The 51,470-nt window shown below is 71.2% G+C and carries 51 protein-coding genes and 1 pseudogene (1 of these 52 running past the window's edge); 26 read left to right on the plus strand and 26 right to left on the minus strand.

Going from position 1 to position 51,470, the window contains the following annotated elements; translation table 11 throughout:
* Positions 1 to 718, minus strand: the beginning of a protein-coding gene (locus tag HNQ79_RS23020) for a DUF262 domain-containing protein (RefSeq protein WP_185034058.1). Its footprint begins 1,109 nt before the window's first position; the window shows 718 of its 1,827 coding nt (coding positions 1–718); the start codon lies at positions 716 to 718; the stop codon falls past the left edge of the window.
* 226 nt (positions 719 to 944) lie between these two features.
* Between HNQ79_RS23020 and HNQ79_RS23025 the strand changes: the two genes are divergently transcribed.
* The 3 genes from HNQ79_RS23025 (at position 945) to HNQ79_RS34565 (ending at position 1,901) form a co-directional block, all read left to right on the plus strand.
* Entirely contained in the window at positions 945 to 1,187 is a 243-nt protein-coding gene (locus HNQ79_RS23025; RefSeq protein WP_185034060.1) for a type II toxin-antitoxin system CcdA family antitoxin, read from the plus strand.
* Positions 1,184 to 1,585 carry a PIN domain-containing protein gene (locus HNQ79_RS23030; protein ID WP_185034062.1) on the plus strand — a complete coding sequence of 134 codons (402 nt, stop codon included), beginning with the start codon at positions 1,184 to 1,186 and terminating at the stop codon, positions 1,583 to 1,585. Before HNQ79_RS23025 ends, HNQ79_RS23030 begins: the two co-directional genes overlap by 4 nt.
* 145 nt (positions 1,586 to 1,730) lie before the next feature.
* Entirely contained in the window at positions 1,731 to 1,901 is a 171-nt protein-coding gene (locus HNQ79_RS34565; RefSeq protein WP_311772308.1) for an HGGxSTG domain-containing protein, read from the plus strand.
* A 450-nt stretch (positions 1,902 to 2,351) separates the two neighbouring features.
* On the opposite strand, the gene HNQ79_RS23035 is transcribed toward HNQ79_RS34565, so the two are convergent.
* The 10 genes from HNQ79_RS23035 to HNQ79_RS23080 form a co-directional block, all read right to left on the minus strand.
* Positions 2,352 to 3,416 carry a hypothetical protein gene (locus tag HNQ79_RS23035; protein ID WP_185034064.1) on the minus strand — a complete coding sequence of 355 codons (1,065 nt, stop codon included), beginning with the start codon at positions 3,414 to 3,416 and terminating at the stop codon, positions 2,352 to 2,354.
* 77 nt (positions 3,417 to 3,493) lie between these two features.
* Positions 3,494 to 3,766 carry a DNA-binding protein gene (locus tag HNQ79_RS23040; RefSeq protein WP_185034066.1) on the minus strand — a complete coding sequence of 91 codons (273 nt, stop codon included), beginning with the start codon at positions 3,764 to 3,766 and terminating at the stop codon, positions 3,494 to 3,496.
* Positions 3,763 to 4,299: a hypothetical protein gene (locus HNQ79_RS23045; protein WP_229923269.1), complete on the minus strand. Its 537-nt coding sequence runs from the start codon at positions 4,297 to 4,299 to the stop codon at positions 3,763 to 3,765. Before HNQ79_RS23045 ends, HNQ79_RS23040 begins: the two co-directional genes overlap by 4 nt.
* A 204-nt stretch (positions 4,300 to 4,503) precedes the next feature.
* Positions 4,504 to 6,483, minus strand: a complete 1,980-nt coding sequence (locus HNQ79_RS23050) for a hypothetical protein (protein WP_229923268.1) — start codon at positions 6,481 to 6,483, stop codon at positions 4,504 to 4,506.
* Positions 6,484 to 6,523: 40 nt separating this feature from the next.
* On the minus strand, positions 6,524 to 6,769 hold the full coding sequence (locus tag HNQ79_RS23055) for an S-type pyocin domain-containing protein (RefSeq protein ID WP_185034202.1): 246 nt from the start codon (positions 6,767 to 6,769) through the stop codon (positions 6,524 to 6,526).
* 226 nt (positions 6,770 to 6,995) lie between these two features.
* The gene (locus HNQ79_RS23060) at positions 6,996 to 7,880 is read right to left on the minus strand and encodes a hypothetical protein (RefSeq protein WP_185034071.1); all 885 of its coding nucleotides are present in this window, start codon (positions 7,878 to 7,880) and stop codon (positions 6,996 to 6,998) included.
* Entirely contained in the window at positions 7,877 to 10,051 is a 2,175-nt protein-coding gene (locus HNQ79_RS23065; RefSeq protein WP_185034073.1) for a hypothetical protein, read from the minus strand. Before HNQ79_RS23065 ends, HNQ79_RS23060 begins: the two co-directional genes overlap by 4 nt.
* Positions 10,048 to 10,971 (minus strand): hypothetical protein, encoded by a 924-nt coding sequence (locus tag HNQ79_RS23070; protein WP_185034075.1) that lies wholly within the window; start codon positions 10,969 to 10,971, stop codon positions 10,048 to 10,050. Before HNQ79_RS23070 ends, HNQ79_RS23065 begins: the two co-directional genes overlap by 4 nt.
* A gap of 1 nt (position 10,972) precedes the next feature.
* Complete coding sequence (locus HNQ79_RS23075) at positions 10,973 to 11,776, minus strand: Crp/Fnr family transcriptional regulator (RefSeq protein ID WP_185034077.1); 804 nt, start codon at positions 11,774 to 11,776, stop codon at positions 10,973 to 10,975.
* A 935-nt stretch (positions 11,777 to 12,711) separates the two neighbouring features.
* Positions 12,712 to 13,053, minus strand: coding sequence for a hypothetical protein (locus HNQ79_RS23080; RefSeq protein WP_185034079.1), 342 nt, complete (start codon positions 13,051 to 13,053; stop codon positions 12,712 to 12,714).
* On the opposite strand from HNQ79_RS23080, the gene HNQ79_RS23085 reads away from it, so the two are divergent.
* Positions 13,029 to 13,523, plus strand: a complete 495-nt coding sequence (locus HNQ79_RS23085; RefSeq protein ID WP_221508042.1) for a DUF6177 family protein — start codon at positions 13,029 to 13,031, stop codon at positions 13,521 to 13,523. The two genes, HNQ79_RS23080 and HNQ79_RS23085, sit on opposite strands and share 25 nt — an antisense overlap.
* Here HNQ79_RS23085 and HNQ79_RS23090 read toward each other — a convergent pair.
* Entirely contained in the window at positions 13,501 to 14,685 is a 1,185-nt protein-coding gene (locus HNQ79_RS23090; protein ID WP_185034081.1) for a zinc-dependent alcohol dehydrogenase, read from the minus strand. The two genes, HNQ79_RS23085 and HNQ79_RS23090, sit on opposite strands and share 23 nt — an antisense overlap.
* 668 nt (positions 14,686 to 15,353) lie before the next feature.
* On the opposite strand from HNQ79_RS23090, the gene HNQ79_RS23095 reads away from it, so the two are divergent.
* Together HNQ79_RS23095 and HNQ79_RS23100 are read left to right on the plus strand one after the other, a co-directional pair.
* On the plus strand, positions 15,354 to 15,845 hold the full coding sequence (locus HNQ79_RS23095; RefSeq protein ID WP_229923267.1) for a DUF2243 domain-containing protein: 492 nt from the start codon (positions 15,354 to 15,356) through the stop codon (positions 15,843 to 15,845).
* Positions 15,842 to 16,663, plus strand: coding sequence for a cytochrome c oxidase assembly protein (locus HNQ79_RS23100; RefSeq protein WP_185034083.1), 822 nt, complete (start codon positions 15,842 to 15,844; stop codon positions 16,661 to 16,663). Before HNQ79_RS23095 ends, HNQ79_RS23100 begins: the two co-directional genes overlap by 4 nt.
* Before the next feature lie 85 nt (positions 16,664 to 16,748).
* Here the strand turns inward: HNQ79_RS23100 and HNQ79_RS23105 are convergent, their stop codons facing one another.
* Complete coding sequence (locus tag HNQ79_RS23105; RefSeq protein ID WP_229923266.1) at positions 16,749 to 17,414, minus strand: response regulator; 666 nt, start codon at positions 17,412 to 17,414, stop codon at positions 16,749 to 16,751.
* Positions 17,396 to 18,604, minus strand: coding sequence for a sensor histidine kinase (locus HNQ79_RS23110; RefSeq protein ID WP_185034085.1), 1,209 nt, complete (start codon positions 18,602 to 18,604; stop codon positions 17,396 to 17,398). The genes HNQ79_RS23105 and HNQ79_RS23110 overlap by 19 nt, the downstream gene beginning before the upstream one ends.
* 150 nt (positions 18,605 to 18,754) lie before the next feature.
* Between HNQ79_RS23110 and HNQ79_RS23115 the strand changes: the two genes are divergently transcribed.
* From HNQ79_RS23115 to HNQ79_RS23125, 3 genes are all read left to right on the plus strand, one after another.
* Positions 18,755 to 19,315 carry a VanZ family protein gene (locus HNQ79_RS23115; RefSeq protein ID WP_185034086.1) on the plus strand — a complete coding sequence of 187 codons (561 nt, stop codon included), beginning with the start codon at positions 18,755 to 18,757 and terminating at the stop codon, positions 19,313 to 19,315.
* A gap of 174 nt (positions 19,316 to 19,489) precedes the next feature.
* Positions 19,490 to 21,007, plus strand: a complete 1,518-nt coding sequence (locus tag HNQ79_RS23120; protein ID WP_185034088.1) for an ABC transporter substrate-binding protein — start codon at positions 19,490 to 19,492, stop codon at positions 21,005 to 21,007.
* Between the two features lie 13 nt (positions 21,008 to 21,020).
* The gene (locus tag HNQ79_RS23125; protein WP_185034090.1) at positions 21,021 to 22,868 is read left to right on the plus strand and encodes an ABC transporter permease subunit; all 1,848 of its coding nucleotides are present in this window, start codon (positions 21,021 to 21,023) and stop codon (positions 22,866 to 22,868) included.
* Between the two features lie 214 nt (positions 22,869 to 23,082).
* Here the strand turns inward: HNQ79_RS23125 and HNQ79_RS23130 are convergent, their stop codons facing one another.
* Positions 23,083 to 25,188 (minus strand): pectinesterase family protein, encoded by a 2,106-nt coding sequence (locus HNQ79_RS23130; protein WP_185034092.1) that lies wholly within the window; start codon positions 25,186 to 25,188, stop codon positions 23,083 to 23,085.
* A gap of 127 nt (positions 25,189 to 25,315) precedes the next feature.
* On the opposite strand from HNQ79_RS23130, the gene HNQ79_RS23135 reads away from it, so the two are divergent.
* Positions 25,316 to 25,846: a cytidine deaminase family protein gene (locus HNQ79_RS23135; protein ID WP_185034093.1), complete on the plus strand. Its 531-nt coding sequence runs from the start codon at positions 25,316 to 25,318 to the stop codon at positions 25,844 to 25,846.
* Between the two features lie 80 nt (positions 25,847 to 25,926).
* Complete coding sequence (locus HNQ79_RS23140; protein ID WP_185034199.1) at positions 25,927 to 26,799, plus strand: sulfurtransferase; 873 nt, start codon at positions 25,927 to 25,929, stop codon at positions 26,797 to 26,799.
* Between the two features lie 488 nt (positions 26,800 to 27,287).
* Here HNQ79_RS23140 and HNQ79_RS23145 read toward each other — a convergent pair whose 3' ends face one another.
* Complete coding sequence (locus tag HNQ79_RS23145) at positions 27,288 to 28,283, minus strand: PRC and DUF2382 domain-containing protein (protein ID WP_185034095.1); 996 nt, start codon at positions 28,281 to 28,283, stop codon at positions 27,288 to 27,290.
* Between the two features lie 332 nt (positions 28,284 to 28,615).
* On the opposite strand from HNQ79_RS23145, the gene HNQ79_RS23150 reads away from it, so the two are divergent.
* Positions 28,616 to 30,985: an ATP-binding protein gene (locus HNQ79_RS23150; RefSeq protein ID WP_185034097.1), complete on the plus strand. Its 2,370-nt coding sequence runs from the start codon at positions 28,616 to 28,618 to the stop codon at positions 30,983 to 30,985.
* Here HNQ79_RS23150 and HNQ79_RS23155 read toward each other — a convergent pair.
* Positions 30,949 to 31,104, minus strand: a complete 156-nt coding sequence (locus HNQ79_RS23155) for a hypothetical protein (protein ID WP_185034098.1) — start codon at positions 31,102 to 31,104, stop codon at positions 30,949 to 30,951. The genes HNQ79_RS23150 and HNQ79_RS23155 overlap by 37 nt on opposite strands.
* 253 nt (positions 31,105 to 31,357) lie before the next feature.
* On the opposite strand from HNQ79_RS23155, the gene HNQ79_RS23160 reads away from it, so the two are divergent.
* Both HNQ79_RS23160 and HNQ79_RS23165 read left to right on the plus strand, forming a co-directional pair.
* Complete coding sequence (locus tag HNQ79_RS23160) at positions 31,358 to 31,846, plus strand: hemerythrin domain-containing protein (protein WP_185034100.1); 489 nt, start codon at positions 31,358 to 31,360, stop codon at positions 31,844 to 31,846.
* 191 nt (positions 31,847 to 32,037) lie between these two features.
* On the plus strand, positions 32,038 to 32,484 hold the full coding sequence (locus HNQ79_RS23165; protein ID WP_229923265.1) for an ATP-binding protein: 447 nt from the start codon (positions 32,038 to 32,040) through the stop codon (positions 32,482 to 32,484).
* Positions 32,485 to 32,724: 240 nt separating this feature from the next.
* Here HNQ79_RS23165 and HNQ79_RS23170 read toward each other — a convergent pair whose 3' ends face one another.
* Positions 32,725 to 33,087, minus strand: coding sequence for a hypothetical protein (locus tag HNQ79_RS23170; protein ID WP_185034104.1), 363 nt, complete (start codon positions 33,085 to 33,087; stop codon positions 32,725 to 32,727).
* 52 nt (positions 33,088 to 33,139) lie between these two features.
* Positions 33,140 to 34,117 (minus strand): LLM class F420-dependent oxidoreductase, encoded by a 978-nt coding sequence (locus tag HNQ79_RS23175; RefSeq protein WP_185034106.1) that lies wholly within the window; start codon positions 34,115 to 34,117, stop codon positions 33,140 to 33,142.
* A gap of 211 nt (positions 34,118 to 34,328) precedes the next feature.
* On the opposite strand from HNQ79_RS23175, the pseudogene HNQ79_RS23180 reads away from it, so the two are divergent.
* From HNQ79_RS23180 to HNQ79_RS23195, 4 genes and pseudogenes are all read left to right on the plus strand, one after another.
* A pseudogene (locus tag HNQ79_RS23180) lies at positions 34,329 to 34,790 on the plus strand (cation:proton antiporter regulatory subunit); the annotation flags it as partial.
* Between the two features lie 98 nt (positions 34,791 to 34,888).
* Positions 34,889 to 36,232, plus strand: a complete 1,344-nt coding sequence (locus HNQ79_RS23185; protein ID WP_185034110.1) for a cation:proton antiporter — start codon at positions 34,889 to 34,891, stop codon at positions 36,230 to 36,232.
* A 207-nt stretch (positions 36,233 to 36,439) separates the two neighbouring features.
* Entirely contained in the window at positions 36,440 to 37,069 is a 630-nt protein-coding gene (locus HNQ79_RS23190; RefSeq protein ID WP_185034112.1) for a hypothetical protein, read from the plus strand.
* 164 nt (positions 37,070 to 37,233) lie between these two features.
* Complete coding sequence (locus HNQ79_RS23195) at positions 37,234 to 37,689, plus strand: tellurite resistance TerB family protein (RefSeq protein WP_185034114.1); 456 nt, start codon at positions 37,234 to 37,236, stop codon at positions 37,687 to 37,689.
* 127 nt (positions 37,690 to 37,816) lie between these two features.
* On the opposite strand, the gene HNQ79_RS23200 is transcribed toward HNQ79_RS23195, so the two are convergent.
* The 3 genes from HNQ79_RS23200 to HNQ79_RS23210 are packed head-to-tail and all read right to left on the minus strand — an operon-like array spanning position 37,817 to position 40,328.
* Entirely contained in the window at positions 37,817 to 38,482 is a 666-nt protein-coding gene (locus tag HNQ79_RS23200) for a CatB-related O-acetyltransferase (RefSeq protein ID WP_185034116.1), read from the minus strand.
* Entirely contained in the window at positions 38,479 to 39,120 is a 642-nt protein-coding gene (locus HNQ79_RS23205; RefSeq protein ID WP_185034117.1) for a GNAT family N-acetyltransferase, read from the minus strand. The genes HNQ79_RS23200 and HNQ79_RS23205 overlap by 4 nt, the downstream gene beginning before the upstream one ends.
* A 44-nt stretch (positions 39,121 to 39,164) precedes the next feature.
* Positions 39,165 to 40,328 carry a M23 family metallopeptidase gene (locus tag HNQ79_RS23210; RefSeq protein WP_185034119.1) on the minus strand — a complete coding sequence of 388 codons (1,164 nt, stop codon included), beginning with the start codon at positions 40,326 to 40,328 and terminating at the stop codon, positions 39,165 to 39,167.
* A gap of 532 nt (positions 40,329 to 40,860) precedes the next feature.
* Here HNQ79_RS23210 and HNQ79_RS23215 point away from each other — a divergent pair.
* Both HNQ79_RS23215 and HNQ79_RS23220 read left to right on the plus strand, forming a co-directional pair.
* Entirely contained in the window at positions 40,861 to 41,340 is a 480-nt protein-coding gene (locus HNQ79_RS23215; RefSeq protein WP_185034120.1) for an ANTAR domain-containing protein, read from the plus strand.
* A gap of 80 nt (positions 41,341 to 41,420) precedes the next feature.
* Positions 41,421 to 42,164, plus strand: a complete 744-nt coding sequence (locus tag HNQ79_RS23220) for an ANTAR domain-containing protein (protein ID WP_185034122.1) — start codon at positions 41,421 to 41,423, stop codon at positions 42,162 to 42,164.
* 6 nt (positions 42,165 to 42,170) lie between these two features.
* On the opposite strand, the gene HNQ79_RS23225 is transcribed toward HNQ79_RS23220, so the two are convergent.
* Positions 42,171 to 42,404: a hypothetical protein gene (locus HNQ79_RS23225; protein ID WP_185034124.1), complete on the minus strand. Its 234-nt coding sequence runs from the start codon at positions 42,402 to 42,404 to the stop codon at positions 42,171 to 42,173.
* A 133-nt stretch (positions 42,405 to 42,537) separates the two neighbouring features.
* On the opposite strand from HNQ79_RS23225, the gene HNQ79_RS23230 reads away from it, so the two are divergent.
* From HNQ79_RS23230 to HNQ79_RS23240, 3 genes are all read left to right on the plus strand, one after another.
* Positions 42,538 to 43,065, plus strand: coding sequence for a DinB family protein (locus tag HNQ79_RS23230; RefSeq protein WP_185034126.1), 528 nt, complete (start codon positions 42,538 to 42,540; stop codon positions 43,063 to 43,065).
* 134 nt (positions 43,066 to 43,199) lie between these two features.
* On the plus strand, positions 43,200 to 44,345 hold the full coding sequence (locus tag HNQ79_RS23235) for an LLM class flavin-dependent oxidoreductase (RefSeq protein WP_185034200.1): 1,146 nt from the start codon (positions 43,200 to 43,202) through the stop codon (positions 44,343 to 44,345).
* Positions 44,342 to 44,950 (plus strand): FMN reductase, encoded by a 609-nt coding sequence (locus HNQ79_RS23240; RefSeq protein ID WP_185034128.1) that lies wholly within the window; start codon positions 44,342 to 44,344, stop codon positions 44,948 to 44,950. The genes HNQ79_RS23235 and HNQ79_RS23240 overlap by 4 nt, the downstream gene beginning before the upstream one ends.
* Before the next feature lie 131 nt (positions 44,951 to 45,081).
* Here the strand turns inward: HNQ79_RS23240 and HNQ79_RS23245 are convergent, their stop codons facing one another.
* The 3 genes from HNQ79_RS23245 to HNQ79_RS23255 all read right to left on the minus strand — a co-directional run bounded on the left by HNQ79_RS23245 (position 45,082) and on the right by HNQ79_RS23255 (position 47,510).
* Entirely contained in the window at positions 45,082 to 45,945 is an 864-nt protein-coding gene (locus HNQ79_RS23245) for an ABC transporter permease (RefSeq protein ID WP_185034130.1), read from the minus strand.
* Positions 45,942 to 46,934 (minus strand): ATP-binding cassette domain-containing protein, encoded by a 993-nt coding sequence (locus tag HNQ79_RS23250; protein ID WP_185034134.1) that lies wholly within the window; start codon positions 46,932 to 46,934, stop codon positions 45,942 to 45,944. The genes HNQ79_RS23245 and HNQ79_RS23250 overlap by 4 nt, the downstream gene beginning before the upstream one ends.
* Before the next feature lie 138 nt (positions 46,935 to 47,072).
* A complete protein-coding gene (locus HNQ79_RS23255) occupies positions 47,073 to 47,510 on the minus strand; it encodes a hypothetical protein (RefSeq protein WP_185034136.1) in 438 nt (145 codons plus the stop codon).
* 182 nt (positions 47,511 to 47,692) lie between these two features.
* Between HNQ79_RS23255 and HNQ79_RS23260 the strand changes: the two genes are divergently transcribed.
* From HNQ79_RS23260 to HNQ79_RS23270, 3 genes are all read left to right on the plus strand, one after another.
* Positions 47,693 to 48,637, plus strand: coding sequence for a hypothetical protein (locus HNQ79_RS23260; RefSeq protein ID WP_185034138.1), 945 nt, complete (start codon positions 47,693 to 47,695; stop codon positions 48,635 to 48,637).
* 88 nt (positions 48,638 to 48,725) lie between these two features.
* Complete coding sequence (locus HNQ79_RS23265) at positions 48,726 to 49,253, plus strand: FxLYD domain-containing protein (RefSeq protein WP_185034140.1); 528 nt, start codon at positions 48,726 to 48,728, stop codon at positions 49,251 to 49,253.
* Between the two features lie 252 nt (positions 49,254 to 49,505).
* Positions 49,506 to 51,125 (plus strand): alpha/beta fold hydrolase, encoded by a 1,620-nt coding sequence (locus HNQ79_RS23270; protein ID WP_185034142.1) that lies wholly within the window; start codon positions 49,506 to 49,508, stop codon positions 51,123 to 51,125.
* Positions 51,126 to 51,470: the final 345 nt, after the last annotated feature.

Raw genomic sequence — 51,470 nt, forward strand, 5'->3', positions numbered from 1 at the left:
TGACCTTCTCGAAGACCTGGCAGACAGCCTGGCGCTCAGTCTGCTTCCCGAGCTCGATCACCGGCACCTGGTAGAGCTCGAAAGGGCGAACGAACGCTTCCTCGAAGTCCCGCCACCACTTGCGGCCGTCCTCGCCCTGCGCCTTCCAGTAGTCCTCGTAGCCGTAGCTCCAATCGCGGTTGGTGAAGAGCTGGGAGAGCGGGAAGAGCCGGGCCGCGTACTCCTTCTCCGGAGTCGAGCAATCCTCGATGGGTTCGCCCCTGAAGCTGCGGGCCACCCGATCAGCCGGCAGAAGGCGGATGGCGTCCTCACGGTCCAACTGGGGATCGAGGGCCTTGACCATGTCGACGTAGAACCAGCCGGAGATCCGCTGCTTGCGCTGGTTCTGTGTCTCGACCGGCTTGCCGAGCATGAGCGACTGGAAGAGTGAGGTCATCCGCTGCTGGCCATCGAGAATCAGGGTGTCCGGTTCGATGCCCAGAGGCGGGGTGGCGCCTTCCACCGGGCGCCACTTGAAGCGAACGTCACCGCCGGTCTGCAGCAACATGAGGGTGCCGACCGGGTATCCACGAGAGATCGAGGCGAGCAGGCTGATGATGTTGTGGTCCGGCCACACCCAGCCGCGCTGGAACTCCGGCAGCTGTGCTTCACCCTCGGCTACCCGCCGCAGCAGTTTGACCAGCTGGATCTTGTCGATCCCGAACGCTTGCTCCGTCACGGTCCGCCCCCCCTCGACACTGAACGCTGCCGAGAGGCTATCGGGTGGCCGAGTGAACACGAGGTCGCTCTGAGCTGAAGCCGACAAGGGATGGCGGCACCTGCCTCCCTCTTCCCAGGGGCCGACGCTGCTCATGCCTGGCAAGTCGCGCACCGGCGCGGTGCGCCCTGGTCGGTACTGGGGCAGTTAAACCACCACAGCGCGCATACTCCAGTATGCTTGGCGCATGTCATTGACGACACGCATCACTGTCACCCTGCCCACCGACCAGGTGGCTGAGCTCCGCAAGCTGACCGACAACGTCTCCGGGTACGTGGCGGAAGCCGTGGCCCGCCAGATCCGGCACCAGTTGCTCGGGGACGACTTGCGGCGACATGAGGAAGAGCACGGCAGCTTCACCGAGGAAGAGCTCGCCGAGGCTCACTCGAAGATCTTTGGCAGCGCCGACGAGCGATCGAGTGCCGCGTGACGGAGCGTGTCGAGACCGTCGTCCTGGACTCCGAGGGGCTGTCGGCCTGGGTCGCGCAGGACCGGAAGGTCCTCGCGATGCTGCGGGTGTTCCATGACATGGGTGCGGACCTGGTCGTAGGGGCGAACACGATCGTGGAAGTCAGCCATGCGCGGACCAACATGTCGCGGCTGAACTGGACCTTGTCACGGGTCAAGGTGGAACCGGTCACCGAGCAGGCGGCCAAGGCAGCCGCCGAACTGCTGAAAGAGACCGGGCTGCACGGCCACAAGTACGCCATCGACGCCACCGTGGCGGAGGTCGCCCTGCGGCAGCCAGGGCCCGTCGCGCTTCTCACCTCCGACGCCGACGACATGACGAAGCTGTGCGGCAGTCGCGTCCGCATCGTCTCTCTCTGAACCATCGGCACCTCGGCCGGGATGCCTCAGCCAGCACCGCCGGTCCGAGTCCGGCCGGTTCATGGCTTCACAGTCGGGCCGAGGGGCAGGACGATCTCCGCAACCATCGCAGCGGTGGCAGAGGTATTCGTTCCAGGGGGTCGGCATGGCGAAATGCGGTGCGCGCACCAAGACCGGCGGCCGTTGTCAGCGGAAGGTGGTGACGGGCACTTCCCGTTGCCCCGTGCATCAGGGTGCTTGGTCGGCCTACGGAGTGGCCCAGCGCAAGGAGAAGGAAGCGCAGGCGAAGAAGCGCGGGATACGGAAAAAGCGTTAGCGTCGGCGCGAGCGCCTTCAGGGTCGCACCCGCGCGGGGCATGCGCACAGGATCGTGCCACAACGTGCCAGGAGGGGCGGTAAACAGCGGTCACCACGGGCTTCACCGGAGCTGTACACGAACAACGCCAAGCAGCCATCAACCCAGGCCAGAGGCCATTCACAGACCGAAGTACAGGGTGATTCCCAAGCTCAGAGCGCGAGTTCGATTCTCGTCACCCGCTCCATCAATCTTGACAAAGCCCCGAGCCAACGGCTCGGGGCTTTGTCGTCGCTCGATGAAGTCTGATCGACATCTCTACGGACTGCGGATGGCGTTAGGGAACCTTCGCGACACGAGTGACCTCTCGGTGGTCGACGCCTGGGGTGACAGGCGTCGATCGATAGCGCTCACCGCAGTCAGGCTGAGTCACACCAAACTGGCCGAGGCCCCGTATACGCAGGGTCAGCGTCACCCAGGGAGACTGGGCTCCCTCAGCTCCATGGCCAGATCCCTCAGTTCGTCCAGCACGGCTACGCTCTGGAAAATGGTTTGAAGGGAGGTGTTGATCTGCCTGGAGGGACGGCGCAGCTGACGGCTCGAAGAGCCGACCATACTGATCACTGCCATTATCTCCTGGAAAACACCTGCCGCGTCCTGCACTGCTTGGGGGGCGACGAGGAACTGCTCCAGCACCTCTTCCGCGCCCTCCGGCCATTCGCTGCGCGGCGTGCTCGACGCCCATTGCAAGAATGCCCGGAACGCGTCGACATTGGTCTGCATGCGCGCCGTGAAGCGCTCGGCTGCCACCTCCAGGTCGTCAGCCGGCCCTTCGATGGCCTTGGCCAGGCGGTTGATCACAGCCATCCGCGTGTTCATCGAAGCCCCGGGATGATCGACACGTGCCATCTCCTCCCCGATCAGCTCCATCATTGCCACCAGGTCGGTAAAGGCCGACTCCACGTCGGTCATGTCTCCGGAGATCGCCTCCATTTGCGCTTCCACTTCGACGACCCAGTCGAACAGGCCGGGGGCGTCCTCGTCTGCCTCGACGGTCGGCTTCGCCCCGGGCTCGGGCACCGTCCCCTGGGGGAGCGACGGGCGACTGTCGCCGCCCAGCATCTCCTTCAGTAGACCCGTCAGTCGCCATCGGGCGGTACCGGTGTCGGCAGGCTGCGTCGGGAACGGAATCCGTAGCGTCGTTCCGGATTCCAGGAGCTGTTCGGTTTCCTCCGCGACATGGACGGTGTATCTGCCGAGGGCGTGTCGCATTCCGAGCCCGAACAACAGCTCTGCTCCGGATCCGCTGAGGTCCGCGACGACAATGTCCACCTCATTGACTATACGGAGCAGTTGGTCCAAGGGCAGGCCTGCCTCGGTGAGCCTGTCCGCTCGCAGGAAGGTGAGACCGAGCTGCTCGCATGCGGGATGGACGATGTCCTCGTAGAAGACGACGGACCGGTGTCGCTCACCAGAAGGGGAGTGACCGGGAGGCACGACGGCGGTGGTGCCGCAGACGGCGAGGCAGGTGGGCATGGCGGGGCTCCTTCACAATGATTCGGGGAAGGCCCCGTCGGGGGCCGCCAGGCCGCCGACGGGGTGCGGCGTGGATGTCAGTCGAAGAGAGTGAGCGCGACTCCGTCGGCGACCTCGTCGGCGAAGACCGGGCGTTCCTCGATGCCCAGTGCGTTCAGAAGGTCCACCGTGAGTACGCGGTGGCGTCCTCCGACGCGCACAGTGGGGCAGGGAAAGGCGTTCTGGCCCACCAGGCGGTAGGCGGTTCCGAGGCACATGCCGAAGGCCCTCGCCGCCGTTCGCAGATTGACGCTGACCGGAAGATCAAAGATTTCCCGGAAGGTGAGGGGGGTCTCGTCACGGTCCGTCATCCGCCCCTCCTCTCGCGCCGCAGAGAGACCGTGGCGACCTGGCGGCCTCGGCCCGAGAATCCGATACTCGTGGCGGTGTCGGCTGTTCCCCATGCCTGGGCGAGTGCGCCGAGACGTACACCCTCGACACGGTGCGCGGGAACGGTGATCCGCAATGTGGCGGAGAGCCCGGGGCGGCGCGGGGAAGGGTCGTAATCCGCCTGCCAGCAGCCCTCCGCGTCCACTTCGGCGGGAGTGCAGCCGGCCCTCTCCAGGTCGCCCACGGCTATCTCAAGGCGAGCCTGCCGCCACCTGTTGTACCCACGTGAACAGGCCGAACGCAGTACCGTCCCACCAGGGTCTGGATCATCCGCCGCCAAACCGGCCAGCGCTTCGAGGTAGCAAGTAATCAGTTCGGCCTCTACATCGCCTCGTTCGGCGCGAAATCGCCAGGTGATCTTGTAGGCGGTGCGGCGCAGCCCCGGGAGCCCCAGCCAAACTACGGCCTTCGGCCAGTCGGACCCCGCGGCGTCGGCCTGGACACGCTCAGCCATCTGGTACCACAGGCTCGCGCGTGCCTCAAGTGGGACGGAGCGGTCGTAGAGCAATTGGCGCGCCCGCACCAGGGGCAGTGGTGCGCCAGCCTCTTCCGGATCGCTGTAGAGACGTAACGGAGGTGTCGGCTCGCTGTCGGCGCAGTGACGGTCGACGACGGTGAAAATGCCGGGGTGAGGGGGAAGTGACATCGGTCCTCCAGGTCAATCGGAGTTCGAGACAGGTGATTTGGCGCGCCACGCGGTCAGCGCCTGGGTCGCCAGCTTCTTGCCGGGCATCGATTCCGAGCACCTCTCGACGGCCAGGAGCCAACGGAGGAAGCCAGGTTGCCGGTCGTCCACCAAGCCATCGAGGAGTTCACTCAGTGCCCTGGCCCGGTATCCCGCGCGGACCGCCTCGGCGCACCAGTCGACGAGGGCATCGTGCATGGATCCGAAGGAGGACGATTCATTCAGCGCGTGTGCTGCCAGACGAACCGCACCGGATACCAACTGGGCGTCCGCGCGCATCTGGTCGCTCCACCATGTGAGGTCCGTGTGCACCATCGCTGGAAAGCAGAGGGCCGCCAGCAGGCTGGGGATGTCCTCTCCCCGGGACCAGTCGTGCATGCAGCGAAGCACGGTTCTCCTGGCGCGGGAGTCCCCGGCTTCAAAGCGCCGCTTTAGCGTCTCAGCGACGGCGGTGGCGACGGCCACCGCGTTCGTGTCGTGGTCCAGGGTTGTCAGGAGTTGTTGCAGCAACCCCAGGGCTCGCTCTTCCGCGACTTCACCGCGGTCCGGGCAGCAGGCGTGGAGCACGGTTTCGCGCAGTGAAGCCTCGGTCGCGACACTCCATTGTTCGAGCAGGTCAGCCGCTGTACGCCCTGCTGCCGGGTCCTGGACAGCCGTCGCCAGACACCATCCCGCCACCTGAGGAGCCCAGCACGAGGGAGCCAGAGCAAGTTCCTGAAGGTGCGCCAGAGACCGGCCGCCGGTCGTCACGGCCATGGCGGCGACCGCCCGCCCGGCCTTTTCGACCTGCTCCGCCTCAGGGCCCGGATCAGCGAGCCACGAGTGCAGCAAAGGTATGAGATCCGTGTGGTCACGGCACAGAACCTCCCACACGGCCTCCCTCATGGCGGGGCGGAAGAAGGACACGCAGTCCGTGACTCCGTCCCCAGCGCGCCGCACGCGCTGGGCCCCGAGAAGCCGTAAGGCCTCGGGCCCGAGACGCCGACGGGTGTCGGCCGCCGAGGGGTCGTATGAACTCCAGGCGCAGGCAGTCTGAGTTTCTCCCGGCTCCACGAGTCGGAGCAGGTCCTCGGAGCGCTCGGCCACCACGCCGCGTTGCAGCCCACCGTAGACCGTGACGGCGAGCAGATCGGCGCGGAGAACGGGGTCGGTCTGAGTGCGGGCCACGGCTTCAGTGCCCTCGATCAGGGCCACATGGCGCAACACCTCGGCTCCGGAGGCGCCACCCACGACACCCAGGTTGAATGCGGCGTGCGCCGTCCGTGCCGCATGTCGAGGTGGCAGTCCTTCAGGCAACAGTTCCTCGAGTTGGCCCGGAGGCAGGGCCCGCAACCACGCGGCGCACGCCTCCCCGTCGGACGAGCCGTCAGTGAAGTGGGCGCTGAAAACCTTCCGGGCATCCGGTGGGTGGTGCCGCACCACCGGTACCCCCAGGTGATCCGCCAGGGCGTCTGCGAGTCCTGGAGCATCCGTCAGCACGATGATCAGACGCGCATTGGCCTCAGCCAGGGGAGTTTCCAGGCGGGACAGTTCCCATGCCCGGAGCGTGAACGGGTCCGGGGGCTCCATCACGAGGTATCCGTGCACTCCCTGAGGCCGCGGTCGCCATCGGGAGAGGTTGACGGCCCCGTCCACCTGAACGAGTACGGGGTCTTCACCGCCGTGGGCCAGCAGATTGAGGGCGTGTGTCTCGCGTCCTGTCCCCCGATCCCCGAGAAGCACGGTAATGCCCGAGTCGACTGCGGCAAGCGCTTCCTCGAAGGAGGGCGGCGGCACGAAGCGCCGTCTCGCGGTCTCCAGGTATTTGGCCCGTACGGGGCCCTGCAGCAACGGCACTGCAGACGTGGCGCCACCGGTCAGGTGAGACACGGTGTGCCGCTGGCCGCCCATTACCGTGCCGGTGTTGACAGTGCTGTTCGGAGCTACAACCACCAGATCCCGGCTGGAGGTCACAGTTGCGACGAGATCGTCAATATCACTGCCCTGAGGGATCTCAGATGTATCCATCGGCTCCCCCGTCAACGTGGCCGGACAGCTCGACGGCGGTGACGTGCTGGCCGCCGTGGACTACGCCGGTGTTGATGATCCCGCGTTCGGCGTTCAGAACCGTCGCCGGGGGCGCCTTCACCTCCTGGTCTGCATCCGACGCCGTTCCGTGGGGAGCCACCGGTTCGGTGGTCTCCTGCATTAGGGGAAACGCGATGACATTGTCCGTATTGCGATTCTCTGCTGCTCGCATGCCGCCCTCCCATGCTCTGGGCTCCCGAAAAGTGGATCGGGCTCCCGTCTCCTGGACGCATCGAGAGTCCCGCGTTTCGCTCCGTGCTTCCGCTCCCGAGGACCAGAAAACACGTGACTGCGATCACAGAGCAGGGACCGGGGAACCCAAAGCAAAGAAAGAGCGAGTGTGCTGCCCGAAGACAGCACACTCGCCCATGTATTCGATTATCGAGCACAGATCGGGGTCAGACGGCCCCGCCGGGGACGGGGCGCCCCAGAGCGGAAATCCGGTCCCTGAGGATGTAGGAGATCTCTTTGCGTTCCTGATCGGTCAACGTGCCCAGCAGAACAGCCAATTCTTCCTGCCAGTCACTGCGCGGGGGGCTCAGCAGGCTCTGGTGGTCGACCGACCAGTCCAGCACCTGTCGCACTTGGTCAGGATGCCTGAGGAGCCAGAGCGCTGCCAGGGACGCCGGCCCGGCGTGCAGTGCCTGAAGGCAGAACTCGTACTCCCCACGTCGGCTGGTCGTCCACGAGTAGCGGACTCCCTCGCCCTCCTCCTGGCCGAGCAGCAGTTCTTCATCGCTTTCGCGGAGCCGCACGTCAAACACCCGGTAGCTCAACCCGGTTTCGTCAAGGCGCTGTGTCACGCCGAGGTGCTGCATGATCTCCGGGGCTCCCAGCCCATTGCCCGCCACCGCCTGCGCCTCGGCCAAGTGGTACAGGGCGCCGGTGAGGCGAGTCCGCACGACGTGCCAGCCGTGCGCGGTCCTCGTACGCACGACGCGTAGGGGGTCGTGGACCCACCACGAGACCCACAGGTCCACCGATTCCGTCCCGTACACGGTGGGGAGGCCGACTGCCCGCGTGTCCACATGCTCGGTGGCGTCCACGCGGAAAACGTCGGTGTACCGCCCGCCCAGGCCAGGTGGAGCCGCCTCGTCCTGCGCGGGTACGAAGGAACCGGCGTCGTCTGGGTCCCCGCCACTGCCGAGGAGGCGATAGTCCCCGGCTTCGTCCCTGAGCACCAGGGACCAGTCCCTGGACGCGGACCAGCGCCGACGGAGGATTTCCCGCCAGGGCGGGCCGGTGACCCGGAAGTAGAGACGCTCGGTTGGCTCCTCGCTCATGCTGCCTCCCCTCGTTCACCGGCGCGCCAGTTGCTCACGGAAGCCCGCGCCGTGTTCAATCCGGCCCACCCTTCGGCGCCCTTCTCATCCAATTCCACAAACAAGCGGAATGTGCCGAATTGCATGTCGCAAGCCAATGCAGCGAAGAGATTCTCCACTGCATGGAAATTACCTTCATCCCACCGCGACCCATCGGCCCACCGCATCAGTGCCTCACATGTCGTATCGAACGAACTTTCCGCATTCAACGCACGGCGGACCATTTCCACTATCCACCCCGTTTCCGGAGTCTCAACCGCGAGTCTCGGCATGAACCATGCCGGGTATTGGAGCAACTGACCGAACAGCAGAAGCACCTGTTCCGGGATGCATCGCTCCGCCTCCAGCCATTCGACAAGCCGGCCGAACACCTTCAACTCGTTACCAGCCCGGAAAAGGCTCAGGATCGCCACCCGTACAGCCAGCAAGACCTTGCCGTCGTCGTGGCGTGGGTCGTCAGGACGACTCCGCACACCGAGGAGGAGATCGTGAAGGAGCCGCAGTGCCAGGTCGGGGCGTGAGAGCCCGAACTCGGCTCCGCAGGTGTACGCCACCGTCGTCCTCAGGTGGACGGAGGCTGCCAGGCTCCAGCGCTGGAGGCGGTAACGCACCTCCGCGACGAGCACCGGGTCCTCGGCCGCGATGCCCAGCGCGTTCGCCGCGATGAGGCGGCTGGTCGTGCGATCCGACTCGGCGAGAGCCTGGATGTGCCGCAGTGCGCGCCTGCCTCCTCCCCACCTCGCTGCTCTTCCCATGAACTGACCCACCGGCTGGATGAGTTCGGTGGTGCGCTCCACGCCGCGCAGCCACTCGACCAGAAGGTCCGACAACTGTCCGTACTCGCACCACACATGCCTGAGCACTGCTTCGGCCTGCCGGTGTCTGACGAACACAACCCCTTGCACACTGTGCGCGTAGGCTCCCTCCGTGCTGATTACGCGTTCCTGGCGGACGGCGCGGACGGCGTGCAGCAGTTCAGTCAGGGACCGCCGGAAAACGAAGTTCGGGTTGGGCCCGCCGGCCTTCTCGGAGCCCGAGGCGTCCGTCGGCGGAAGCTCCGCAGAAAGTCGGCCCTCGGACAGCTTCAGCAAGCGGGCAGCCTCCTCCCTGACGAGTCGATGGTCCAAACCCTCGTAGACGGAGGCGGCCAGCAGGAAGGCCAGGGCATCCGGGTCATCGCGCAACTTCCGCACGAGTTCGGGAACGTCCCGCTCGGCCCGGTAGCTCAGCCGATCCCTCAGGTCGCCGAGCGCGTCCGGGTCACCGTCAGCCGTCACGATGGCCGTCACCAGCTCCACCACCTCGGCGGGCACCAGCTCCGGGACCAGCAGGTCACTGAGCTCGTGGCCACGGGTCAGTGCCGCCAGCAGACGCTTCCGCTCCCGCTCATCCGTGACCAACTCCTCGAAGTAGCTGCTGAAGACCATGGCAGGACGCGGCGGGACGCACCGAACGGGACGGACATGCAGGTCCTGTTCGAGGCGGCGCAGCAGCGCCGCGTCATCAGGCAGCATGATCACCATGTGCGCCGTGGCTCTCTCCAGCAGTGAGCGCACGTGCCCCAGGACACCCGGGCCTAAGGGCCGTGACGGAAACAGGCCGTCCATCAGGTAACCCCGTGCCGTTGGATCGGCGGGCTGCCAACGGTCCAGTTCGGTGACGCTGTCCAATGCCCGCAGTAGGGCCCCTTCCCCACAACTCTGACGCAGGAGGTTGAGTGCCGCAGTACGCCGGCCCGAGCCCGGTTGCCCGGCCAGGAAGAGCGGCCCGCGCCTCAGCTCCGCGAGGGCTTCCCCGAACCAGTCGGGCCTCGCGAACCCGAAAGCGGCGGCACGCACCTGCGCCTCCGGAAGAGGCCCCTCGCGTACCCGCCCTTCCCGCGGCCCCCGCCCCTCCTTCGTGGATACGTTGTGCACACGCTGGCCGCCGTGGACGGCCCCGGAGTTGAAATTCCCTCGCGGGGCGTACACAAATGAAAGCGGCCCCCTCCCCGCCGCGCCGATCGCGTCGAGCAGTTCGGGGACGTCGTGCTCGGCCTCGGTAGGCGAGCGCCCCTCGTCGGGCGGGAGTTGCGGCGCGGCCGGTGCCGAACCGGATGCCCCCACCGCCCGCGGCTCCTCGTCCGGGGTCACTGTCGCCCCTGGTACTTGTTTCCGCGGACCTGATCTCCCTGGAAACCGCGGACACGACCGGCCTTGTTGCCCTCAACATAGTCACCGGCGACATGGCGGTTGGCCACGCTCTGTCCACCGTGGACCGTGCCGGTGTTGAGGTTGCCGTGGGGAGCGCTGTTTCTCACCTGCGGAGCCGGGGTGTCGTCGTGCGCCTGGGCAGTGGCCCCTTCCTGCGTCGGCTCCACGGTGGTGACAGCGTCCGGGACCTCCTCGTAGAGCGGCCCGGAAGGCTGGGGTACGTAGATCCAGGCCCGCTGGGAGAACGGCTTGCCTTCGACCGTCGCCGCCACCTCCACGAAGTGGTCGAGATGGCGGCCGGTGTACCCGCTGGCAACGGCGTCCTCGTAGCAGCGGTCGGAGAGGATCGCCGCGACGTGGGTGATCTTCTCCTTGTGAGAGGCGAGTACGGCCTTGACGGGACGTGAGTCGAGAAGACGGTGAGTGTCGTTGCGCGCCGTGCCGTTGCCACTGAACTCATCCCGGGTATCGGGCAGTGGGCCGACGTGCACACTTGCCCGGAGCCTGATGGGCACGGCGCCGTAGGACAGGACGTTGTAGTCCGTCAGTACGTCCTGAAGCATGAGCAGCAGCGGATGGATCACGAAGGGCATACGGGTGGGGTCGAACCCGAAGATATAACCGTCGCCGGTCGAGGCAGGGAAGGTTCGGTCCTCCCAGAGGTCCTGAAGTTCCGCCCTGAACAACGCGGTCTTGAGGAGTTCGGGCACGACCCGACTGACGGCTTCGTGCTCGATCGCCGGGCGTCCCGTGAAGCCCTTGGCGTCCACGGCGAGGATGCCCCGGTAGGCGGGCAACGGCTGGCTGTGGGTGTTGGGGCGGGAGATTCGCTGGGGCAGTTCGCTGGTGAACTCGCGCATATCACTCCTCTGTGAAGCCCACCCGACCCCTCGGAGATCGGGCTGGGGCGTTCGTGCGTGCAGTGCTTCGCGATTCGAGCTTCACAGTGGGCGCGGGAACGGTCCGCGCCACAGGCCCCGATGGGCAGTGACGTGGACCACACAGCGCTTCGGAGGCCGCGCTATCGGTGATCGCCTCGCGCAGCCCTTCAAGGTCGATCACTCGTATCCGGCTCTTCCCGGCTTCCACCCGGCACCGCCCGAGCCGTTCCAGCGCCTTGCTGACGGCCTTGCGGCCCACACCGATGTGCTGTGCCAGCTCTTCCCTGGTGAGGTCAAAGGTCCGCTGCCCCTCGGACACCTCGATCAGGCGAAGCAGGGCCACGGCGAGCCGCTGGTGCACAGCCCCGTCATGAATCTCGGTCTGCTCCCGCAGACGACGGGAGGCCATTACGGCGAGCGGATAACCGAGCCGGTGGTTGTCCACGAGGCGCCGGAATTCCTGCCCGGGAATGAGGGCGGCTTTGCAATTGATCATTGCCCATACGCTGGCCATGCGCACACCCGCGCCCTCAAGTGCCATCTCGCCCAGAATGTCGCCGCGGCCGCGGAAGGCCAGCAGTCGCTGCCGCCCATCGCGGTCGGTTCGGACAACCTTCACCATTCCTTCCACCAGTGCTAGCACCTGAGTTCCCTCGTCGCCCTGGCGCAGCATCAGCCGCCCGGCCAAGTAGGGCTGAGTCGGATACCTCGTCAGTTCAGCCCACTCCTGGTGCGGCACCAGAGCACGAAGCGGTGACAGTGAGAGGGGGTGATCTTCGCTCATGTGATCACGCTAGAGGAGGCGCCCTGCGAGTAAGGGCCGAATTATGCAGTCCGCACTCGTGGCCGGACAAAAGGGCCGGAACTCTTCCATTCGGCGGGATTCCGCCGGAACTGGCTGAGCGTACGCCACAGTGCCGCCCCGTGCTGGTTGCAGCTCTCTTCGACGGCTTCCGATGACGCCCGAATCAATAGACAGGTCGACGCCCTTCACGACATCGGCGATCTGATGCCGTCCCTTTCTGCGCGCTCACGCTGATGCTGCAACATCTACACGTCTGCAAGTCGGGCACACTGCCCCGGCCAGGGCTGACCCATGGCTCAGGCGTAAGGGCGGGCGGTGCGACGACGAATACCCTCAGGGGGCGCGCGGGATACCGCACACAGACTCGTGCCACAACGTGCCAGTAGGGGCGGTAAACAGCGGTCACCAGGGGCTTCGCCGGAGCTGTGTGCGAACACCCCCAGGCGGCCATCGCCCCAGTTCAGAAGCTATTCACGGGCCGAAGTACAGGGTGACTCCCAAGCTCAGAGCGCGAGTTCGATTCTCGTCACCCGCTCCACTGCGAACCCCCAGGCCAGCGGTCCGGGGGTTCTTTGTTGTCCAGACCCATTGAGGAACCGCGCACCACCTCTGCACCACTCCGGTGTTCCCAGGCAGTTGCCCCCGGGTTCCAGCAGCCTTCCGCCTGGCCCGCGAGGACCGGGGCGATGAGTGCTTTCACCAGTGGGAGTGCTTCGGTCAGGGTGCGGAAGGATGCCAGGCCGGGGACGTCCTTGGCCGCCTTGGCGTATCCGGCGCTCCACAGTTCGTGGTCGGGTACCTCGAAGAGTGCCGTCGGACCCAGTGCCCGGCGGTGATGTTCCGAGTCGAGTGCTTGCCGGAGCTTGGCTGCCTGGGGGTTTTGCGAACGGGCGACGAGGGTCAGATCGCACAGGTCACGGAAATCTTGTACTCGGACGTTCCTGGTGCCGTTCGACGATGGCGCACACCTTGTCCGCAATGCTGTCGGCCAGCGGGTGGATGCGGTAGTCGGGACGTACCAGACCGGGGATGTCCAGGGGCACGATCGGTGCGGCGGTCTCCGCCTGGCCGGTGACCCGCACCCCGGTGACCAGGTCGATGTGGAACGACTCGAAGGAGCGTCGGCCGAGCAGCGCCTGCGCGGGGACCCGCACCCCCTCGATGCCTTGGACGAGGCTGCGGGGCGGGGCGAGCGTGAAGGTGAAGAGGTCGCCCAGGTCCCCCCACGCGCTTGCTGCTGGAGTCCACGCCCTCACGCTGGGTGGTGCGGGACGAACGGTGCGGCTACTACGACGGGTTGACCGGCGCGGTACTGCGCTGGCAGGACGGCACCTTCGCCCCGGCCAGGGACGAGAGCGGCGAGACCCCGGTGGCGGACGCCTTCACAGACGTACGACCCACCGGGGAGCGCCAGCTCGTCGTCTCGTTCCGCATCCTGCACCGCCCCAGGGCGGACCTCGTCCTCGGCGGCGCGCCGGAGGCCGCCTGGCAGATGCTGACTGGCGGCCCGCCGGTCAGCTGGGGGACATCGGAGCCGGCCGGTCTGCTCTGGTCCCGGCGACAACTGACCGAGCTGGCGTACGCGCGTGCCCCACGGCCGCATCTCGGCGTCTCCGGCTGCCCGGCTCCGGCAGCGAGCCCGGCCGTGCGGTGGCTCAGGGGATCACAGGATCAGGGAATCAGGGGATCAGGGGATCAGGGGATCAGGGGATCAGGAGAGTCTTGATCATCCCGTCGTCCTTGGCCTGGAACGTCTTGTACGCCTGCGGCCCCTCTTCGAGCGGCAGCCTGTGCGTAGCGAAGGTGTCGACGCCCAGGGGGTCCTCGTCGGTGAGCAGCGGGAGGAGGTCGTCGACCCAGCGCCTGACGTTGGCCTGTCCCATCCGGAGCTGGATCTGCTTGTCGAACATGGTCAGCATCGGCAACGGGTCGGCCGCGCCCCCGTACACGCCGGACACCGAGATCGTGCCGCCCCTGCGCACCAGGTCGATCGCCGCCCGGAAAGCGGCCAGCCGGTCCATGCCCGCGGTTTCCATGAGCCGTTCGCCGAGGGCGTCGGGCAGGAGTCCCACGGCCGCGTGGGCGGCTTTCGCCACGGGGGCGCCGTGTGCCTCCATGCCGACCGCGTCGATCACCGCGTCGGGGCCACGGCCGTCCGTGAGGTCGCGGACGGCTTCGCCGAGGTCCTTGCCGTGCCGGCGCAGGTCGAGGCACTTCACTCCGTCCGCGGCCGCGCGGGACAGGCGTTCGTTCACCAGGTCGATGCCCACGACCAGGCCCGCCCCCCGGTGCAGGGCGATCCGTGCCGCCATCAGGCCGATCGGTCCGAGTCCCAGCACGGCCACCGACCCGCCGGGCGGAATCGCCGCGTACTCCACCGCCTGCCAGGCGGTCGGCAGCACGTCGGAGAGGTAGACGAACCGGTCGTCGGCCGGCCCGTGCGGGACCTTGATCGGCAGGCTGTCGCCGAAGGGCACCCGCAGCAGCTCCGCCTGGCCTCCCGGCACCTGTCCGTAGAGCTTCGTGTAGCCGAAGAGCGAGGCGCCCGTGCCGCGCTCGCGGACCTGCGTGGTCTCGCACTGGGACTGCAGGCCCCGGTCGCACATGTAGCAGTGTCCGCACGACACGTTGAAGGGGATGACGACCCGGTCCCCCGGAACGAGCGACGTCACCTGGGAGCCGACCTCCTCGACGATGCCCATGGGCTCGTGGCCGAGAATGTCGCCGGGGTCGAGGTACGGACCGAGGACCTCGTACAGGTGCAGGTCCGAGCCGCAGACACCGGTCGAGGTGATCCTGACGATGATGTCCGTGGGGTTCTGGATCTGCGGGTCGGGAACCGTCTCCACTCGGACGTCCCGCTTGCCCTGCCATGTCAGTGCGCGCATTGCGATCCTTTCGGGAGGAGCTCCGAAGGCTGTCTGTCTGCCCCCGGGCGCCCGCCTCGCGAATCCGGCTGCCGTCCGTGTCCGCGGGATCCGTGCGTCCGCGAGGCGAGGCGTGGGTGTATTGACGGTCTCGGGCGAGGTTCGGTCTTTCCTCGCACAGGAATCCTCCTGACCCGTGAAACGTGTTCCACGCACGATCGGGCGTCCTCGGCTGGGGGACGGCGGACGCGCGGTCGGTCTCGGCCCCTTCGTTCTCCTCGGCGCCTTCGTTCTCCTCGGCGCCTTCGTTCTCCTTGGCTCCTTCGCGGTTCTTCGGCTCCCGCGCGGGTCGCACCGCACACTCCAAGGGTTCCGGCCTGGGAGCGTCCGGAGAACCACGCCTCTCACTGTCTCTCGCTTCGGGGGTGGGTGCACTCCGGAACGGGGCGGTCCGGCGTACGGGCAGGCGGTGACGCTGGGGGTGCGGCACGGGGACATCTCGCAGGGCCGCCGCTCGTGGGTCCGAGCGCCCGGCGGTGGCCCGGATCGTCGGTGTGACCCGCCTGCTGTCGCTCCCGCAGGGCGTGCGTGGCGCACACGGCCGAATGCCCGCGTCTCCCGGGCTCACCCGCGTGCGGAGCGGGTAGCCGTAGTGCTGGTCGGCGTCCGCACACCGGGAAGGCAGTCTCATGAACGGATCGGTCCACCAGCAGCCCCTCGCCCCGGATCCGCCCCAGCCGCGCAGGTCCATGGTGGTGTGCGCGGTGCTCGGGGTGGCGTTCATGGCCGCTGTCGACGAGATCGTCTTCCACCAGATCCTCGGGTGGCACCACTTCTACGACCGCTCCACCAGCCGGGTGGGGCTGCTGTCGGACGGTTTGCTGCACACGGCGGAAGTGCTGGGACTGGTCGCCGGGTTCTTTCTCTTCGCGGATCTTCGCCGTCGGCGCGCCTTGGCGGCGGACCACGCGTGGGCCGGGTTCTTCCTGGGGCTCGGCGGCTTCCAGCTCTTCGACGGGGTCGTCGATCACAAGCTGCTGCGGCTGCACCAGATCCGGTACGGCGTGGATGTCACTCCGTACGACTGGGGGTGGAATCTGGCCGGCGTGCTGCTGCTCGTGATCGGTGCGGTGCTGGCTGTGCGTGCGGCCCGCCGTGCCCGGGGCGCGACGGCGTCGTGAGGTTCGCCCATGCGCATCCCGGCGCGGCGGCGGATCCCGGGCTGTGGGGCTGGTCGTCCTCGGTGGGTGCACTGCTGGCTGTCACCGCCTACGTACTGGCCTCGGGGCGGCTGCGGCGCAGGGGGGACGACTGGTCCCGGTGGCGGGTGGTGTCCTTCGGGGCCGGTGGTGCCGGTGTTGCCTGGGCCGGGGTGGGGCCGCTGCCCGGCGGGCCGTTCACCGCGCACATGTCCGGGCATCTGATCGTGGGCATGGCGGCTCCGCTGCTGCTCGTCCTGGCCCGCCCCCTCACCCTGACCCTGCGCGTCCTGCCGCCCTGTGCGGCCCGGTGGCGTCTGCTGGCCCTCGCGCACTCCCGGCCCGTCCGGCTGCTGACGTTCCCTCCGCTCGCGGCGCTGCTCGACGTCGGAGGGCTGTGGCTGCTGTACCGCACGGAGCTGTACGAGGCGACCCAACACCACCCGCTGCTGCATGCCGCGGTGCACACGCACGTCCTGGCGGCCGGGCTGCTGTTCACGTTCGCTGTCTGCCAGGTCGACCCCGTGCGGCGGCGTTGGCCGCTGTCGCTGCGCGCGGCGACCCTGCTGGCCGCCGGCGTCGCGCACGCCGTGCTCGCCAAGTCGCTCTACGCGGCACCGCCGCCCGGTACCTCCCTCGTCGCCGGCGATCTGCACGTCGGCGCCCAAGTGATGTACTACGGGGGCGACTTGGTGGAAGCCGCGATCGGGACCGCACTTGCCGCCGCCTGGTACCGGGCGACCGGGCGCGCCTGGACGCGCCGGCGTCTCCGGTCCGCGGCCCCGGTCCTCGAAGGGTGACGGCGGGTCGTCGGCGTGGGCCCGGCCGTCGGAGGGGGACGGCCCGGGCCCGGCACGCGACGGCCGCGCGGAGGAACCGCAGGTCTCAGGTTTCGGGTCCCACCAGGCCGTTGCGCCAGGCCCAGGCCGCGATCTCCACGCGGTTCCTGGCGCCGAGCTTGGACTGCACGTTGGTGAGGTGCGTCTTCACGGTGCCCACGGTGATGGTGAGGGCGGCGGCGATCTCGGCGTTCGTCAGACCCCCGGCCAGCAGGACGACGACTTCCCGCTCGCGCGGGGAGAGCCGGGTGGCGGGCTCCGGCCTGGCGGAGACGGTACGGAACCTGCGCAGGAGCCGCACGGTGATCGACGGACTGACCAGGGAATCCCCGGCGGCCGCGGCACGGACCGCTTCCACCAGCAGCCGTGGGCCGGAGTCCTTGAGGATGAATCCGACGGCCCCCGCTTCCACCGCGCGGACCAGGTAGTCCTCGTCGTCGAAGGTGGTCACCATCACGACCTGCGGTCGGTGCGCGGCGTGGGGCCGGGTCAGATGGCGCAGCGCGTCCAGGCCGTCCAGGCGCGGCATCCGGATGTCCATGAGCACGACGTCCGGCCGGTGCGTTTCCACCATCTCCAGGGCCCGGAGGCCGTCCTGGGCGTGGGCGACGACGTCGATGTCGTCCTCGACGGACAGGATCATGGCCATGCCGGTGCGGACGATCTCCTGGTCGTCGGCGAGCAGCACCCGGATCACCGGCCGTCCCTCCACGCGCTCTCCAAGGGGATACGGGCGTTCACGCGCCAGTGTCCGCTGCCGTCGGGACCGGCCCGCAGGTCGCCGCCCTCGGCGGCGACGCGTTCCCCGAGTCCGACGAGACCGTATCCGCCCGGCGTCGGGGCGCCCGCACCGGACCGGTCGTTGACGACGTCCAGTTCGGCGGCCCCGGGAAGGGCCCGGAGCGTCACGGACACCTGCCGGGAGTCCGGAGCGTGCTTGCGCACGTTCGTCAGCGACTCCATGGCGACCCGGTGCACGGCCGTCATCGCCGCGGTCGGCAGCCGGTCGACGGGCCCCTCCTCGTCGAGCCGGGCGCGACCGCCGCCGGGCAGCGCGAAGGCCGCCACGAGCGTACGGAGTTGCTCCACCCCGCACGCCGGTACCGGCTCGCCCTCCGTACGCAGCCCGCCCACCATGTAGCGCAGGGTCCGGAGGGCCTCCGAGGCGGCCCGTTCGATCTGGCCCAGCGCCGGCACCGTCGCCTCCGGCCTGGACGCCGCGACCACTTGGGCCCCCTGGGCCTGCACGACGATGCCCGTCACGTGGTGCGCGACGAAATCGTGCAGGTCGCGGGCGAAGGTGAGCCGCTGCTCCAGCCGTACCTGTTCGGCGTGGCGTCGGCGGTCGGCCGCCGCCAGCCGGGCCGTGAGCGCCCCGGTCAGTCCGGCGCAGACGGTGAGCGTGCAGAGCAGCGTCAGGACGAGGCTGTTCTCGGTCGCTTCCACGGCCACCGGGCGCAGGACGACGGCCAGGAACAGCAGGAGGCACGCCCCCGCGGCGGGCCGGGCCGCGCCGTACCGGGCCGTGGCGACCAGCACCACGACGAGCGCGGCGATCTCGAACAGGGTGTAGGCGTCGGCGCGCGCCACCGCCGTCTCCGGCCGGCCGGCCACGGCGCGCATCCACGCACTGCACCCGAGGGACGCCGCCCCCGCCACCGCACCGGCCACCGCCACGGCCCGGGGATCGCCGCGCCACCGGCGCACCGCCCACACCACGGCCGCCGGGAGGAGTCCGGCCATCGACAGGAGGGTCTGGGGGCCGATGGCGGAGCGGTGGACGCCGGTGCGGTGATCGGCGGCCAGCGCCAGCACCAGAACGGCCCCGACCGGGACCGCGCCGAGGCGCAGCAGGACGCGGCGCGCCCGCGCGGAGCCTCTGGCGAAGTGCGGGAAGTACATACCGGCAGCGTACGTAGCGCCTGCCCGGAGGCCCTCTGCCGAAAGTCGTAGCGGTCCGGGCCGGCTCCGTCCTTCGGCAGATCCCCGGCGGTACGGGCGCGGACGAGGATCGGAGGCGACGATCCGCCAGCGAGCCCCAGGGGGCGCCCCGTGAACTTCCAGATCCAGATTCCCGCCACCGCCGTGCTGGGACCCGCACTCGCCGTCTTCGCCCTGGTCGCGCTGGCCCGCCGTCGGCGCGAGGTCCCCGGCTGGCGGGGCGGCCCGCTCGTGCTGCGCCTCACCACCGCGCTCTACGCGGCGGCGGTCGCCTCGCTCACCGTCTTTCCTCTGTGGATCTACGGCGGGGACTACCGCAACGAGGCGGCGTGGATCGGCCAGATCCAGCCCGTCCCGTTGCTCATGGCGGACCTCTCCATGATCCCCAACATCATCATGTTCCTGCCGCTGGGCTTTCTGCTGCCACTGCTGCTCCCCCGCCTCGACCGCGGCCGTACCGTGCTGGCCTGCGCTCTCGTCGGCCTCGGGATCGAGGTGTTTCAGCTGCTCCAGTACCTCGTCTTCGCCAACGGGCGCTCCGTCGACGTCAACGACCTGATCGCCAACACGCTCGGGGGCCTCGCCGGGTACGCGGTCCTGCGGGCGGCGCAGCGCACGGCCACCGCGCGGGCCGCGCTGGAGAGGGTGACCTTTTCGCCGCGGGCCGTCTGACCGCTCGGGGCAGCGCGGGCGTGTTCGGTTGCCGTACGGAAGTGGTTGAGAATTCACGCACCCGCCGACGGTTCGGTAAGGCTTGCCTTATATGCTGGCGCGACCTTCTGGCCCTTCCGGTTCGCCGGGCGGGCCAGAGGCGTCCCTGGAGCCGTACGAAGGACACCCCCCACCATGCGCACCCCCCACCGAGGTCTGATCGCGGTACTCGCGCTCGCGCCTCTGCTCACCGGCTGTTTCGCGGCGAGCGACAGCGACAGCGACTCCGGTTCGGCTACGGGCGGTGCGAAGCGGCTGCGGGTCGCGCTCGCCGTCCCTCCCGTACAGGCACTCTCGCCGTACAGCAACGACGCCACCGTCCTCAGCAAGCTGGCCGTCGCCGAAGGGCTGACCCGGCTCGGCAAGGACGGCAACGCGCAGGCCGCCCTCGCGACGTCCTGGAAGCAGGTCGACGCGAAGACGTGGACCTTCGAGCTGCGGAAGGCGTCGTTCCAGAACGGCGCCCAGGTGACCGCTGCGGCCGTGGTCAACACCCTGGACCACGCCGGCAAGGCGGCGGCCAGGCCCCGGGTGCTGAGCGACGTCACGCTGGACGCCAAGGCCGACGACGCCGACACCGTACGGATCACCACCAGCACGCCGGACCCCGTCCTGCCCCTGCGCCTCGCCAGCCCCGCGCTCGGCATCCTCTCCGCCGAGGCATACGCGAAGGACGGCACCGTCAGCCCGGTCGGAACGGGGACGGGCCCCTTCCGGATCACCCGGCTGACCGGCAGGACGAAGGCCACGCTCGACCGATTCGACGGGTACTGGGGCGGCAGGGCCAAGACCCCCGGCGTGGACGTGTCGTGGATCGCCGACGGCACCGCCCGCACCCACGCGCTGCGCGGCGGCGAGGTCGACGTCGCCGAGTGGATACCGACCTCGCAGGCCGGGCTCCTGCCCGAGGGCACCCGGCACGAGGTGCCCTCCGTACGGACAGACAGCCTCGTCCTGAACACCGGCGGCGGCGTCTTCGCCGACGCCGCGATGCGAGGCGCCGCACGTCAGGCGGTGGACGGATCGGTCCTCGTCGACTCCGTGTTCGGCGGATACGCCGACGCGCCCCAGGGACTGTTCGGACCGGGCGTCGGCTGGGCCGCCGGGGCCCGCGAGAAGGTCACCGGACGGGCGCGGGCCGCGACCGCCGACCAGGTGAAGGCCACGGGCAGGACGGTGCGGCTCGCGACGTACACCAACCGCGGCGAGCTGCCCGAGGTCGCGAGCGTCGTGCAGCAGCAGCTGGAGAAGGCCGGGTTCGAGGTCCGGCAGGACGTCCGCGAGTACACGCAGATGGAGAGCGACCTGCTCGCCGGGAAGTACGACGCCCTCGTCTTCTCCCGCGTCACCCTCCTCGACACCGGCGACGCCGTGTCGTACCTCGCCAGCGACTACACCAGCAAGGGCGTCTACAACATCGCCCGGCTCAAGGACCCCGCGGTGGACAAGGCGATCACCGCCGCCGCGCAGGAGGGCGGCACCGAGGAGCGGCGGAAGAGGATCATGGCCGCCGAGGCGGAGATCCTGCGCACCGACGCCGTGCTGCCGCTGGTGCACGAGAAGGTCGTGCAGGGCATCGGCAGGCAGGTCACCGGGGTGCTGCTCGATCCGCGGGAGCGCTCGCTGATCGACCTCGACACACGTCTGAAGTAGCGGACAACGGGAAATGAGGGTCGACGTCTCCACCTCGCGGGCCGCCACGCGGGACGCCGCCGCGACCGTCCCGTCACCCGCCCGCCGTCGCGCGTCCGCGTGGCGCGCCGGGATCGGAACCGGTGCCGCGGCCCTGGCCGGACGGGTGGCGGCAGGGGCCGCGCTGCTGGTCACGGTCGCGCTGCTGCCCTGGCTCTCGCGCAGCGATCCCGCGCTGACCGTCCTGCGCACCCGTTCCGCCGAGCAGAACCCGACCCCCGGGGCGCTCGCGGCCGTACGGGATGAACTCGGCCTCGACGACGGCCCCTTCACGCTCCTCGGACGGTGGCTCGGCGGGCTGCTGCGCGGGGATGCGGGGACCTCCTGGGTGTCCGGGGAGCCGGTGCTGCCCGACCTGGTGCCGGCGCTCGGGGTCTCGCTCACGCTGGTGGCCGGGGCGCTGGTGGTGACCGTCGTGGTCGCCGCACTCGTGAGCGCGCGTACGGTCTTCCTCGGCTCGCATCGGCGTCTGCACCGCGCACGGGCGGGGACCGGCGCGGCCGTGCTCGCCGCGCTGCCGAAGTTCCTGCTGGCGTCCGTGCTCGCCACGGTGTTCGGGGTGTGGCTCGGCTGGTTCCCGACGAGCGGCTGGGTGGGGCCCGCGTCGATGGTGCTGCCCGCGCTGGCGCTCGGGGTGCCGTCCGGCGCCATGATCGGCGGGCTGCTGGACCAGGCCCTGCCCGCCGCCTTCCACGAGCCGTGGGCGCGCACCTGGTACGCCGTCGGCTTTCCGCCGGGCCACGCCGTACGGCACGCGCTGCGCCGTACCGTGCCCGGTGTGCTGCCCCAGCTCCTGCCCACGGTCGTCGCCCTCGTCGGCGGGGCAGTCTCCGTGGAGATGATCTTCAACGTGCCGGGGGTGGGCAGGCTGGTGCTTGGCGCCGCCCTCGCCCAGGACCTGCCGGTGCTCCAGGCGGGAACGCTGACGCTCGTTCTGCTGGGCGGCGCCGCCGGACTCGGCCTGCGGTCCCTGCGTCGGCGGATGCTGGGGCCCGCGCTGCGCGAAGGGGCGCTGCCCACCCTGCACCGCCCGCCGATGCCCGTGCCGGGGGCGCTGCGGTACGTCGCCGCGGCGTGCGCCCTCGCCCTGGTGACGTTGTGCGTGGCGGGGCTGCTGCGCGATCCGCTGCACGTGGACACGGCGGCCCGGCTGCTCCCGCCGTCCACGGCACACCCGTTGGGGACGGACTCGCTGGGTCGCGACCTGCTGGCCAGGCTCGGACACGGGGCGCTGCGCACGACGGGCGTCGCCCTGGCGGTGACCGCCGTCAGCGTGCTGGTGGGCGTGTTGCTCGGCATGGTGCCGAAGGTGAGCGCCGGGCTGACGGAGGTCGTCTCGACGCTGCCCGCCGTACTGGCGGGGCTGCTGGTCACCGGGCTCACCGGGCCGTCCGTGCTGGGGGCGGCGCTCGCGGTGTGCGTGGTGGGCTGGAGTCCGTACGCCGCCCAGACCTCGGCGCTCCTCCAGCAGGAACGGGCCGCCGGGCACGTCACGGCGTCGGTCGCGCTCGGGGGCGGTCGCGTGCACGTGCTGCGCCGCCATCTGCTGCCCTCGCTCGTGCCGCCGGTGCTGCGCAACGCGCTGTTGCGACTGCCGACGGCCGTGCTGGTGCTGGCGTCCCTGGGCTTCCTGGGGCTGGGCGCGCAGGCGCCCTCGCCGGAGTGGGGACGCCTGCTGTCGGAGAACCAGGCTTACGTGGAGCTGGCGCCGTGGACGGTGTTGGGGCCGGCGGCGGCGCTGGTGGTATTGGCGGTGCTGGCGGTTGCGGGCGCCGGGATTGTCCAGGGAGGGGTTCGGGGGCGGGGGCGTTCGGGGCGGTAGGGGGCGCAGGAGTGGCGGGGCGTACGGCGGAGGGCGGGGCGTAGGGCGGGGAGGTGCATGCACCTCCGGTGAGGGCCGCCCCTTGCCCACCCGTGCCGCCCCTTGGGCGGCCCTCCGCCCAAGGGGCGGGGGCGGGAGGGGAAAGCGTGCCCCTCTGCCCAAGAGGCGGGGGCGGAACCCCGGCCCTTGGTCCGAGGGGCGGGTCGTGCGGGGGTCAGGAGGGGGTGGGAGTCCAGTTGTTGAGCCAGGTCCTGGCGGTCTGGGCGGCGGCTTGGGCGTCCGACAGGTGGGGGCGGTCCGCGGTGGCGGGGCCCGCGCCGGGGCCCGTGTTCGCGTACTCGGCGAAACGGTCCTTCTTCCAGGAGAAGCCGCTCATGTCCGTCCACGGGGCCGGCTTGATCGCGTCGCTGAGCCTGGTGTTGCGGATGGTGGCCTGCGGGCGGAGGGCGGCGTCGCCGCCGGCGTGCCAGGGGCGGCCGAGGTGGAAGCTGCGGGGCGCGACGTCGCCGTTGATCGCGGAGTGGGTGATGAGGAAGCCGTTGCGGTTCGCGGCAGTGCTCGGGGCGGTGACGTAGCCCGCGGAGGTGCCGTTCCAGCGCTTCTTGACGGTGATGACCGAGTGGGTGATCACGGCCGTGGCCCGGCCGAAGACGAAGTCGACGTTGCCGGTGATGTACGAGTTGCTGACGTGGACGCGGCCCAGTTTGTCCTTGCCCGCGGTGTCGAGGAGGAGCGTGTCCTGGTCGCCCTCGGCGATGATCCCGTCGAGGACGATCCGGTCGGCGGCGGTGCGCAGGGCGACGGCCTGCTGGTTCGGGACGTGCTGGTTGCGGGCCTCGTCGAAATCGTTGGAGACGGTGAGGTTGCGCAGTTGGGAGTCGTCGGACTCGACGGCGACGGTGGCGCTGCCCCCGGTGCCGTACGGGCCGGAACCGTCCGGCTTGGGCGTGCCCGCGGCGTTGTTGTAGACGATCACCGTGTCCTTGCGGCTGCTGCCGGTACCCCGCAGGGTGACGTGCGGCTTGTTCGCGGGGATCTTCACCAGCTCGCGGTACGTGCCGGGCTTGACGGCGATCTCCACGCGGGACGTGTTGTTCACGGGGACCGCGTCGACGGCCTTCTGCACGGTGGAGAACTGGCCGGAGCCGTCCTTGGCGACGGTGAGCGTGCGGGTGGCGGCGAGGGGAGCGGCCGGGGCGGGACCGGTCGTACCCGTCCAGGCGCGCGGTCCCGTACCGGACTTGAGGAGGGCGGGGACTGCGGAGGCGCTGTCCAGGGTGTACGCGTAGAACTTGCGGGGGTCGAAGGCGGGGGCGCTGCCGCCGCTCTCGTTGCGGCCGGTGGTCCGCGCGAAGGCGTTGCCACGCTGGGTGACGGTGGCCGTGGCGTCGCGGGTGACGGGGTTGTGCACGCCCTCGAAGTAGGAGTTCTCCAGGACCATGTTCGTCCTGCCGCGCGCGTAGTTGCCGTACGCGGAGGTGATGGGGGTGCCCGGGAGGTCCTGGAGGAAGTTGTTGTAGAGGTGCGCGCGGGCGACGTTGTCCGTGGAGGGGTTGCGCTGTCCGGTCTCGCGGAACCAGTTGTGGTGAATGGTGAGCTGGGCGGTGGCGTTGGGGGTCCAGCCGATACCGAAGGTCTTGTTGTTGTCGCTCAGCCTGTTCCAGGACACCGTGATGTACGTGCTGTCCTTGCGCAGGTCGATCAGCCCGTCCGCCATGCGGCGCAGATCGTTGTGGTCGATCCAGACGTGGTGGGCGCCGTCCACCTGGACGGCGTCGAAGTCCCGGTCCTTCTCGTTCCAGGTGCCCCGGTAGGAGTCCCGGATCGTGAGGTTCCGGATGATGACGTTGTGGACGCCCTTCCCCAGGAAGAAGCCACCGCCGACGAGGTGACCGGAGGTTCCCGCGCCCACGATCGTCTTGTCCGAGGCGACCTTGATCTCCTTGCCGACCGGGTTCACCCGGATCGTTGCCGCGACGACGATGACGTACGGCTCGGGGGCGGTCGCGTACCGCTCCAGCTCGGCGAGGGTGCGGACGGTCACGGTCCTGCCGTCGCGGCCGCCGTACGTGCCGTTCTGGCCGAGGGCGTCGACGGAGGCGAAGCCGTCGGCGGAGGCCCTGGCCCAGGCGGTGTTCGCGGCGGGCGCCTTGGGCGCGGGGGCGTCGGCGGCGGAGGCGTGCGGCCGGGCGGTCTCGCCGAAGAGGCCGAAGGCGCCTCCGTACGTCATGGCCCCCGCAGCGGCCAGGGCGAGGGGGACGCCCACGACCAGGGCCGTCCTGCGGCGGCGGTGCCGGGGCTTGCTTCTGTACTCGGTCATGGGGGTCCGTTCCGGCTGGGGATGGGGAGCGGGGACGGTCCTGTTCCGGTGGATCCGGCGTCCCGGTCCCTCTGTTGCCGCCGGGGGGAGAAAAGGTTGCCCGTACCGCCTGCGTAACCTGCGGCACATGGAAACCTCGATGCGCGAACTGGACGCCGACGAACGGGAACTGGTGGCCTACGCCCGGCAGATCGTCGACTCGAACGGAGACGGCGAGGCCGGTCTCCACACCATGGGGGCCGCCGTGCGCGGGGCCGACGGGCGGATGTACGGCGGCATCAACGTCTACCACTACACCGGCGGCCCCTGCGCCGAGCTGGTCGCCCTGGGCCACGCGCGGGCGTCGGGGGCACGCGAACTGGTGACGATCGTCGCGGTCGGCGACGGCGGCCGCGGCCCGGTGGGACCGTGCGGACGCGACCGGCAGGTACTGCTCGACCTCCACCCCGGGATCCGCGTCGTCCTGCCGACGACGAAGGGCGTACGGAGCGTCCGCGTCGAGGAGTTGCTGCCGCACGGCGCGCGGTGGACACCGGAGGACGGGACGGGCGCGGTGCTGGACCCTGAGGACGGGGCGGGCGCGGTGCTGGACCCTGAGGACGGGGCGGGCGCGGTGCTGGACCTTGAGGCCGGGACGGGCCGGAGGGGCGGGGAATGAACCCGGGTGCGGACGCGGGCGCGGATGCCGGTACCGGAGTGAGGGCCGGGGCGGGGGTCGCGGGGGCCGAGAACGATCTGATGGACGGGACCGGGGCTGGGCTGCCGGGGCCGCTGGTCGGGGTGGAGTGGCTGGCGGAACGCCTCGGGGCCCCGGGGCTCGTGGTGCTGGACGCGTCCGTGGGGAGGCACCGGCTGAAGGGCCCGTGGATACCCGAAGCGCGGGTCTTCGACATCGACGGGGAGATGTCGCAGCAGGGAGAGGCCCACCCACCGCACACCATGCTCGCGGCCGGGCAGTTCGCGGCCCGCGTACGAGCTCTGGGGATGGACAGCGGCGACCGTGTCGTCGTCTACGACGCCGCGGGGATCTACTCCAGCGCTCGTGCGTGGTGGATGCTGCGGGCGATGGGCTTCGAAGAGGTCGCCGTTCTGAACGGGGGTCTGCCCGCGTGGCGTGCCGCGGGGCTGCCGGTGAAGGACTCCTACCGTCAAGGGCCCTTCCCGGACGGGAACTTCGCGGCCCAGCGGACGCCCGGGGCGTTCGTCGGGGGCGACGAGGTGCGGGAGGCGCTCGACGACCCGGAGACGGTCGTACTGGATGCGCGCAGCAGGGGCCGGTTCGACGGCACGGAACCGGAGCCCCGGGCCGGGGTGCGCGGCGGGCACATGCCGGGCTCGGTGAACCTGCCTTTCGCGCACCTGCAGGACGCGGCGGGCCGGATGCGGAGCGCATCGGAACTACGGGACATGTTCGCGCAGGTCGCGGGCGGCACGGAGAGGCTGGTGGTCAGCTGCGGGTCCGGCGTGACGGCCTGCGTGCTGGCACTCGGGGCGCGGCTGGCGGGGTACGGGGGTGCGGTGGCCGTGTACGACGGGTCGTGGAGCGAGTGGGGCGCGGAGGGGTCGGGACGCGGGGTTGCGGGGGCGGGGGCGGCGGACCTGCGGGATTGAGGCGGGGGCGGGCCGGATCGTGCCGGGCGTGTGACGCGAGGGAGAGGCCGGACATGGTGCGGCGGGGAGAGGCCGGGCATGGTGCGGCGGGGAGAGGCCGGGCATGGTGCGGCGGGGAGCCCGGGAACCCTGAGGCGGGGACGCGGGGCCCAGGACACAGAGCCACGCGTCGGGGGCCGCGAACGCCGAGCCGCGGAGGACCGGGGGACACGGGCCGCCGGAAACCGGGCCGCGGGAGGGGGCCCGGAAAAACGGGCGTGCGCCGATTCGGGCGGGGGTCGCTCGAATCGGCGCACGGTGCGCGGCCGCGGGGCGCAGGGTGTCACCCGCTCGCGGATCGCCTCTCGCCGTTCCGCCCGACGTCACCGTCCCGCGCCATGACCTCTCCGTCTCGCGCGACGTCGGCGCCCCGGAGGGCGTCGGCGTCCCGTGTCGCTTCGGTGGCAGGGGGGCGGTGGCCGGCGGGGTCAGCGCATGCGGTCGGTCGGTCAGCGCATGCGGGGGTCGTCGCGGTAGCCCTCGCGGGTGTTCGCGTGCTTGGCGTGGATCCCGTCGTCGAACTCGATCTCCTCCTTGCGGACCTGCCCGGAGACCTCCTGCTGCTCGGTGACCTTGTAGACCTCCAGGCGGACGCGTTCCACCGGGACGGTCTCCTTGCGCATCACCGCCCGCTCCTCGTGGAGGATGACCTCGACCTTCTCCTCGCCGATGTCGGCGTGGGTGCGGCCCATGCGGCGTTCCTCCTCGGTGATCGGGACCCGGGTGACGCGCACCTCCTCGTGGCTGACCTCGACGGACTTCGTGACGTCCTCGGTCACCACCCGCTTGCGGAGCTCGGCGCGACCGCTCTCGTGCTCCTCGGTCGCGATGTCCAGCCGCTCCTCGGAGAGCAGGATCTCCTCCATCTGTTCCTTGCCCCCGGCGGCATGACGGCCACGGCCCAGGTCCGGGTCGCCGCTGCGGGTCGGCGCGCCCGCGCCGGCCATCTCACGGGCGGAGGTGCCCGTTCCGGCGAACGAGCGGGCGGAGATGTCGGAGTGGCCGGAGTCGGACCGCGTACGGCCGGACGCCGCCATGCCCGTACCGGCGGCTCCCGCCGCGTGCCGGCCCGTGGAGGTGAAGCCGTTCGACGCGGCACGGCCGTGGTCGCCGGGGCCGGTCAGGCCGTAGTGCCGGTAGAGGGTGCCCTCTTCGGAGCGGTCGAGGTGGCCGTCGACGTCGATGCGCGGCGCGTCCTTGATCAGGTCCTTGCTGTGCGGGACCCGCAGTCCGTTGTCGGTGCGGGTGGCGCCGGCCAGCGGGACGAAGGTCTCCTTCGTCCCGAACAGGCCGGTCCGTACCGTGACCCACTCCGGGTCTCCGGTGGAGTCGTCGCGGTAGACCTTCTGGACGGCTCCGACCTTGTTGCCCTCGGCGTCGACGACATTGGCGCCGTCCAGGTCCTCGGGGGTGAACGTGCTCAGGTGGGGGTGGGGAGAGGTCATGGGGGTCTCGTCTCCTTCCGTTTTGCGCAGCACCGATCGAATGCGGCGCTTTGCGCATGTCTCCAGTGCGCGCGCCCGCCGCACGGCCCGCGACCGCAGTGATCGTTCTGTCGCGTCCCCCGGGGCCCGCATCCGTCGCGTACACGGCCTGTAGCAGGCGGAATACAGTCGGAAGGGTAGATTCCGCCTGCCTACCCCGATCGGGTGAACCCGCCAGGGGGCGCGGTCTTGCCCCATACCGTCACCAGCAGTCACCGTGCCGTCCGCACGCTGTCACGTACCGCCTCGACGGGCCACACTGGTACGCACCTTGAGACCGTGTGGGGGGCGACATGGCACTCGGCTACACCCGGCGCACCGGCACGCTGCCCGTCGAAGTGACCGGCTTCGTCGGGCGCGTCTCGGAGCTCGACCACGTACGCGGGCTGCTGCGCCGCTCGCGCCTCGCCACGCTGACCGGCCCCGGCGGCGTCGGCAAGAGCCGCCTCGCGCTGCGCACGGCGCTCTCCCTCAAGGGGGAGTACGAGGACGGCGTGGTTCTCGTCGAGTTCTCCGCCCTGCACGATCCGGAGCTGCTGCCGGGCGCGGTGGCGAGCGCGCTGGGGGTGCCCGAGCAGTCGGGGCGGATGATGCTGGACGTGGTGGTCGAGCATCTGTCGGACCGCCGGGTGCTGCTGGTGCTCGACACCTGCGAGCACCTGCTGGACGCGTGCGCACTGCTCGCGGATCTGCTGCTGCGGGAGGCCCCGGGCGTGACGGTGCTGGCCACCAGCCGCCAGCCGCTCGACGTGCCCGGCGAACACACCCTGCTCGTACCGCCGTTGGGCGACGACGACGCGATCGACCTGTTCGCCCAGCGGGCGGCGGCGGTCGTGCCCGGCTTCGAGGTCAGCGCGGACAACCGCGGCGACGTACTGGCCCTGTGCAAACGGCTGGACGGCATTCCGCTCGCCATCGAACTGGCCACCGTACGACTGCGGGCGCTGCCCCTGGAGCAGCTCGCCGCCCGTCTGGAACAGCGCTTCCAGGTCCTGACCGGAGGGCGGCGCAGCGCGGCGCTGCCCCGCCACCAGACGCTGCGCACCGCCATTGACTGGAGCCACGACCTGTGCTCGCCGCAGGAAAGGCTGCTGTGGGCACGGCTGTCGGTGTTCGCCGGGCCCTTCGACCTGACGGCCGCCGAGGAGGTGTGCGCGGACGACGAGGACGGCGGTGCGGCCGGCGCGCACGGACTGGCCCGGGAGCAGGTCCTGGAACACCTGATAGGGCTCGTCGACAAGTCGGTCGTCCTGCGCGACGGCGACGACAGCGCCCGCTACCGGCTGCTCGACACGATCCGCGAGTACGGCGCGGACAGATGCACGGACGAGGAGCGGGAACGGTGCGCACGACGCCACCGCGACCACTACCTGAGCCGCGCCTCGTACTTCTTCGAGATGCTCCTGAGCGCCGAACAGGTGCCGCTGTACTGGCAGTTGCGCCGCGACCTGGCCGACCTGCGCGGCGCCCTGGAATATTCGCTGTCGCGGCCGGACGGCGTGCGGCCCGCGCTGGTGATGGCTGCGCGGCTGTGGCCGTTCTGGTCGACGGCCGGCCTCTTCAAGGAGGGCCGGTACTGGCTCGACAAGGGCCTCGCGCTGGACCTCCAACCGTCGCGGGAACGCTCCCAGGCCCTGCTGTGGGGCAGCCTCCTGGCCGTCATGCAGGGCGATGTGGGCCAGGCGCTGGCGGGTTTCCAGGAGACCTGCCGGGTCGCCGAGGCGTGCGGCTCCGAACTCGACCGGGTCCTGGCCCTCGGCTACATCGGCGGCATCGCCTGGCTCCTGGGCGACGAGGCGACCGGCCGCGGCACGCTCGCCGAGGCGCTCGCCGGGCAGCACCGGATCGGCGACCCGCTCGGGCTGGTGGTGCACCACTACCAGAGCGCGTACGTCCAGTCGCTGATACGGCACTCCGACGAGTCCGACGCCCACGCGGACGAGGCGCTGCGGCTGATCGCGGCGGCGCCCGGCGGCGGGGCGGGCGAGTGCATGATCACCAGCCAGGTGCTGGGCATCAAGGGGATGGCCGCGTGGACGCGCGGGGACGCGCCGGAGAGCGTCCGGCTCGCCCGGGAGTCGCTGCGCGCCAGCCGGGAGCTGCGGGACTTCTTCGCGACCACGAACTCGCTGGAACTGCTGGCGTGGGGGTCCGCGGAGACCGGCAGGTGCAGGACGGCGGCCTGGCTGCTGGGCACGTGCAGCGAGCTGTGGCGCAGGATCGGCTCACCCATGATCGGCGTGGCGATCTACCAGGACGACCACTCGCGGGTGGAGACCCTGCTGCGCAAGAAGCTCGGCGAGTCCGAGTACCGGCTGCTCTTCGGGCAGGGGGCGCAGCTGGCGCTCGACCAGGCCGTCGAGCTCGCCCTGGCGGGTGCGGCACGGCCGGTGGCCGACGCGCCCGCGGGCGCGCGCGTGCCGTCCGTCGAGCACCTCACGCGGCGCGAGCGGGAGGTCGCCGCGCTGGTGTCGGAGGGGCTGACCAACCGGGAGATCTCCGAGCGGCTCGTCATCTCGAAGCGGACGGCCGACGCGCACGTCGAGCACATCCTCGCGAAGCTGGGATTCTCCTCGCGGACGGAGATCGCGGCCCTCGCCGGGGAGGAGGCCGGGGGCGTGCGGCGTCAGTCGCCGGAGGCCTTCGACGCGGGCCGCAGATAGCGCGCCGCGGCGCTGAGGACCGCGACCGCGAAGAAGAGGGCGAGGAGGACCAGGGCGGCCGGCGGCAGCTCGGCGAGCGGCGTCCGGGCGGCGAGGGTGGCGGAGTGCGCGGGGCTCATGGCGCACGGGTGCCCCGGCCGGACGGATCGGAACGTGGCTTCCGCCGGAAGGGGGAGGGGACCGCCCGCGTTGACGGCGGGGCCGGCCGTCTCGGTACGGAGTGCGGCCGTCGCGTTCCGGGCTCCGGAACGCGCGGGCGCGGCGCGGACCCGGACGGGCGAACCACCGTGAGTGAGGCGGCATCCGGGGGTATCCGGGTGGCACAGCCCGTGCCGGATCCCGGTGCGGCCCGTACCGGAAGAGGACTCACCCATGGCCACCACGGACGTCGTCGAACTCATCCTCAAGGACCACCGCACGATGGAGGACCTGCTGCGGAACATGCGCAGCTCGGAGGCCGACCGGGCCAAGGCCCTCGACGAGTTCGCGGACCTGCTGATCGCCCACGCGCTCGCCGAGGAGGCCGAGGTCTACCCGGCCCTCAAGCGCTACAAGAAGATCGACGAGGAGGAGGTCGAGCACGGCGAGGAGGAACACGAGGAGGGCAACGAGGCGCTGCTCGCCCTCATGGAGGTCGAGGAGGTCGGCTCCGACGAGTGGGACGAGAAGCTGGAGGAGCTGTCCGAGAAGATCTCCCACCACACCGACGAGGAGGAGCGCACCATCCTCAACGACGCGCGGGCGAACGTGAGCGACGAGCGCCGGGCCGAGCTGGGCGCCGCGTTCACACGGGAACGCGACAAGCAGCTCGCGTCGGGCTGTGGCAGCCTGGACAATGTGCGCAAAATCGTCAAGCACTGACCGGACCGCCTCAGCCGCACCACCGGTGACCTGCGGAAACACCGGACCGTCCGGCACCGCCCACGCTCCCTGAGATTGCCATGACTGAAAACGCGCTTTGGGGGAAAGCGCGACAGCAGAGCACCGGACTTCACGGGGGACGTCAGGTGTACGACACAGGACGGGCGGTGCGAACGGTGCGGGAAGCGACGGTGGCTGCGGAAGTGACCATCCCCTTCAGTGCCAGCGCGACGTACGACGGCGCGCCGGGCACCATCGGGGAAGCCCGCGACTTCGCCGCGGACTTCCTGGTACGGGCCGAGGCGCTGCACGGGGTCACCGTCTCCCCGCGCACCTCGGGGACGGTCAAGCTGGTCGTCAGCGAACTCGTCACGAACGCGGTGAAGTACGCGCCGGGCCCCTGCCTGCTGGACGTGGCCATCGACCGGGACGGCACCGACGCGGGTACCGGGACCGGCCGCGACACGTTGCGGATCACGGTCTGGGACACCGACAGCAGCCTTCCGCGGCCCGGCGCGCCCGACCCCGAACGGATCGGCGGGCACGGCCTGGAGCTGGTGCTGGCGCTGTGCAGCAAGTACGACATCCAGCGGCTGGCCGGGGGCAAGCGGGTACGGGTGCACCTGCCGCTGAGCTGACCGATGGACGCCTCGCGGCAGGCCACGGCTGAGCGGAGGACCGCCACGCGGCACCCCGCTCGTCCGCCGGTGCGACGCCCGCCCGGCCGACCGCATCCCCGCCGAACGTCTCGCACCACGTAGGCCGAAGCACCACGGAGGCCGAAGCACCACGGAGACGGAAGACCCCCGCCCGGGATCCGGGCGGGGGCCTTCGGCCTAGGTGCGGGCGCGTGCGGCCCGTACCGCACCGCGCTCGGGCTACCCGTCGCGGCCGGCCAGCCGCAGCCGGACCTCCCGCTCCTGGTCACCGGACGCGTCCCCCTCGTCCACCAGCGAGAATCCCGCGGCCAGTGCGTTCCGGGCCAGCTCCACACCCTCCGGCGCGCCCTGAAGGGTGACCGTGACCGAGCCGGAGAGGGAGGACGGACCGGCGGCCCCGTCCGTGTGCGCGTCGTCGGGAACGTCGAAGACGGACGTCCACACCGTGGGCCCCGCACCCGGGGTGTCCTGCGGCAGGTCCCCGGGGCCCCGGTCCGAGGACGGGAATCCCTTCGCGAGAACTTCGAGGACCGTGCGCGCGTCCTGCGCGGGACAGTCCGTGACGGTAACCGTGACCTTCATGGTCATACCTCTCCTTGTGCGGTCGTTCCGGGCATCGGAGTGCGCCGGCGAATCACAGTTCGCGCAGCGCGGGCAGCAGTTCCTTCTCCGCCCACTCCAGGTACGGTTCCTGCTGGTCGCCGCCGATCTGGACGAGCGCCACCTCGGTGAACCCGGCCTCCGCGTAAGGCCGTACCGCCTCGACGAAGTCCTCGACCTTCGAGCCGCAGGGGATCGTCTCGGCCACGTCCTCGGGCCGGACGAACTGCGTCGCCCCGGCGAAGCCCGCAGGGCCGGGAAGTTCCGCGTTGACCTTCCAGCCGCCGGCGAACCAGCGGAACTGTTCGTGCGCCCGCGCCACCGCCGCGTCCCGGTCGGTGTCGAAGCACACCGGGAGCTGACCGACGCGCGGCTTGCCCGTGCCGCCGTGCCGGTCGAAGGACTCGACGAGTTCGGCCTTGGCCTCCGTCGCGATGACGAGGTCGCCCAGCCGTCCGGCGAGTTCGCAGGAACGCGGGCCGGAGACCGCGATGCCGATGCCCGGGAGGTCGAGCCCCTCGTCCCCGGGCAGGTCCCACAGCTTCGCGTTCTCGACGTCGAAGTGCGCTCCGTGGTGGTTGACGTTCTCGCCCCGGAACAGGGCCCGGATGATCTCCACGGCCTCTTCCAGCATGTCGAGGCGTACGTGCGCGGCCGGCCAGCCCGCCCCCACCACGTGCTCGTTGAGGTTCTCGCCCGAGCCGAGCCCGAGCCGGAAGCGGCCCTGGGAGAGCAGTTGCATCGTCGCCGCCTTCTGCGCCACGACGGCCGGGTGGTACCGGACGGAGGGGCAGGTCACGTAGGTCATGAGGGGGATCCGCTCGGTGGCCTGGGCCGCCGCGCCGAGCACGCTCCAGGCGTACGGCGCGTGGCCCTGCTCCTCCAGCCAGGGGAAGTAGTGGTCCGAGGTGACGGAGAAGTCGAAGCCGGCCTTTTCCGCTCCCACCACGTGGTCGACCAGGGCCCGGGGCCCGGCCTGCTCGGTCATCATCGTGTATCCGATTTGCACCATGCTGAGCGCCTCTCCGGGCAGTGAGCCCCGAAACGTGCGAAACCCCCGCCGATCATGAGCCACATATCACCGTACATGCACCCAAAGCCCCTCACCACGGCGGAGGATAAGGTAATGGAACATTAAAGTCGATCAGTCTTGTCACGTTCTTAACGCCTTTCTCCGCACCTTCCCCGGCCGTCAGCAGCGTTGATCTTCTCCGGAGGCCCCCATGGGAACCCGCCGTTCCACACTCCCCGGCATAGGCACCCAGTACGACTTCGTCACCGAGGGCGGGCGGCACGTCTCCGTCGTCGTGCACCACGACGGCCGCCGCTTCCTCGGGTTCTACGACCGGGACGACCCGGACGCCTGCCAGGAGGCGATTCCGCTCTCGCCCGACGAGGCGACCGCCCTCGCCCACCTCCTGGACGCCTCCCCCATCGACGCCGTGCGCACGGCCGGCATCGACCTGGTCACCGAGCACATCCCGGTGACGTCGAGGTCCCCGTACGGCGGGAAGCTCCTCGGCGACACGAAGGCCCGTACCCGTACCGGCGCCTCCATCGTGGCGGTGCTGCGCCGCGCCAGTGCACACCCCTCCCCCGAGCCCGCCTTCCGCCTCGCCATCGGGGACACCCTCGTGGCGGTCGGCACCCGGGAGGGCGTGGACACGCTCGCCGACCTGATCGCCGGAACGTCCTCCGGCGCGACCGCCGACACCGCCCGCGGCGACGCACGGGACGCCCGCGCCGCCGCCGGCGCCGACGACTGAGGGACGGAACGATCGCCTTGCACCACACCACCGCTCTCCTCATCGAACTGGGCGCCGTCATCCTCACCCTGGGGATCATCGGCCGCCTGGCCGGCCGAATAGGCCTGTCCCCGATCCCCCTCTACCTCCTGGCAGGTCTCGCCTTCGGCCACGGCGGGCTGATCCCGCTCAAGGCGAGCGAGGACTTCACCGCCGTCGGCGCCGAGATCGGCGTCATCCTGCTCCTGCTCCTGCTCGGCCTGGAGTACAGCGCGAGCGAACTGGTCACCAGCCTCAAGACGCAGTACCCGTCCGGCATCGTCGACTTCCTCCTCAACGCGGTCCCCGGCGCGGTCGCCGCCCTCGTCCTCGGCTGGGGCGCGGTCGGCGCGGTCGCCCTCGCGGGTGTCACCTGGATCTCGTCCTCCGGCGTCATCGCCAAGGTGATGACCGACCTCGGCCGCCTCGGCAACCGCGAGACCCCCGTCGTGCTGGGCATCCTGGTCATGGAAGACCTCGCGATGGCGGTCTACCTCCCGCTCCTGACGGCGATGCTCGCGGGCGTCGGACTGGCGGGCGGCAGCATCACCCTCCTCATCTCGCTGGGCACGGTCGGGCTGGTCCTGTACGCGGCGCTGCGCCACGGCCGGCTGATCAGCCGTGCGGTGTCCTCCGACAACCCGGAGATGCTGCTGCTGGTCGTGCTCGGCCTGACCGTCCTGGTGGCGGGCCTCGCCCAGCAGCTCCAGGTCTCGGCGGCGGTCGGCGCCTTCCTCGTCGGCATCGCGCTCTCCGGCGAGGTCGCGGAGGGCGCGCACAAGCTCCTCGCCCCGCTGCGGGACCTGTTCGCCGCTGTCTTCTTCGTCTTCTTCGGCCTCTCCACAAACCCGGCGGACATCCCGCCGGTACTCCTCCCCGCCCTCCTCCTGGCGCTCGTCACGACGCTCACGAAGATCGGCACGGGCTGGTACGCGGCGAGACGGGCCGGCATCGGGCGCAAGGGGCGGCTGCGCGCGGGCGGCACGCTCGTCGCGCGCGGCGAGTTCTCGATCGTCATCGCGGGCCTGGCGGTGGCCACCGAACCGCGCATCGGGCCGATCGCCACCGCGTACGTCCTGATCCTGGTCGTCATCGGCCCGCTGGCCGCCCGCTGGACGGAGCCCCTGTTCTCCCGGCTGCAGGGGATGCCGGGCAGGAGGCGCAAGCCGCCGACCGCGGGCCCGCCGAGCATGGAGGACATGATCGCGGCGGAAACGGCGTCGCCGCCCCCGGCCGAGCCCCTCACCGGCGAGACGCCGTTCCGGCCCGACGGTCCACCGTCCCTCCCGCCCCGGACACCCCCGCAGGCGGCCGGGACCCCGCCCCAGGCGGCACGGTCCTGACTCGCTCGATCGGACGCAGCGTCACGCGCGTCCGCAGAGCCAGGAACGGGCCGGAAACACGAGGTCACGGGGGTGTCCGCCCGTTGGCGGGCAGCCGTCGGCCATGACGGTCCGTGTCTGAAATATTGCGCTGGATCAACAGCCTTCGGACGGTGGAGAAGAGCACCCCGCTCCTTCGCACCTCCGAAAGGAACCCTCTCCATGCGCATGCCCCGCAGAGCCGGCCTCCTCGTCTCGACCGCCGTGTGCGGCGCCCTTGTCCTGGGCACGGCGGGCCCGGCCATCGCGGTCGTCAGCGACCACTCGGTGTCCTCCGAGGCGGCCCCCGGCCCGATCCCCGACGCGGAGGCGCTCACCGGGCAGGCGAAGAGCCTGGCGGACACCGCCGGCGTCCTCAAGCCGGTCGCCGACCTGGTGGGGGCCGTACTCAAGGCCCCCGACGGCAAGATCGCCCCCGACGCCGCGGCACGGCTCGGCAAGCCCGTCGACGAGGCGCTGGCCACGCTGGCCAAGCCGGTCCCCGCGCCCAAGGCCCCGGCCGGTGCGGGCCTGAAGGTGCAGGCGGCGGCGGACCTCCAGGCGGACATCACTGCGTTGCTGAAGATCCTCGGGGCGGGCGACCCGAAGGCCATCACGACCGCCGTCAAGGCCGTCCTCACCGGCAGCGTGAACGTGCTGGCCGCCGTCCTGCTCGGCGACGGTCTCCCGGCTCCCGACCTGAAGGGCCTGCCCGAGCTCCCGAAGATCCCGGGCGCCGCCACGACGCCGCAGGCCCCCGGCACGACGACCCTCCCGGCGCCGATCGTCCCCGCGGAATCCGCCACCCCGGCGGAGTAGCGGCAGCACCGGAAGAGGCCCGCGCGGGCGACCGCACGGGCCTCTTCCGCGTTCCCCGGCAGGCCTCTGCCGTGTTCCCGGCGGCCCCTTTGGAGCGCCTTCGGCTCACAGCCTGTTAGATTCTACAAAGCTGTAGATCCATCACCTGAAGACGGAGACACTTCATGGCCCTGTGGGACCGCCTCAAGGAAACCGCCTCTACGATGCAGACCCAGCTGGAGTCGAAGAAGAACGAGCTGAAGAGCGGCTCGTTCCGCGACGCGAGCATGGCCATGTGCGCGCTGGTCGCGGCGGCCGACGGCAGCATCGACCCGGCCGAGCGGCAGCGCGTGGCGGCCCTCATCGGCACGAACGACGTCCTGAAGAACTTCCCCGCCGACGACCTCCAGCGTCGCTTCAACGACTACTGCGGCAAGCTGACGGCGGACTTCGCGTTCGGCAAGGTGAGCGTTCTCCAGGAGATCGCCAAGGCGAAGAAGAAGCCGGCGGAGGCACGCGCGGTCATCCAGATCGGCATCGTCATCGGCGGTGCGGACGGCGACTTCGACAAGTCGGAGCAGGCCGTCGTACGGGAGGCCTGCTACACGCTGGACCTGCCGCCGCACGAGTTCGACCTGTAAGCACGTTCGGCCTGTGCACACGTTCGACCGGTAAGCACGTCCGGCCTGTAGGCACGACGGGCCGACGGGCCGTCCGGGCCCTCACCCCGCCCGGACGGCCCGCCGTGCGCCGCGCTGCCGCGGCGCCTCAGCTCGGCGCGGCCGCCGCCAGCTCGTCCACGGTCCCGGCGATGACCACCCGCACGTGCTCCGTCAGGTGCTCGACCGGCCAGTCCCACCAGGCCACCGCCAGCAACCGGGCGATCTCCTCGTCCGTGAACCGCTTGCGGATCAGCCGCGCCGGGTTGCCGCCGACGACGGCGTAGTCCGGCACGTCCGAGGTCACGACCGACCCGGCGGCGACGATCGCCCCGTGTCCGATCCGCACGCCCGGCATGACGGTCACGCCGTTCCCGAGCCACACGTCGTTGCCCAGGACGGTGTCCCCGCGCACCGGCAGGTCCGCCAGCAGGTCCGCGTGCGGCCCCCAGGCCCCGCCCATCATCGGGAACGGAAACGTCGACGGGCCGTCCATCCGGTGATTGGCGCCGTTCATGAGGAAGCGCACCCCGGTGGCCAGCGCGCAGAACTTGCCGATGCGCAGCAGCTCCGGCCCGTAGTGGTAGAGCACGTTCCGCGACTCGAAGGCGGTCGGGTCGTCGGGATCGTCGTAGTACGAGTACTCCCCGACCTCGATCAGCGGCGACTTCACGAGCGGCTTCAGCAGGGCCACCCGTGGCTGACCGGCCATGGGATGCAGCGTTTGGGGGTCGGTGACCGCCAACTGCGCGGCCGGGTTCGTGGATTCGGTCATGAGCTCTCCTCGTTCGACGCTGTGGTGGGGGATGGCACTGCCGTACGTGGCAGTGGTGCCGTACCCGACGGGGCTTCGGTGCGGGGTGCTGCCGCCGTGCGTGTCGCTGCCCCGTCCGGCGTGGCCGACGGCGCGGGCACCGCGTAGCACCGCACCCCGACGACCTCGCCTCCGCCCCAGTCCTGCTCGCCCGATCCGAGCAGCCGGCACCCGATCCGCTCGTAGAAGGCAACGGCTCCGGTGTCGGCGGCGACCACGTCGAGCACGGCTTGCCGCCCCGATTCCTCTGCCGCCCGGCCCACTTGACGCATCAGAGCGCGGCCCGCCCCGCCGCCCCGATCGTGCGGGGAGACGAACAGCCGCGCGACGACCGCCAGGGGTTGCCCGGCACCGTCCCACAGGCCGGGGGCGACGTCCCCCCTCGCCGGGTCCGCCGCCGTCAGTGCCACGTGCCCGACGAGCTCGCCGTCCGCGGACTCGGCGACCCACTCGCCGAGGGAGTCGTTCGACACCAGCCAGCCCGCCGGTTCCGCGGGCCAGTCGCGCGGGTATCCGCTCGCCTCGTGCACGGCCCGTAGCATCCGTACGCACGCGACGAGATCCGCGTCCCGCCGTCTGCGTACCACCACCGTGCTCATCCGCCCCATCCAAACAGCCGGGCGGTGACCTTCGCAGCGGGTTTTCACACGGTGACACCGTGCTCCCGGAGCCAGGGCAGCGGGTCGACACCGGACCCCAGCTGTGGCGTCACGCGCACCTCGAAGTGCAGGTGCGGGCCGGACACGTTGCCCGTACGACCGGACAGCCCGATCGTCTCGCCCGCCACCACCCGCTGCCCTTCGCGCACCGCGAAGACGGACAGGTGCGCGTACTGCGTGTAGTAGCCGTTCGCGTGCCGCAGGATCACCTGCTTCCCGAAGCCGTCCCCGCACCCGAGGAAGTGGACGGTCCCGTCGCCCACCGCCCGTACCGGTTCGCCGTCGAACACCGCGAAGTCCTGGCCGGTGTGCCGGTGCGCCCAGCGGTCGCCCGTCTCCGCGAAGCCCGACGACAGCGGCGCGGGATCGACCGGCTTCACCCACCGCGGGGCGGCGGCCCGGCCGGACGGTGCGGGCGGCCGACCCAGCGGCTGTACGCCGGCTCCGCTGCCGCACGCGGGACCCGGGGCTCCCCCCGCCGCCCGGCCCCACAGGCGGCCCGCCCCGCTCGCCGCCGCACGCCGCCTCTCCTCGGCGGCGCGCAGTCGTCCCTGCGCCTCCCTGAGCTTCTTCTCCACGGTCCGCCGGGCCGCCGCCCGCCGCGCCGACTCCGCCCTGAGCTTCCCGAGCACCCTCGTGGACGCGGCGCGGTCCCGCGCGAGCCGCGCCCGCGACTCCCGGACGCGCGCCATCAGAGTCGCCGTCGCGTGTCCGCCCCGTCCGGCCAGCGACACCCGCTCCAGCATGTCCTCGGGCGACCTGGCGGCCAGGAGTCCGGCCGTGTGCACGAGCGAGCCGCCGCCCCGCCGGTACTGGCTCCGCGCCAACTCCCCCACCGCGTCCCGCAACCGGGCGAGCCGGGCCCGCTCGACGCCCTCCGCGGCCCGCAGCCGTACGACCTCACCGCGCACCCGCCCGACCGCCTTCCGGCTCGCTTCGTGTGCCTTCACGGCGGCCCCCGCCTCCCGGTACAGCCGCTCGACCTCCGCCGCCCCGGGCACGGGCTCGGCGGCCGGCACCACACCGCCCGCACCACCGCTCAGGCCCCCGCCCGCATGCGCGCCCGCGTCCGCGCTCACGCCCAGCACGAGACAAGCGGCCATCGACACCGACACCGCACACCCGCGTGTGAATCCGACTCGTCGCATCGACCGACTGTGACAACCGAGCACCCGGTCGGCGCAGTACCCACGCGAGGGGCGCGCGACAGGGTCACTCAGGTGCAGCAACAGGAATCCGCGAAGCCACCGCGTCCCGCACCGATGCGCCCTTACCCGCCTCTCCCCCTGCCGCCGGGGGCACTTGAAGGCACGCACGCCGGACGGACATCCTGGAAGGACAGCAAGGGCGCGTCGTTGGGCGGAGTGCGGCAGCACGGGGCGTGGGGCGCGGTCCGGCTCACGGCGCTCGGAGTGATGACGCATGGCGGCTTTTCCCGATCAGAGAACTGGACGCACCGGTCCGCTCGTTGAGCGCCCCGGGCGCCGGGCCGTCCGGTGAGCGAGCCGCGCGGTACGCCGGGTTGCTGGGGCTGGACGGGCTGTCCGCGTCCGCCGCCACGCCCGCCGTGGGGCGAACTGGACTGCTACAGCGCCCCGTTGGCGGCACGCCCGGACGACCCGCAGTGCACGCTCGGCGGAGGAGCCCGGCGCCGAGGCGGCCAGGGACGGCTCCCTGCACGTGCTCGCGGGCGTAAGGCACCTGCCGCACTCCCGCTGGGCCGGCTTCGTTCCCGGTGCGGTCGGACTCGGCGTACAGTCCGTGTTCGGCCTCCCGCTCAGGCTCGGGGCGGTCCGGGTCGGGGCGCTGACCGGGCACCGGTGCGAGGCGCGGGACCTCACCGATGAGGGACTCACTGCGGCACTGGCACTCCGCGACGCCCTCACCCACCATCTGCCGGCCACTTCGTCACGGGGCGGAACGGGCGTACAGGTGAGGGACGAGCCGCACGGCACACCGCACCGGGCGGTCGTGCACCAGGCGACCGGCATGCTGTGCGTCGACCTCGGGGCGGACCTCGCCACCGCCCTGGGGCGGCTGCGCGCGTACGCGTTCGCGCGGGGCCGGCCCAGCGTCGCCGTCGCACGGGACGCCGTCGCACGGCGGCTCCGGCCGGCCGACGACCGCGGACGGAGAGACACCGGGCGGGAGCCGCCCTGAACACCGTGGAGAGACGTGGAGAAACGCACAAACCGTGGAAGCGCCAGGAGTCGAAGCCGTAGGAGCCGAGGTATCCGACCATGACCAAGGAACGCGAGCTGATACTGGCGGACGCCTTCGTCGCACTCGCCGACACATTCGTCGACGACTTCGACGTCATTGATTTCCTGCAACAACTTACCGCTCGCTGCCGCGAGTTGCTTGACGTGTCGGCTGCGGCGGTACTGATCTCCCCCGTCGACGAGCCACTGCGCGCCGTCGCGCCCTGCGACCCCGGCGACGCCCTCGCCGAACTGCTCGGCGTCACCGCGGACGAGGGTCCCGCGCTGGACTGCCACGCCGAGGACGGAACCGGCGCCGAGGACCTGACGCGCATCGACCTCTCGCGGGCCGACGCGCGGTGGCCCGTCTTCGCGCCGCTCGCCCGCCGCGCCTCGTACACCTGGGCGTGCGCACTGCCCCTGCGGCTGCGCCGCGAGCGCCTGGGCAGCCTGCTGCTCCTGCGTACCGGCGAGGGACCGCTGTCCGGCCTCGACGTACGGCTCGGACAGGCACTCGCCGACGCCGCCGCGATCGGCCTCGTGCACGAACGGATCCTGGCCGCCCACCGGGTCACCGACATCCAGCTCCGCACCGCGCTGCAGAGCCGCGTCCTCATCGAGCAGGCCAAAGGGGTCCTCGCCGCCCGGCTGGCGGTGGGCGTGGACCAGGCGTTCGCCCTACTGCGGCGGCACGCCCGCAGCAACGGCAAGCGGCTGACGAGCGTGGCCCGCGAGGTGATCGCCGGGGAGCTGACTCCGGAGAGGGTGTCCGGGGAGCGGTGAGGCCGGTCAGGAGAAGCGCCGCAGATGCTCCTCTGTCGGCCGGAAGCGTTTCTGACAGTTGCCGCACCACCAGCGCCAGTGGTGCTCGTCCTGCTCGCGGATCTCGGACCTGGTGTCCTTCCACAGCACTCCCTGACGGCAGTGCGGGCAGGTGGGCGGGATCGGCGGCGGCACGGGCGGGCGGGCGTCCGTACGGGCATCCGTGGCGGCGTCGGCGGGGGCTTCGGTACGTGTGGACATCCCGGCAGCGTGCACCCGCCGGGGAGGGCCCGGGGGCGGATTCGTGCAGGGGTCACCCCATCGGGGACAGTGCGCGCGCCCCGGTTCGCTTAATCGCTCGACAGTTGCCGCGGGCAGGGGCACCATCCCCTCGATGACAACCGACACGGCGAACGCGCCGGCACGCAGCGACAAGCCCGCCGCCTGGGACGAACGTTCCACCCTGACGAAGTACCTCGAATACGCCCGGCGCACCGCCTGGGAGAAGTGCGAGGGAGTCTCCGCCGAGCACGCGACGGCCGCACCGCTGCCGGGCTCGCCGCTGATGTCCCTGTGGGGGCTGATCAGCCACCTGCGCTGGGTCGAGCACTGGTGGCTCGACGTCGTCTTCCTCGGCGGCCGGGACGAGGGCCCGTGGACGGACGAGGACCCCGACGGTGAGATGCGCGTGGTCGAAGGGGTGTCCATCGAGGAGCTGATCGCGGAGTACCGGGCCAAGTGCGCCGACTGGGACGCGTTCATCGCCCGCACCGACCTGGACGCTCTCGCCGCACAGCCGTCCGGGGACGGCACCAGGCCCACCCTGCGCTGGGTGCTGATGCACCTCGTCGAGGAGATCTCCCGGCACAACGGCCACCTCGACATCCTGCGCGAGCTGGCGGACGGGACGACCGGGGGCTAGACGCGTCCCGCGAGGGGCGGGTGCGGACCCGGGAATAGAGCGTCGGGGCACACCGTTGGAGCAGTCGTTAAACATTCAACCAGAATGTGGAACGCGCCCTGTCGACACACTCTGAGGTGGCCCCGATGAACGCCATGCAGTTCGGAATCTTCACCGTCGGCGACGTGACGCCCGACCCGACGACCGGACGCGCCCCGACCGAGCACGAGCGCATCAAGGCCATGGTCGCCATCGCGCGGAAGGCGGAGGAGGTCGGCCTCGACGTCTTCGCGACCGGCGAGCACCACAACCCGCCGTTCGTGCCGTCCTCGCCCACCACGATGCTCGGCTACATCGCCGCCCGCACCCAGAACCTCATCCTCTCCACCTCCACGACCCTCATCACCACCAACGACCCGGTGAAGATCGCCGAGGACTACGCGATGCTCCAGCACCTGGCCGACGGGCGCGTCGACCTGATGATGGGACGCGGCAACACCGGCCCGGTCTACCCGTGGTTCGGCAAGGACATCCGCCAGGGCATCCCGCTCGCCGTGGAGAACTACGCGCTGCTGCACGAGCTGTGGCGCAAGGACGTGGTGAACTGGGAGGGGAAGTTCCGCACGCCCCTCCAGTCCTTCACGTCCACCCCGCGCCCCCTGGACGGCGTGCCGCCGTTCGTCTGGCACGGCTCGATCCGGTCGCCCGAGATCGCCGAGCAGGCCGCGTACTACGGCGACGGATTCTTCGCGAACAACATCTTCTGGCCGAAGGACCACTTCCGGAAGCTGGTCAACCTCTACCGCGAGCGCTACGCGCACTACGGGCACGGCACCCCCGACCAGGCGATGGTCGGCCTCGGCGGCCAGGTGTTCATGGCCAGGAACTCGCAGGACGCGGTACGGGCATTCCGTCCGTACTTCGACAACGCCCCGGTGTACGGCCACGGGCCCTCCCTGGAGGAGTTCACCGCCGAGACGCCGCTGACCGTCGGCTCCCCCCAGGAGGTCGTGGAGAAGACCCTGACCTTCCGCGAGACCTTCGGCGACTACCAGCGCCAGCTGTTCCTGATGGACCACGCGGGGCTGCCGCTGAAGACCGTACTGGAGCAGCTCGACCTGCTGGGCGAGGAGGTCGTACCGGTGCTGCGCAAGGAGTTCGCGGCCGGCCGCCCCGAGCAGGTCCCGGGCGGGCCCACGCACGCGGCCCGGGTCGCCGGGCCGCGGGCGTCCGCCGGCACGACCGTCACCGTCCCCGCCGCCGTTGGCGCGGCCGACAAGCAGGAGGCATCGGCGTCATGACCGAGCTCGTCGTCGTCTCGGCGGGGCTGGGCGTCCCGTCGTCCACCCGCCTGCTGGCGGACCGCCTGACGGAGGCGGTCCGGGCCGAACTGCCCGGCACCTCCGTCCGGTTCGTCGAACTGCGCGAACTCGCCGGTGCCATCGCCAACCACCTCGTGACGGGCTTCCCGAACCCCGCCCTGCGCGAGGCGATCGACGCGATGGCGCGGGCGGACGGACTGATCGCCGTCACGCCGGTCTTCTCCGCGTCCTACAGCGGCCTCTTCAAGTCCTTCTTCGACCTGATCGACCCGGACGCGCTGACCGGGACCCCGGTCCTGATCGCCGCCACCGGCGGCACCCCCCGGCACTCGCTGGCCCTCGAACACGCGGTCCGCCCGCTCTTCTCCTACTTCCGCGCGCTGGTCGTCCCGACGGCTGTGTTCGCGGCGTCGGAGGACTGGGGCTCCGAGGGCGACGCGTACACCGGTGACCTGCCGCGCCGCATCGGGCGGGCGGGGACGGAGCTCGCCGGACTCGTGCGGGACCGGGCGGCGCGCGGCCAGGGCGACGGGGACGAGGTGGTCCCCTTCGCCCGGCAGCCGGCCGACCTAGGGCTCGACTGATCAGCTCCGGCCGGGCGGACGGGGGGGCGGGCGCACGAGACGGGCGGGCGGTTGAACGGGGCGGGTGGACGGGGGCGGGTGGACCGGGGCGGCCGACGCGCAGTCGGCCGCCCCCGTCGCCGAGCCGCTCGTCACTTCCGGTTGTAGAGCCGCATCGTCGCCGCCCCGAAGACGAGCAGGAGGAACGCCGCCCAGCCCAGCGACCACCCGATGTCCGCGCCCGGCCAGTTGCCCGCCATCAACTCCCGTACGGCGGAGGCCACATGGCTCACCGGGCTGTTGTTGACGAAGGCCTGGAGCCAGCCCGGCATCGTCTTCGGGTCGACGAAGACGTTGGAGAGGAACGTCAGCGGGAAGATCACCATCATGCTGACGCCCATCACGGACTTCTCGGAGCGCAGCAGCAGACCGAACATCGTCCAGATCCACGAGAAGGCGAACGAGAAGACCAGCAGCAGGGCGATTCCCGCCAGGACGCCGAGCACGCCGCCCTGCGGCCGGTAGCCGATGACCAGGCCCACCGCCAGGATCACCACGGACGCGATCAGGTACCTGATCACATCGCCCAGCAGGTAGCCGACCATCGGGGCGGGCCGCCACATCGGCAGGGTGCGGAAGCGGTCGAAGACGCCCTTCGAGATGTCCGTGTTGATCGCGACGCCGGTGTACATCGTGATCATCACGATCGACATCACGAGAACGCCGGGCAGCAGGAACTGGACGTACTCCGAGACCGATCCGGCGAGCGCCCCGCCGAAGAGGTACGCGTACATCAGCACCATCATGATCGGGAACGCCGTCACGTCGAACAGCTGCTCCGGCACGTGCTTGATCTTCAGCATGGCCCGCCACCCGAAGGTGAGGGAGGCCGACAGCGCGCTGGGACGCGGCGGCCGGTCCTTGGCGACCAGCAGCGCCGCGAGTTCGTCGACCTTGGGGGCCGCGAGGAGGAGATCGTCCTTCTGGTCCTGCTGGGCGGTGGCCGGTGCGCTCATGCCGTTGCCCCCTTCTTGTCCGTGAGGGCCAGGAAGACCTCGTCGAGGCTGGGCTGACCCAGCGCGAAGCTGTCGACGGTGATGTCGGCGCGGGCGAGGGCGGCCAGCGCGCGGGCGGCCTGTTCGGCGGCGCCGCGGTCGGTCCCCTGCCCGTCGACGGTCGCTGTCAGCGCGACGGGATCCGCGTCGAGCTGGACCACCGCGTTCATGGCGTCGGTCAGGATCCGCTCGGCCTCTGCCCGCTGCTCGGCCTCCCGCAGCCGCAGGTGTACGGAGCCGGAGCCGACCGACGCCTTCAGCTCGCCCTTGGTGCCCTCGGCGATGACCTTGCCGTGGTCGATGACGGCGATGCGGGACGCCAGCTGGTCGGCCTCGTCGAGGTACTGGGTGGTGAGCAGGACCGTCGTGCCCTGCGCGACGACCGCCCGCACGATGTCCCAGACCTGGTTGCGGCTGCGCGGGTCCAGTCCGGTGGTCGGCTCGTCCAGGAAGAGCAGATCGGGGGTGTTGAGGATGGAGGCGGCGATGTCGATGCGGCGCCGCATGCCGCCGGAGTAGTTCTTGACCTGCTTGCCTGCCGCCTCCGTGAGCCCGAACGCTTCGAGCAACTGGGCGGCCCGGGAACGTGAGCCGGCCTTGGAGTGCCCGAGGAGGCGGGCCAGCAGGATCAGGTTCTCGGTACCGGTGAGGTCCTCGTCGACGGACGCGTACTGCCCGGTGAGGCTGACCAGGGAACGTACCGCGTCCGCGTCCTTCACCACGTCCTTGCCGAAGACCCGGGCGCTGCCGCCGTCGGGGCGCAGCAACGTCGCGAGCATCTTCACGGCGGTGGTCTTGCCCGCGCCGTTGGGTCCCAGGACGCCGTAGACGGTGCCGGTCGGGACGCGCAGGTCGATGCCGTCGACGGCGCGGTTCGCACCGAAGACCTTGACCAGGCCGGTGGTCTCGATCGCGATGTCCGGGCGGGTGGTGGGGCTGCTCGTACTCATGTGTGGTGGCTCAACTCCCCGTTCTCAAGGCGTCCTTCGGTCGTCCCGGACCGACAGGTGTGCTACTCCGGGACGGTGCGCGGCTGCGACGCCTGCCGCGAAGTCGACCGTAGCCGAAGGAAGTTCGTCATAGATGAATTATTTCCGGCCACTGGGGAGCGCGCGGGCGTGGTACCTGACGGGCTTCACGGGCCGGGTGGACAGGGCGTAGTACGTGGCCACCAGCATCGCCGCGCCGAGGGCCGGCCCCAGCACCACCGAGCCGAGGACGCTGCCGTCGGCCAGGCTGTGCAGGAAGCCCATCGCCGAGCCGAAGACGACCGCGTACGAGAAGGCCCGCGGGCCTGCGTCGAGGACCTTTCCGATCCGGCCGACCCCGTACGCGAGGGCGGCGAGGACCAGCCCGCACAGAACACCGAACAGGACGTTCGCGCCGGTCAGCGGGCCGGTGCCGCGTGCCATGAAGGCCGCGTAGCCGCCGTACACGAGGCCGAGGAAGAGAGGAAGCGCCCAGCTCGCCCGTGTGGCTCCGGCCGCACCGCGGCCTGCGTCCCGTACCGCTGCGTGTGTGCCCATCGGGACACTCCTCAAGGTCGCCGGCCCGCGTAGCGCGAGCCGTCCCGGGTCAATCCCCCGCCCCACCAGGTCACACCCGGACGGGTGAACCAGCAAGTGGATCAACGGTGGTCGTCGGTGGCCCTCACCACTGCGGCGGCACACTGCTGGCGCCGACGGCCGCGCTGCCCTTGGCTGGGCAGATGCGCCGTCTCCTCCGCACGTACCTTCCCGTCCTGCTGCTCCTCCTCGTCGCCCTCCTCGTGCCGGTCGGCGTGGTCGCGGTGTGGGCGGACCGCGAGGTCGAGGACACCGGACGGTACGTGGAGACGATGGCGCCGCTCGCCGACAACCCCGACGTACAGCGGGCGGTCGCGGAACGGCTGACCAGCGAGACGATGAAGAAGATCGACCTGGGCCCGTTCCAGGACGGCACGGAACGCCTCCTCGGGGAGGCGGCCCGATCCTTCACCGGCACGGACGCCTACCGCACGGCCTGGAACACGGTGAACCGCGTCACCCACGACGCCTTCCGCGACGCACTCGCCGCCCCCCGCGGCAGCGGCGACACCGTCAGCGTCGACCTCGCCCCCGTCACCGAGGAGCTGAAGCAGCAGCTCGCGGCGGACGGGGTGCCGCTCGCCGGAAGCATCCCGGTCGTCCACACGGACATCGTCCTGGTCCGGACGGACCAGCTCGACACCTGGCGCACCGCCCACCGCTTCCTCGCCCCGGCCGGCCGCTGGCTGCCGCCCCTCGTCCTGGCGCTCGCGGCACTGGCCGTGCTCCTGGCCGTACCGGGCCGCCGCCTGCACACCCTCGCCTTCGCCGGTCTCGCCCTCACCGCGGGCGCGCTCCTCCTCGCCCTGGCTCTCACGATCACCCACGACGTGGCCCTCTCCCACCTCACCGCGGAGACCGGTGCCCCGGCCGCGGAGGCGCTGTACTCGACGGTGACCTCGCCGCTGCGCAGCACGGCATGGGCGGCCGGGGCTGCGGGCCTCGCCCTGGCGGCGCTGACCTGGGCAGCCCGGTGGGTGGCCGGGCGCCGCGGCGGGGGCGGGAGCACGGGGGCCGCGGGGCACGGGAGCCGCGAGCGGGCGGGCCATGCGGGGCGCGGGGGCGAGGAGCACGCGGGGCGGGGTTGAGCCGCGCGGGGCCGCGAGGGCGTGGCGCTCGCACCCTGATGGACCACCCGCCTCGCGGGAACGCCCGCGGCGACGCAGGGTGGTCCGCATGAAGATCAATTGCACCGCCGCCCTGCGCGCCACGGGCGCCGTCGTCGTCGCCTGCCTCCTCACGTTCTCCGTCTCCGCGTGCAGCGACGAGAACAAGGACAAGGCCTCGAACGCCGTTTCCGACGCCACGAAGAACGCGGGCGAAGCGGCCGCGTCCGCCACCGCGAAGGCCGGAGAGGCCGCCGGCCGGACCAAGGAGGCCTACGCCTCCGCGTCCGCGTCCGCCTCGGCGAAGATGAACGACGTCAAGGACGGCAAGGACGCCAAGGACGAGGTCAGGACCGGCGACGTCAAGGCGGACGGCGACCGGTCGGCCGTCGAGGTCACCGCCAGCAACAAGAAGGACAAGGAACAGAGTTACGTCGTACAGGTCAACTTCCGCGACAAGAGCGGCAACCTGCTCGACGCGGTCGTCGTCAACCTGAAGGACGTCGCCGCGGGCAAGGAGGCGAAGGCGACGGCGCGCAGCAACCGGTCGCTCCAGGGCGAGATCGAGGCGGAGATCGGCAAGGCGCTGCGTCACTGAGCACGGGGACGGGGCGTCGGCGGCCAAGGACAGCTCCGCGCGCGGGCACGGGGGCGCGTCGGAGCACGGGAACCGTGGCCCGGAAGCGCGGCGGGCGGCGGGCGGCGGAAACGCGGACTGCGTGCGCGGCCGGCCTGACGACGGTTCCCCGGCGCAAGGGCGGGCAGACGCAGCGGAACGCCGCTCCGCACCGCGGCAACGCAACGTCCCGACCGCCGCGGCGGGCGACGACGACGACGAAGGGTGTGAGACGTGGCAGCAGAGAGCGGGCCCGGACTTCGTGCAACGGCCGCACCCCCGCTGCCCCGCGCCCGGCACGGCCTCGCCCTCTGCGCCGCCCTGGTGCTCGCTCTCTCCGCCTGCGGTCAGGGAAAGGACGACGGCGACGGCGGTGCCGCCACGAAGCCGCCCACCTCCTCGGCCCCGCCCGCCGTGCCCACTCCCGAGGCCGACTGGGACGGCTGCCCCCTCACCGGGCAGGCCACCCGCGAATGCGCCACCCTCAAGGTGCCCGTCGACGCCGCACACCCCGGCTCCGGCACCCTGGACCTCGCCGTGTCCCGCCTTCCCGCCACCGACCGCAAGCGCCGGCTCGGCGTCCTGGTCATGGATCCCGGCGGTCCCGGGCTCCAGGGCCGCTACACCGCCGCGAACCTCCTTCCGCCCCAGCTCCGCGCCCTCTTCGACATCGTCGGCTTCGACCGGCGCGGCTCGGGGGCGAGCACCCCGGTCGACTGCGGCGAGCCCGCCGGGGCCATGCGCCGGCTCGAAGAGACCGCACCCGCCGACCTCGCGAAGGCGGACCCGGAGGCCGTGGAGAAGTCCGCGCGCGAGTACGTCGCCAAGTGCCGTGCCAAGTACGGCGAGCTGACCGCCCACCTCGGCACCGCCGACTCGGTCGCAGACCTGGAGTCCCTCCGCCTCGCGCTGGGCGAGGACAAGCTCAGCCTCCTCACCGTCTCGTACGGGACCCTCGTCGCCCAGGAGTACCTGCGCACCCACCCCGGTCGCGTCCGCGCCGCCGTCCTGGACGGCACGGCCGACCCGGCGGAACGCGGTGTGCCCTTCGTGCTCTCCCACAGCGCCTCCCTGGAGGAGGCCGTCGGAACCGCGGGCCTCACCCCGGCCGAGAAGGCCGCCCGGGAGCTGCGCGACCGCACCGCCGGGTTCCGCTCCTGGTGCGCCGCGTCCGGCCCGGCGGAATGCGCGATCGCGCCCGAGCCGGACGAGGTCCTCGGCGCGGTCGCCGCCAGGACCGACCACCTTCTCGGAGCGGCTACCGCCGTCATGGTCACGCCCGCCGACTGGCCGGGCTTCAGCCGTGCCGTCGACAAGGCGCAGGGCACGACGGACAGCGGAACCGCGAGCGCCGACGCGACCGCTCTCGCCGACCTCAAGGCGTACGCGGACAAGGGCTTCCCGAGGGACGTCGCCAAGGCCGTCCGGAACCCCCCGCGCACGGCCGCCTTCGACCTCGGCGTGCACTGCGCCGACTACGCCTGGCCGAAGACCACCGAGGGCGTGCTCAAGGAACTGGGCGAGACCGCGCGGGAGTCGGGCTACGAGGACGCCGCCCCCTCCTACGCAGCCCTCTACTCCGCCTGCCCGTCCTGGCCCCGCAGCCGGGCCCCGCTCGGCGCGATCCGGGCCCCCGCCGCCCCCCGGCCCCTGGCCGTCAACGCCGAGGAGGACGTCCGTACGCCCCTTGCCGGGGCGCAGGCCGTCGCCGAGCGCCTCCCCGCCGCCCTCCTCAAGGTCGGCGGCCGGACACACGGCCTCGCCAGGACCGGCAACCCGTGCGTCGACGCCGCCCTCACCCGCACCCTCGTCAACGGCACACCCCCGAAGGACGGCACCTGCCCGGCCCTGTGACCTGCACAGCACTCCGGGGTTACCCGCGAGGCCGCGCCCGCCGGTCCGTCTCCCGCAGCCGCCGCACCATCACCGTCCACCCCACCGTGAACGGCAGCCCACCCAGGGCCGATGCGCCGAGGACCGCCTCGTCGGACACCTCGAAGGACGCGCCCTCGCCGATGGAGAGCGGTCCGCGCGGCGCCCCGTAGTGGACGAACGGACGGGCGGGGAAAGCGGGCGTGGGGGGGGGGCCCCCCCGCCCCCCCCCCCCCCCCCCCCGGGCCCGGGGCCCCCCCCCCCCCCCGCCCGCCCCCCCCCCCCCGCCCCCCAGGGGCCCGCCGCCAAGGGCCCGACCCAGGCGCC

This window comes from Streptomyces candidus (genome assembly GCF_014207445.1).
Classification (GTDB): domain Bacteria; phylum Actinomycetota; class Actinomycetes; order Streptomycetales; family Streptomycetaceae; genus Streptomyces; species Streptomyces candidus.

What these genes read in the sequence shown, in the direction of transcription:
- HNQ79_RS23245 (WP_185034130.1), bottom strand. Translation starts at nt 45,945, where the DNA reads ATGAGCGCACCGGCCACCGCCCAGCAGGACCAGAAGGACGATCTCCTC.
- HNQ79_RS23060 (WP_185034071.1), bottom strand. Translation starts at nt 7,880, where the DNA reads ATGAGCGAGGAGCCAACCGAGCGTCTCTACTTCCGGGTCACCGGCCCG.
- HNQ79_RS23145 (WP_185034095.1), bottom strand. Translation starts at nt 28,283, where the DNA reads ATGACCTCTCCCCACCCCCACCTGAGCACGTTCACCCCCGAGGACCTG.
- HNQ79_RS23045 (WP_229923269.1), bottom strand. Translation starts at nt 4,299, where the DNA reads ATGGCTGAGCGTGTCCAGGCCGACGCCGCGGGGTCCGACTGGCCGAAG.
- HNQ79_RS23205 (WP_185034117.1), bottom strand. Translation starts at nt 39,120, where the DNA reads ATGAGCACGGTGGTGGTACGCAGACGGCGGGACGCGGATCTCGTCGCG.
- HNQ79_RS23200 (WP_185034116.1), bottom strand. Translation starts at nt 38,482, where the DNA reads ATGACCGAATCCACGAACCCGGCCGCGCAGTTGGCGGTCACCGACCCC.
- HNQ79_RS23040 (WP_185034066.1), bottom strand. Translation starts at nt 3,766, where the DNA reads ATGACGGACCGTGACGAGACCCCCCTCACCTTCCGGGAAATCTTTGAT.
- HNQ79_RS23240 (WP_185034128.1), top strand. Translation starts at nt 44,342, where the DNA reads ATGACCGAGCTCGTCGTCGTCTCGGCGGGGCTGGGCGTCCCGTCGTCC.
- HNQ79_RS23155 (WP_185034098.1), bottom strand. Translation starts at nt 31,104, where the DNA reads ATGAGCCCCGCGCACTCCGCCACCCTCGCCGCCCGGACGCCGCTCGCC.
- HNQ79_RS23175 (WP_185034106.1), bottom strand. Translation starts at nt 34,117, where the DNA reads ATGGTGCAAATCGGATACACGATGATGACCGAGCAGGCCGGGCCCCGG.
- HNQ79_RS23235 (WP_185034200.1), top strand. Translation starts at nt 43,200, where the DNA reads ATGCAGTTCGGAATCTTCACCGTCGGCGACGTGACGCCCGACCCGACG.
- HNQ79_RS23250 (WP_185034134.1), bottom strand. Translation starts at nt 46,934, where the DNA reads ATGAGTACGAGCAGCCCCACCACCCGCCCGGACATCGCGATCGAGACC.
- HNQ79_RS23125 (WP_185034090.1), top strand. Translation starts at nt 21,021, where the DNA reads ATGAGGGTCGACGTCTCCACCTCGCGGGCCGCCACGCGGGACGCCGCC.
- HNQ79_RS23120 (WP_185034088.1), top strand. Translation starts at nt 19,490, where the DNA reads ATGCGCACCCCCCACCGAGGTCTGATCGCGGTACTCGCGCTCGCGCCT.
- HNQ79_RS23055 (WP_185034202.1), bottom strand. Translation starts at nt 6,769, where the DNA reads ATGCGAGCAGCAGAGAATCGCAATACGGACAATGTCATCGCGTTTCCC.
- HNQ79_RS23075 (WP_185034077.1), bottom strand. Translation starts at nt 11,776, where the DNA reads ATGAGCGAAGATCACCCCCTCTCACTGTCACCGCTTCGTGCTCTGGTG.
- HNQ79_RS23195 (WP_185034114.1), top strand. Translation starts at nt 37,234, where the DNA reads ATGGCCCTGTGGGACCGCCTCAAGGAAACCGCCTCTACGATGCAGACC.
- HNQ79_RS23260 (WP_185034138.1), top strand. Translation starts at nt 47,693, where the DNA reads ATGCGCCGTCTCCTCCGCACGTACCTTCCCGTCCTGCTGCTCCTCCTC.
- HNQ79_RS23170 (WP_185034104.1), bottom strand. Translation starts at nt 33,087, where the DNA reads ATGAAGGTCACGGTTACCGTCACGGACTGTCCCGCGCAGGACGCGCGC.
- HNQ79_RS23225 (WP_185034124.1), bottom strand. Translation starts at nt 42,404, where the DNA reads ATGTCCACACGTACCGAAGCCCCCGCCGACGCCGCCACGGATGCCCGT.
- HNQ79_RS34565 (WP_311772308.1), top strand. Translation starts at nt 1,731, where the DNA reads ATGGCGAAATGCGGTGCGCGCACCAAGACCGGCGGCCGTTGTCAGCGG.
- HNQ79_RS23265 (WP_185034140.1), top strand. Translation starts at nt 48,726, where the DNA reads ATGAAGATCAATTGCACCGCCGCCCTGCGCGCCACGGGCGCCGTCGTC.
- HNQ79_RS23160 (WP_185034100.1), top strand. Translation starts at nt 31,358, where the DNA reads ATGGCCACCACGGACGTCGTCGAACTCATCCTCAAGGACCACCGCACG.
- HNQ79_RS23090 (WP_185034081.1), bottom strand. Translation starts at nt 14,685, where the DNA reads ATGCGCGCACTGACATGGCAGGGCAAGCGGGACGTCCGAGTGGAGACG.
- HNQ79_RS23150 (WP_185034097.1), top strand. Translation starts at nt 28,616, where the DNA reads ATGGCACTCGGCTACACCCGGCGCACCGGCACGCTGCCCGTCGAAGTG.
- HNQ79_RS23140 (WP_185034199.1), top strand. Translation starts at nt 25,927, where the DNA reads ATGGACGGGACCGGGGCTGGGCTGCCGGGGCCGCTGGTCGGGGTGGAG.
- HNQ79_RS23255 (WP_185034136.1), bottom strand. Translation starts at nt 47,510, where the DNA reads ATGGGCACACACGCAGCGGTACGGGACGCAGGCCGCGGTGCGGCCGGA.
- HNQ79_RS23210 (WP_185034119.1), bottom strand. Translation starts at nt 40,328, where the DNA reads ATGCGACGAGTCGGATTCACACGCGGGTGTGCGGTGTCGGTGTCGATG.
- HNQ79_RS23220 (WP_185034122.1), top strand. Translation starts at nt 41,421, where the DNA reads ATGACCAAGGAACGCGAGCTGATACTGGCGGACGCCTTCGTCGCACTC.
- HNQ79_RS23095 (WP_229923267.1), top strand. Translation starts at nt 15,354, where the DNA reads ATGAACGGATCGGTCCACCAGCAGCCCCTCGCCCCGGATCCGCCCCAG.
- HNQ79_RS23110 (WP_185034085.1), bottom strand. Translation starts at nt 18,604, where the DNA reads ATGTACTTCCCGCACTTCGCCAGAGGCTCCGCGCGGGCGCGCCGCGTC.
- HNQ79_RS23230 (WP_185034126.1), top strand. Translation starts at nt 42,538, where the DNA reads ATGACAACCGACACGGCGAACGCGCCGGCACGCAGCGACAAGCCCGCC.
- HNQ79_RS23135 (WP_185034093.1), top strand. Translation starts at nt 25,316, where the DNA reads ATGGAAACCTCGATGCGCGAACTGGACGCCGACGAACGGGAACTGGTG.
- HNQ79_RS23070 (WP_185034075.1), bottom strand. Translation starts at nt 10,971, where the DNA reads ATGCGCGAGTTCACCAGCGAACTGCCCCAGCGAATCTCCCGCCCCAAC.
- HNQ79_RS23025 (WP_185034060.1), top strand. Translation starts at nt 945, where the DNA reads ATGTCATTGACGACACGCATCACTGTCACCCTGCCCACCGACCAGGTG.
- HNQ79_RS23130 (WP_185034092.1), bottom strand. Translation starts at nt 25,188, where the DNA reads ATGACCGAGTACAGAAGCAAGCCCCGGCACCGCCGCCGCAGGACGGCC.
- HNQ79_RS23035 (WP_185034064.1), bottom strand. Translation starts at nt 3,416, where the DNA reads ATGCCCACCTGCCTCGCCGTCTGCGGCACCACCGCCGTCGTGCCTCCC.
- HNQ79_RS23190 (WP_185034112.1), top strand. Translation starts at nt 36,440, where the DNA reads ATGCCCCGCAGAGCCGGCCTCCTCGTCTCGACCGCCGTGTGCGGCGCC.